This is a genomic window from Affinirhizobium lemnae, assembly GCF_022968395.1.
GTDB lineage: Bacteria > Pseudomonadota > Alphaproteobacteria > Rhizobiales > Rhizobiaceae > Neorhizobium > Neorhizobium lemnae.
In genome coordinates this window covers 1-55857 of the sequence record NZ_JALJQZ010000023.1, presented here as the reverse complement: position 1 = coordinate 55857, position 55857 = coordinate 1, and the positions used below count along the sequence as shown (strand labels likewise).

The 55857-nt window shown below is 58.3% G+C and carries 57 protein-coding genes (1 of these 57 only partly in view); 35 read left to right on the top strand and 22 right to left on the bottom strand.

Annotated elements, in window-relative coordinates; translation table 11 throughout:
* Positions 1-115: the final stretch of a GNAT family N-acetyltransferase gene (locus MUU53_RS14830; protein WP_247261583.1), read on the top strand. 167 nt of this gene lie to the left of the window's left edge; the window shows 115 of its 282 coding nt (coding positions 168-282); its start codon lies beyond the left edge, outside the window; its stop codon occupies positions 113-115.
* Between the two features lie 113 nt (positions 116-228).
* Here MUU53_RS14830 and MUU53_RS14825 read toward each other — a convergent pair whose 3' ends face one another.
* On the bottom strand, positions 229-579 hold the full coding sequence (locus MUU53_RS14825; protein WP_247261582.1) for a flagellar export protein FliJ: 351 nt from the start codon (positions 577-579) through the stop codon (positions 229-231).
* Positions 580-1020: 441 nt separating this feature from the next.
* On the opposite strand from MUU53_RS14825, the gene ctrA reads away from it, so the two are divergent.
* Entirely contained in the window at positions 1021-1722 is a 702-nt protein-coding gene (gene ctrA / locus MUU53_RS14820) for a response regulator transcription factor CtrA (RefSeq protein WP_062555521.1), read from the top strand.
* 205 nt (positions 1723-1927) lie between these two features.
* Here the strand turns inward: ctrA and MUU53_RS14815 are convergent, their stop codons facing one another.
* Positions 1928-2290 carry a response regulator gene (locus MUU53_RS14815; protein WP_247261581.1) on the bottom strand — a complete coding sequence of 121 codons (363 nt, stop codon included), beginning with the start codon at positions 2288-2290 and terminating at the stop codon, positions 1928-1930.
* Between the two features lie 96 nt (positions 2291-2386).
* A complete protein-coding gene (gene chpT, locus MUU53_RS14810) occupies positions 2387-3034 on the bottom strand; it encodes a histidine phosphotransferase ChpT (protein WP_247261580.1) in 648 nt (215 codons plus the stop codon).
* 218 nt (positions 3035-3252) lie between these two features.
* Here chpT and MUU53_RS14805 point away from each other — a divergent pair, with 218 nt between their 5' ends.
* Together MUU53_RS14805 and MUU53_RS14800 are read left to right on the top strand one after the other, a co-directional pair.
* Positions 3253-3837 carry a DUF1134 domain-containing protein gene (locus tag MUU53_RS14805; RefSeq protein ID WP_247261579.1) on the top strand — a complete coding sequence of 195 codons (585 nt, stop codon included), beginning with the start codon at positions 3253-3255 and terminating at the stop codon, positions 3835-3837.
* A 130-nt stretch (positions 3838-3967) separates the two neighbouring features.
* Positions 3968-5149: a coiled-coil domain-containing protein gene (locus MUU53_RS14800; RefSeq protein ID WP_247261578.1), complete on the top strand. Its 1182-nt coding sequence runs from the start codon at positions 3968-3970 to the stop codon at positions 5147-5149.
* Positions 5150-5153: 4 nt separating this feature from the next.
* Here MUU53_RS14800 and MUU53_RS14795 read toward each other — a convergent pair whose 3' ends face one another.
* Positions 5154-5996 (bottom strand): TrmH family RNA methyltransferase, encoded by an 843-nt coding sequence (locus MUU53_RS14795; RefSeq protein ID WP_247261577.1) that lies wholly within the window; start codon positions 5994-5996, stop codon positions 5154-5156.
* 2 nt (positions 5997-5998) lie between these two features.
* Positions 5999-6382 carry a hypothetical protein gene (locus tag MUU53_RS14790; protein WP_247261576.1) on the bottom strand — a complete coding sequence of 128 codons (384 nt, stop codon included), beginning with the start codon at positions 6380-6382 and terminating at the stop codon, positions 5999-6001.
* Between the two features lie 42 nt (positions 6383-6424).
* Here MUU53_RS14790 and MUU53_RS14785 point away from each other — a divergent pair, with 42 nt between their 5' ends.
* The 3 genes from MUU53_RS14785 to MUU53_RS14775 all read left to right on the top strand — a co-directional run bounded on the left by MUU53_RS14785 (position 6425) and on the right by MUU53_RS14775 (position 10817).
* A complete protein-coding gene (locus MUU53_RS14785) occupies positions 6425-7450 on the top strand; it encodes an RluA family pseudouridine synthase (RefSeq protein ID WP_247261575.1) in 1026 nt (341 codons plus the stop codon).
* 284 nt (positions 7451-7734) lie between these two features.
* Positions 7735-8637 carry an RNA polymerase sigma factor RpoH gene (gene rpoH, locus MUU53_RS14780; protein WP_247261574.1) on the top strand — a complete coding sequence of 301 codons (903 nt, stop codon included), beginning with the start codon at positions 7735-7737 and terminating at the stop codon, positions 8635-8637.
* Between the two features lie 365 nt (positions 8638-9002).
* Complete coding sequence (locus MUU53_RS14775; protein WP_247261573.1) at positions 9003-10817, top strand: methyl-accepting chemotaxis protein; 1815 nt, start codon at positions 9003-9005, stop codon at positions 10815-10817.
* A 21-nt stretch (positions 10818-10838) separates the two neighbouring features.
* Here MUU53_RS14775 and fosX read toward each other — a convergent pair whose 3' ends face one another.
* The 3 genes from fosX to MUU53_RS14760 all read right to left on the bottom strand — a co-directional run bounded on the left by fosX (position 10839) and on the right by MUU53_RS14760 (position 15232).
* The gene (gene fosX / locus MUU53_RS14770) at positions 10839-11264 is read right to left on the bottom strand and encodes a FosX/FosE/FosI family fosfomycin resistance hydrolase (RefSeq protein WP_247261572.1); all 426 of its coding nucleotides are present in this window, start codon (positions 11262-11264) and stop codon (positions 10839-10841) included.
* Between the two features lie 128 nt (positions 11265-11392).
* Entirely contained in the window at positions 11393-13873 is a 2481-nt protein-coding gene (locus MUU53_RS14765) for a ribonuclease E domain-containing protein (RefSeq protein ID WP_247261571.1), read from the bottom strand.
* A gap of 60 nt (positions 13874-13933) precedes the next feature.
* Positions 13934-15232, bottom strand: coding sequence for an adenylosuccinate synthase (locus tag MUU53_RS14760; protein WP_247261570.1), 1299 nt, complete (start codon positions 15230-15232; stop codon positions 13934-13936).
* A gap of 196 nt (positions 15233-15428) precedes the next feature.
* Between MUU53_RS14760 and MUU53_RS14755 the strand changes: the two genes are divergently transcribed.
* Together MUU53_RS14755 and MUU53_RS14750 are read left to right on the top strand one after the other, a co-directional pair.
* Entirely contained in the window at positions 15429-16316 is an 888-nt protein-coding gene (locus MUU53_RS14755; protein WP_247261569.1) for a DMT family transporter, read from the top strand.
* A 111-nt stretch (positions 16317-16427) separates the two neighbouring features.
* Complete coding sequence (locus MUU53_RS14750; RefSeq protein WP_247261568.1) at positions 16428-17225, top strand: creatininase family protein; 798 nt, start codon at positions 16428-16430, stop codon at positions 17223-17225.
* Here MUU53_RS14750 and MUU53_RS14745 read toward each other — a convergent pair whose 3' ends face one another.
* A complete protein-coding gene (locus MUU53_RS14745) occupies positions 17226-18188 on the bottom strand; it encodes a LysR family transcriptional regulator (protein ID WP_062555536.1) in 963 nt (320 codons plus the stop codon).
* A 194-nt stretch (positions 18189-18382) separates the two neighbouring features.
* On the opposite strand from MUU53_RS14745, the gene MUU53_RS14740 reads away from it, so the two are divergent.
* The 8 genes from MUU53_RS14740 (at position 18383) to MUU53_RS14705 (ending at position 27353) form a co-directional block, all read left to right on the top strand.
* A complete protein-coding gene (locus MUU53_RS14740) occupies positions 18383-19387 on the top strand; it encodes an ABC transporter substrate-binding protein (RefSeq protein ID WP_247261567.1) in 1005 nt (334 codons plus the stop codon).
* 252 nt (positions 19388-19639) lie between these two features.
* Positions 19640-20476, top strand: a complete 837-nt coding sequence (locus MUU53_RS14735) for an ABC transporter ATP-binding protein (protein ID WP_247261566.1) — start codon at positions 19640-19642, stop codon at positions 20474-20476.
* Positions 20476-21294: an ABC transporter permease gene (locus MUU53_RS14730; RefSeq protein WP_247261565.1), complete on the top strand. Its 819-nt coding sequence runs from the start codon at positions 20476-20478 to the stop codon at positions 21292-21294. Before MUU53_RS14735 ends, MUU53_RS14730 begins: the two co-directional genes overlap by 1 nt.
* On the top strand, positions 21294-22601 hold the full coding sequence (locus MUU53_RS14725) for a cytosine deaminase (RefSeq protein WP_247261564.1): 1308 nt from the start codon (positions 21294-21296) through the stop codon (positions 22599-22601). Before MUU53_RS14730 ends, MUU53_RS14725 begins: the two co-directional genes overlap by 1 nt.
* Before the next feature lie 5 nt (positions 22602-22606).
* Positions 22607-24022, top strand: coding sequence for an FAD-binding oxidoreductase (locus MUU53_RS14720; protein WP_247261563.1), 1416 nt, complete (start codon positions 22607-22609; stop codon positions 24020-24022).
* A 414-nt stretch (positions 24023-24436) separates the two neighbouring features.
* Positions 24437-25018 (top strand): NAD(P)H-dependent oxidoreductase, encoded by a 582-nt coding sequence (locus tag MUU53_RS14715; RefSeq protein ID WP_247261562.1) that lies wholly within the window; start codon positions 24437-24439, stop codon positions 25016-25018.
* An 82-nt stretch (positions 25019-25100) separates the two neighbouring features.
* A complete protein-coding gene (locus MUU53_RS14710; RefSeq protein WP_247261561.1) occupies positions 25101-25670 on the top strand; it encodes a transglycosylase SLT domain-containing protein in 570 nt (189 codons plus the stop codon).
* Between the two features lie 162 nt (positions 25671-25832).
* A complete protein-coding gene (locus tag MUU53_RS14705; protein WP_247261560.1) occupies positions 25833-27353 on the top strand; it encodes a pyruvate kinase in 1521 nt (506 codons plus the stop codon).
* Between the two features lie 10 nt (positions 27354-27363).
* Here MUU53_RS14705 and MUU53_RS14700 read toward each other — a convergent pair whose 3' ends face one another.
* The 6 genes from MUU53_RS14700 to galE all read right to left on the bottom strand — a co-directional run bounded on the left by MUU53_RS14700 (position 27364) and on the right by galE (position 32604).
* Positions 27364-27765, bottom strand: coding sequence for a RidA family protein (locus MUU53_RS14700; RefSeq protein ID WP_247261559.1), 402 nt, complete (start codon positions 27763-27765; stop codon positions 27364-27366).
* A 55-nt stretch (positions 27766-27820) separates the two neighbouring features.
* Complete coding sequence (locus MUU53_RS14695) at positions 27821-29014, bottom strand: DUF4214 domain-containing protein (RefSeq protein ID WP_247261558.1); 1194 nt, start codon at positions 29012-29014, stop codon at positions 27821-27823.
* Positions 29015-29216: 202 nt separating this feature from the next.
* Positions 29217-29825, bottom strand: a complete 609-nt coding sequence (locus MUU53_RS14690) for an alpha/beta hydrolase (RefSeq protein WP_247261557.1) — start codon at positions 29823-29825, stop codon at positions 29217-29219.
* Between the two features lie 18 nt (positions 29826-29843).
* The gene (locus MUU53_RS14685; RefSeq protein WP_247261556.1) at positions 29844-30770 is read right to left on the bottom strand and encodes a VOC family protein; all 927 of its coding nucleotides are present in this window, start codon (positions 30768-30770) and stop codon (positions 29844-29846) included.
* A gap of 132 nt (positions 30771-30902) precedes the next feature.
* On the bottom strand, positions 30903-31598 hold the full coding sequence (gene ung / locus MUU53_RS14680) for a uracil-DNA glycosylase (RefSeq protein ID WP_247261555.1): 696 nt from the start codon (positions 31596-31598) through the stop codon (positions 30903-30905).
* A gap of 16 nt (positions 31599-31614) precedes the next feature.
* The gene (galE, locus tag MUU53_RS14675) at positions 31615-32604 is read right to left on the bottom strand and encodes a UDP-glucose 4-epimerase GalE (RefSeq protein WP_247261554.1); all 990 of its coding nucleotides are present in this window, start codon (positions 32602-32604) and stop codon (positions 31615-31617) included.
* Positions 32605-32768: 164 nt separating this feature from the next.
* On the opposite strand from galE, the gene MUU53_RS14670 reads away from it, so the two are divergent.
* Positions 32769-33128: a YbaN family protein gene (locus tag MUU53_RS14670; RefSeq protein ID WP_247261553.1), complete on the top strand. Its 360-nt coding sequence runs from the start codon at positions 32769-32771 to the stop codon at positions 33126-33128.
* A gap of 12 nt (positions 33129-33140) precedes the next feature.
* On the opposite strand, the gene MUU53_RS14665 is transcribed toward MUU53_RS14670, so the two are convergent.
* Positions 33141-33329, bottom strand: a complete 189-nt coding sequence (locus MUU53_RS14665; RefSeq protein WP_247261552.1) for a DUF3008 family protein — start codon at positions 33327-33329, stop codon at positions 33141-33143.
* A gap of 161 nt (positions 33330-33490) precedes the next feature.
* On the opposite strand from MUU53_RS14665, the gene MUU53_RS14660 reads away from it, so the two are divergent.
* The 3 genes from MUU53_RS14660 to MUU53_RS14650 all read left to right on the top strand — a co-directional run bounded on the left by MUU53_RS14660 (position 33491) and on the right by MUU53_RS14650 (position 35448).
* Positions 33491-33760, top strand: a complete 270-nt coding sequence (locus tag MUU53_RS14660; RefSeq protein WP_247261551.1) for a hypothetical protein — start codon at positions 33491-33493, stop codon at positions 33758-33760.
* A gap of 99 nt (positions 33761-33859) precedes the next feature.
* A complete protein-coding gene (locus tag MUU53_RS14655) occupies positions 33860-34690 on the top strand; it encodes a nucleotidyltransferase family protein (RefSeq protein ID WP_247261592.1) in 831 nt (276 codons plus the stop codon).
* The gene (locus MUU53_RS14650; protein WP_247261550.1) at positions 34687-35448 is read left to right on the top strand and encodes a metallophosphoesterase family protein; all 762 of its coding nucleotides are present in this window, start codon (positions 34687-34689) and stop codon (positions 35446-35448) included. The genes MUU53_RS14655 and MUU53_RS14650 overlap by 4 nt, the downstream gene beginning before the upstream one ends.
* 70 nt (positions 35449-35518) lie before the next feature.
* Here the strand turns inward: MUU53_RS14650 and MUU53_RS14645 are convergent, their stop codons facing one another.
* Complete coding sequence (locus tag MUU53_RS14645) at positions 35519-36253, bottom strand: hypothetical protein (RefSeq protein WP_247261549.1); 735 nt, start codon at positions 36251-36253, stop codon at positions 35519-35521.
* A gap of 160 nt (positions 36254-36413) precedes the next feature.
* On the opposite strand from MUU53_RS14645, the gene treY reads away from it, so the two are divergent.
* The 3 genes from treY to MUU53_RS14630 all read left to right on the top strand — a co-directional run bounded on the left by treY (position 36414) and on the right by MUU53_RS14630 (position 40965).
* Entirely contained in the window at positions 36414-39092 is a 2679-nt protein-coding gene (gene treY / locus MUU53_RS14640) for a malto-oligosyltrehalose synthase (RefSeq protein ID WP_247261548.1), read from the top strand.
* A 43-nt stretch (positions 39093-39135) separates the two neighbouring features.
* Complete coding sequence (locus MUU53_RS14635; RefSeq protein WP_247261547.1) at positions 39136-39519, top strand: hypothetical protein; 384 nt, start codon at positions 39136-39138, stop codon at positions 39517-39519.
* A 69-nt stretch (positions 39520-39588) separates the two neighbouring features.
* On the top strand, positions 39589-40965 hold the full coding sequence (locus tag MUU53_RS14630) for an NAD(P)/FAD-dependent oxidoreductase (protein ID WP_247261546.1): 1377 nt from the start codon (positions 39589-39591) through the stop codon (positions 40963-40965).
* 36 nt (positions 40966-41001) lie between these two features.
* Here the strand turns inward: MUU53_RS14630 and MUU53_RS14625 are convergent, their stop codons facing one another.
* From MUU53_RS14625 to MUU53_RS14615, 3 genes are all read right to left on the bottom strand, one after another.
* Positions 41002-41814 carry an SDR family oxidoreductase gene (locus tag MUU53_RS14625; RefSeq protein WP_247261591.1) on the bottom strand — a complete coding sequence of 271 codons (813 nt, stop codon included), beginning with the start codon at positions 41812-41814 and terminating at the stop codon, positions 41002-41004.
* A 133-nt stretch (positions 41815-41947) separates the two neighbouring features.
* A complete protein-coding gene (locus MUU53_RS14620) occupies positions 41948-42535 on the bottom strand; it encodes a DedA family protein (protein WP_247261545.1) in 588 nt (195 codons plus the stop codon).
* A gap of 126 nt (positions 42536-42661) precedes the next feature.
* Positions 42662-43573, bottom strand: a complete 912-nt coding sequence (locus MUU53_RS14615; protein WP_247261544.1) for an alpha/beta hydrolase — start codon at positions 43571-43573, stop codon at positions 42662-42664.
* A 188-nt stretch (positions 43574-43761) separates the two neighbouring features.
* On the opposite strand from MUU53_RS14615, the gene MUU53_RS14610 reads away from it, so the two are divergent.
* Genes MUU53_RS14610 through MUU53_RS14590 form a run of 5 tightly spaced genes read left to right on the top strand, consistent with a single transcriptional unit; the run spans position 43762 to position 48261 of the window.
* Positions 43762-44676, top strand: a complete 915-nt coding sequence (locus MUU53_RS14610; RefSeq protein WP_247261543.1) for a siderophore ABC transporter substrate-binding protein — start codon at positions 43762-43764, stop codon at positions 44674-44676.
* A gap of 48 nt (positions 44677-44724) precedes the next feature.
* A complete protein-coding gene (locus tag MUU53_RS14605) occupies positions 44725-45684 on the top strand; it encodes an ABC transporter permease (RefSeq protein ID WP_247261542.1) in 960 nt (319 codons plus the stop codon).
* A complete protein-coding gene (locus tag MUU53_RS14600) occupies positions 45674-46627 on the top strand; it encodes an iron chelate uptake ABC transporter family permease subunit (protein WP_247261541.1) in 954 nt (317 codons plus the stop codon). Before MUU53_RS14605 ends, MUU53_RS14600 begins: the two co-directional genes overlap by 11 nt.
* A complete protein-coding gene (locus MUU53_RS14595) occupies positions 46624-47382 on the top strand; it encodes an iron ABC transporter ATP-binding protein (RefSeq protein WP_247261540.1) in 759 nt (252 codons plus the stop codon). The genes MUU53_RS14600 and MUU53_RS14595 overlap by 4 nt, the downstream gene beginning before the upstream one ends.
* A gap of 21 nt (positions 47383-47403) precedes the next feature.
* A complete protein-coding gene (locus MUU53_RS14590; RefSeq protein ID WP_247261539.1) occupies positions 47404-48261 on the top strand; it encodes a glycerophosphodiester phosphodiesterase in 858 nt (285 codons plus the stop codon).
* A 56-nt stretch (positions 48262-48317) separates the two neighbouring features.
* Here MUU53_RS14590 and MUU53_RS14585 read toward each other — a convergent pair whose 3' ends face one another.
* Both MUU53_RS14585 and MUU53_RS14580 read right to left on the bottom strand, forming a co-directional pair.
* Complete coding sequence (locus tag MUU53_RS14585; protein WP_377307126.1) at positions 48318-48608, bottom strand: hypothetical protein; 291 nt, start codon at positions 48606-48608, stop codon at positions 48318-48320.
* A gap of 406 nt (positions 48609-49014) precedes the next feature.
* On the bottom strand, positions 49015-49725 hold the full coding sequence (locus MUU53_RS14580; RefSeq protein WP_247261537.1) for a GntR family transcriptional regulator: 711 nt from the start codon (positions 49723-49725) through the stop codon (positions 49015-49017).
* A gap of 357 nt (positions 49726-50082) precedes the next feature.
* Here MUU53_RS14580 and MUU53_RS14575 point away from each other — a divergent pair, with 357 nt between their 5' ends.
* The 6 genes from MUU53_RS14575 to MUU53_RS14550 all read left to right on the top strand — a co-directional run bounded on the left by MUU53_RS14575 (position 50083) and on the right by MUU53_RS14550 (position 55784).
* Positions 50083-51168, top strand: coding sequence for an ABC transporter ATP-binding protein (locus MUU53_RS14575; RefSeq protein WP_247261536.1), 1086 nt, complete (start codon positions 50083-50085; stop codon positions 51166-51168).
* A gap of 50 nt (positions 51169-51218) precedes the next feature.
* A complete protein-coding gene (locus MUU53_RS14570; protein WP_247261535.1) occupies positions 51219-52508 on the top strand; it encodes an ABC transporter substrate-binding protein in 1290 nt (429 codons plus the stop codon).
* Between the two features lie 244 nt (positions 52509-52752).
* Positions 52753-53658 (top strand): ABC transporter permease, encoded by a 906-nt coding sequence (locus tag MUU53_RS14565; RefSeq protein WP_247261534.1) that lies wholly within the window; start codon positions 52753-52755, stop codon positions 53656-53658.
* Between the two features lies 1 nt (position 53659).
* Positions 53660-54478, top strand: a complete 819-nt coding sequence (locus tag MUU53_RS14560) for an ABC transporter permease (RefSeq protein WP_247261533.1) — start codon at positions 53660-53662, stop codon at positions 54476-54478.
* Positions 54478-55221 (top strand): aspartate/glutamate racemase family protein, encoded by a 744-nt coding sequence (locus MUU53_RS14555; protein ID WP_247261532.1) that lies wholly within the window; start codon positions 54478-54480, stop codon positions 55219-55221. The genes MUU53_RS14560 and MUU53_RS14555 overlap by 1 nt, the downstream gene beginning before the upstream one ends.
* Positions 55218-55784 carry a GNAT family N-acetyltransferase gene (locus MUU53_RS14550; RefSeq protein WP_247261531.1) on the top strand — a complete coding sequence of 189 codons (567 nt, stop codon included), beginning with the start codon at positions 55218-55220 and terminating at the stop codon, positions 55782-55784. Before MUU53_RS14555 ends, MUU53_RS14550 begins: the two co-directional genes overlap by 4 nt.
* Positions 55785-55857 lie beyond the last annotated feature (73 nt).

Genomic DNA, 55857 nt, shown 5'->3' with positions numbered 1-55857 from the left:
CGAGTTTGCAGTCGCGCAAGCGCGCACGAAGGGCTGGAAAATCATTCCACTCTGCCCCTTCTTCAAGGCACAGGTGGAAAGACATCCTGACTGGCAGGATATTATTCATAGATAGGTCGTCAGCCCGGCACGGGTCCTTATCCAGATCATGCGGATAACATACAAAAAGCCCACGCCAGGTTTACCCTCGCGTGGCTTTAGTCTTTCTTTAGAACGGTTCGGACGAGCTCAGGCGCGAACCCGAACCGTAGCGTCACGCTCTTCAAGCGCCGTTGCCTTTGCGTGTTCCGCCTGGGCTTCTTCAAGCGCCAGTTCGGCTGCATCCTGCTGCACCTTCAGCTCCTTAATGGAAACCTGAAGGTTGTCAGCCCGCTGACGAGCCGCCTTTGCAAATGTTGGATATGCAAAGTGATTCGGATCGGAAATTCCCGATTTCTTCTCTTCCAGCGAAATCTGGTGCTCCAGCTCCTTCGCCATCCGTTCGAATTCGGCCATCATCATCTGCAACTGTTGCAGCTGTCTTCGTTTCTCATTCACCTGAAATTCCTTCAGGCGTACAAGGCTGTCACGCGTCTTCATACGCAATACTCCCGTGGATAGCGAGACCCCGGCCATTTCACTCTCTCAAACCCTGAGTCCGCAGTGCAACACTTGGGACATAAAAATTGCCGCGCCGTTAATTATTTTTCCCGCGCGGTAACCTTTCATTTACGGGCATCATTAATGATAGGGACGATCATTTAAGGGTCCGTAAATGCCATGGCCGAATTCGGCCGACGACAATGATGAGTCGTATGAATCACTTAGGGGAATTTCCTCCCAAAAAGATTCAGGTATGGCGCTGGCAGATTCACGAGAGAAATCAGGCGAATACCAAGTTTGTTTAACGAATTCCTATGCCTTGCCAAAGGGAGTCAGAGTTTGTTAACCAATTGGTGTCAGCTTCCAAATCAGGCAACGTCTGGATCCGTTTCGCGTTAGGGGGCAATCCACACCTTCGCGGCGGTTAAGGGGAAAATTATGCGGGTTCTACTCATCGAAGATGACAGCGCGACTGCCCAGAGCATCGAGCTGATGCTTAAGTCCGAGAGCTTCAATGTTTATACGACCGACCTCGGGGAAGAGGGCGTCGACCTTGGCAAGCTGTACGACTACGATATCATTCTTTTGGATCTCAACTTGCCGGACATGTCCGGTTACGAGGTTCTTCGTACGCTTCGTCTTTCCAAGGTAAAGACACCTATCCTTATCCTGTCCGGCATGGCCGGCATAGAGGACAAGGTTCGTGGTCTCGGTTTCGGCGCCGACGACTACATGACCAAGCCATTCCACAAGGATGAGCTGGTTGCACGTATTCACGCCATCGTCCGCCGTTCGAAAGGCCATGCGCAGTCCATCATCGTTACCGGTGAGCTGATTGTGAACCTCGACGCGAAGACGGTTGAAGTGGGTGGACAGCGCGTCCATCTAACCGGCAAGGAATACCAGATGCTCGAGCTTCTTTCTCTGCGCAAGGGCACGACTCTGACGAAGGAAATGTTCCTCAACCATCTGTATGGCGGGATGGATGAGCCGGAACTGAAGATCATCGACGTCTTCATCTGCAAACTGCGCAAAAAGCTGGCCAATGCCGCCGGTGGGGCGAACTACATCGAAACTGTCTGGGGCCGTGGCTATGTGCTGCGCGAGCCGGATGGCAGCGAATACGCCGAAACCGCCTGATACGGTTGCCATCCCGCAGATTTCATCAAGAAACGCCCGGAGCTCACGCTTCGGGCGTTTTGTCGTTTGTCCCAGACAGGAAGCTCTACCCAGGCTCGGGCGGCAGCAAGCGGCGCGATACAGGCTAATCTCAGCGGCATAGGCGCAAAGCAGAATGCTCTGCCATCTCACGCTTCAATAATTCATCGATGGGGAAAAGTGCCGATCAGGCAACCTTGGGCAGGTTGGCAAAGACCGATGAGAGGATTTTGCGGTCGAAGGGCTTCAACAGGAAATCATCCGCACCAGCCCGCTTGCCCTGCATCATCTTCTTAAGATCGGCCTCGATGACGCAATAATAGATGCGAACTGCCCTGCCCTGAGGCATTTCACGGACGCCAGCAATCAGGTCTAGCGCACCATCCAGTGCAGCATCCACGATGAGGATCGAAGGGATCTCCGCCTGGCAGCGGGTCATTGCTTCCCGGCCCGAAGTTGCCTCAATGACCAGAAAATCGAGTTCGGTCAGAATGCGCTTGGCAACCGTGCGAACGATGTCGGAACTGTCGGCGATCATCAGGCGCTGCATCGAACCCTCCATTGGACAAAATGGACCAAACCCCGCGCACGTTTTCGCACGCGGGTTGAGGTTATAGAGTTCGCGCTAATGAAAGGTTACTATCGATTAGGCTACTGTACCTTCTGCGATAAAGGTGATGCGGTCTTCGTAGGAAACGTGTTTCAGCTCCATGCCGCATTCGTCGGCCAGAAGTACCGTGTAATAGGGCTGGATGGTGTGTCCATCAATGGCCTCTTCCAGCGTGCCGGAGTTGATTTCCACATACTTGGCCGGCACACGCAGCATGCGGCCCTTCACGGTGATGGAGAATTTGGGGTCGGTCTCAACGTCTTCCAGGACAATGTCCATCGAGCCACCCCGCGGAATGGCGCTGTAGGCCACGAGGAACAGGTTCAGCAGCAGCTTCACTCGGTTCTTCGGAATGATGGCGCGCGGACCGCTCCACGTAACCTCGGTCTTCTTTTCCGCCGCGGCGAAGTCTTTTGCAGCCTTTTCCGCTTCACCGGTGTCGATGGAAGCGCCAACGGAACCGGAGGCACCAAACGCCAGACGGGCAAACTTCAGCCGAACCGAAGCATTGAGGGCGGAGGTACGGATCAGGTCCAGCGCGTCGGCATCGGTGCCGCCTTCGTCCAGCAGTTCAAGACCGTTATTGATGGCGCCAACCGGCGAAATGACGTCGTGGCAGACACGGCTGCACAGGAGCGCCGCCAGATCGGGACCGCTCAGAGTGAGGTTCGGATTCTTCGGCATGGATTCGGTTCCTGTTCCGGTGGCTTCTCGCATGCGCGGCTGCCGCGCATCACGAGGGACTGACATTGCAAGATTGCCCGGACCTGTTCTTCTCAACATGGTTCGGTGTTTCGCCGCCATAATGACACCATTTTTGGTAAACCGGTTGTTAACAGGATGGCAGCAGAATAGTGCAGCCGTGACCCAGGCATACGATTTTCGAACAAACGGACAGGCCCATGATCATCAGAAGACTTTCCGCTGTTGCCCGGCTCGTAGTCGCCACACTCGGCGCAACGCTGGTTTCAATTGTGTCCACGCCCGCACAGGCTCAATCGGGATCGCAATATTCAGTGCAGGAAATTGTCGATGCCGGACATGGCTTCTTCGGCTCCACCAGCGGCGGGCTGGCCAAGGTGGTGGAGAAAGCCTTCTCACAATATGGCTTGCCGAACGGTTACATCCTCGGCCAGGAAGGGTCCGGTGCATTCATCGCCGGTCTGACCTATGGCGAGGGCGAGCTTTACACAAAGAATGCAGGTCAGCACCCGGCCTTCTGGCAGGGACCATCTCTGGGTCTGGACTATGGCGGCCAGGGCGCCCGCACCATGATGCTGGTCTATAATCTGCCGGATATCCAGAGCCTGTATGCGCGCTTTGGCGGTGTCAGCGGCTCCGCCTTCGTAGTGGCAGGGGTTGGGATGACGGCGCTGCGCAACGACCAGATCGTCCTCGTTCCCATCCGCACAGGGCTTGGCGCGCGTTTGGGCGTCAATGTCGGTTATCTGAAGTTCACACAGCAGCCGACATGGAATCCATTCTGATCCCGCTAACTGGCGGTTACACATGCCTCCGTGCAGCGCCATCCTGCCTGTCAACGCAGTTGCACATATTGCTGTCCGGCACGCGATCGGTTAGCACTATCAGACATTGCCAGCCTGCTGTGGATTTTCCGTGATACAATTCGCGCTACTCTTCGGGTTCGGCTTTCTGAGCGCCGTTCTGCTGGTCATGATCCTGGTACCGGCGGTCCATCGCCGCGTTGTCGTTTATACCGAGAACCGTCTGAAGGCGACCATGCCCATCAGCCCCTCCGAAGTGCGGGCGCAGCGGGATATGGCGCGCGCCGTCTACGCCGCCGAAAATGCACGCACGAAGCAGGAATTGCTACAGGAACGGGATAAGGCCGTGGGGTTACAAATCCGGTTCGACAAGCTGGCGGCTGAGGCGTCTGAACTTAATTCCAGCAATCACGAACTGCAAATGCAGGTGCAGGATATGAGCACCGAGGCGGCTGATCTACGCTCGCGCCTGCGTCGCGAAGAAGGCTTCATTCGCCAGCTGAAGGAATCGCTGCATCTGGTCGAAACGAAGGTTTCAGAGCGGAATGAGACAATTGAGGCTCTGGAGCGACGGATCGCCCGTCTAACGGGGGAATTCGACGATCTGCGCCTCAATCTGTCTGCGCGTGAGACTGAGATCGAAAGCAGCCGCCTGCGGGCCACTGCATTGCGCGAGGAACGCGATACGCTTCGAATGGACACGAAACTGCTGACAACGCGGGCGAAAGACGCCGAAATGCGGTTCCAGGAAGCGGAGCGAAAACTGGCACGGCTGGAAAAGAAGCTGGCAAGAGAAACCGCCGCAAAGGCGGATCTCGAAACACGGCTCCAGTGGCGCGAGCAGGAACTGGATCGCATGCGCACGGCCCGCAACGCCGGCGCGGAAGTGGTCCAGCCGGTCACCGGCAACTATCCCTTGCCGCGCAAGAAGCTTCCAGCCAATGCAAGGAAGGCCGCGGCGGCAGCACTTCTCGAAACCACGGATGATGACGAAGACCACATGTTGCCTGTACAGACGCTCGAGAGCGATCTTCGAAGCCGGTCCTCGGCACTCACGGCTCAATTGACGAAGGCGAAGACGAAGAAGGCCCAGGATGCTGTTCGTGCAGAACTCGCCGCCATCGCCGCCGATATGGTTGCCTTGACGGCTGTGAAAGATGGAAACAGCGAAGAGCTGAAAGCCTCGTTGCTTGCCGCGGCCAGGGATAAGCCGGAAGACAGCGACGATCTGAGCCTCGCCGAACGGGCGGCCATGGCCATCGACCGCGTTTCGCCAGCACCGACGGCGGATTGAAAGATCAGCCGAGCAAGTCTTGGCCCCGCGCCATTTCATAAAGCGCTATACCGGTCGCGGTTGCCGCATTGAGGCTGTCCAGCTGTGGCATTTGCGGAATACGGGCTGTCTGGAAGCGCTCCATGATGTGGGCGGGCAGCCCCTCGCCCTCAGTCCCGGTCACCAGTGCAACGCGGTTGACCTTTGGGACTTCCCGGATATCGATCTCGCCACGTGGCGAAAGCCCGAAAATCGCAAAGCCCGCTCGATCCACGGTTTCCAGCAGCGAAAGCGCCGCACCACCGCGTGCAAACGGTACAGATAGGACGGAGCCGACAGACACACGCAAGGCCTTGCGATAGAGCGGATCGCAGCAGGTTTCGTCCAGAAGCAGCGCACTCACCCCAAAGGCCGCAGCGTTGCGAAAGATCGATCCAATGTTATCATGGTTCGAAATACCGCAACAAACACCCACCAAGGCCTTTTCCGGCAGCGCGTTCAAAAGCGCGTCCGCACCCTGTTCCAGCTCACGGGAACCGAGCGCCAGAACGCCCCGGTGAAGGTGAAAGCCTGCGATCTGATCGAGAACCGCAGCAGAGGCGACGTAGACCGGGACTTCAGCGGGAAACGCCGCGAGGATCTCACCGAGACCCTCCAGGCGGTTCTCCAGCAGCAGAAGCTTCTCCGCACGAAAGCGTGCGGCGACTGACATGTGGGCAGCAGCCAGCATGCGCAGCACGACCGTACCTTCCGCGATGAACTGCCGGTGACGGCCAACCAGATCCCGCTCGCGAATATCGCGAAACTCGGCGATACGCGGATCATGCGGATCGTTTATGCGGATGATCTGGCGGGCAGTGTCACGCATGGTCAGTTGGTGACCGTCACATCCGCCACGATCCGGCCAACGGACAGATCGAAGATCAGCGCCTTGCGCTCACCCTTCAGGCTACCCCAGAACAGGATCTGGCTACCGGAACTGGAAACGGACTGGATCTCGAAACCCTGCGGCAAGGCAGCGCGTGCGGAAAGCGGCTGGTCGGCGGGTACCGCGAACCCGGCAGGCGCTGCCAGTTTTTCCGGTTCAGGCCGGTTCTTCACCTTATAGACAACCGCGAACAACACGGCCATAAGGCTGACGATTATGATGCCGCTTGAGACGATCTGCAGACGAACCATCTTCCGCCGAACATTTTCCATCACCGGATCGAGCGGCTCGTCTTCTTGCTGGTGCTCGGTATCATGATTGGCCATCAGTCAGGCGCCCTTGCTGTCAATGTCATCGGAAACAAAGAAATGAATGACCCCTTTAATCAAGGCGAGACGCCAAGGAAAGTGCTGACTGCCGGAGAAGATGCCGAAGGGCGGCTGGATTCGTGGCTGACTGGTGTTCTGGAGGGGGAGTTTTCCCGCAATCGCATCAAGTCGCTGATCGAGCAGGGTGCGGTTCACATTGATGGCAAGCCCTGCCTTGAGCCGAAAAAGAAGGTTCATCCGGGCATGGTCGTCGAAATCGAGGCCCCGGAGCCGGAAGATCCGGAGCCGAAGGGCGAGGATATTCCGCTCGAGGTCCTTTACGAAGACGATGACCTGATCGTGATCGCAAAGCCAGCCGGACTGGTGGTGCATCCGGGTGCCGGAAACTGGACAGGCACGCTGGTCAACGCCCTGATCCACCATTGCGGCGACAGTCTTTCGGGCATTGGCGGCGTCAAGCGACCGGGCATCGTGCATCGTCTCGACAAGGATACGAGCGGCGTCATGGTCGTTGCGAAGAACGATATGGCACATCGCCATCTGGCGGACCAGTTTGCCGATCACGGTCGCACAGGCGATCTGGAGCGCGCCTATCTTGCCCTCGTCTGGGGGCGTCCGCAGCAATTGCGCGGCACGATCGATGCGCCGCTAGGCCGCTCGACGGCAGACCGCACCAAGCGCAGCGTAAAGCGCGAGGAAAGCATCGATGCGCGGGAGGCCATCACACACTACGAGGTGGTGGAACGCTTTCATGAACGGGAGGATTCCACGGCTCTGGCGGCTCTGGTGGAATGCCGGCTGGAAACCGGCCGCACCCATCAAATCCGTGTTCACATGGCCCATATCGGTCATCCGCTGATCGGTGATCCGGATTACGGCGCAGCCTTCAAGACCAAGGCCAACCGCCTGCCGGGCGAGGCACGCGTGGCGGTGAACGGCTTTCATAGACAGGCGCTGCATGCCTATCTGCTGGCCTTCGAACATCCGCGCACGGGCGAAATCATGGAATTCGAGGCACCGATACCAGAGGATTTCGACCTGCTTCTGGACGCTCTTCGCGGATAGCCGACGCGCTCTGCAACATTTCTTGGGCGTTTAGCGAGTCCGCCGGCTCGATTGGGCAAGTCAGACAGCCGTCGAACGCTCTGCGCGGCAAATCGACAGAGCCCACTGACGTGCCATGATCCAGCCAGATTCTGGAGCGTATCTAGCTGTAGACAGGCTTGAACGGTGTAAATTCAATACCTATCTGTCACATGGCGCGGTGCGAGGTCGCCTAGACTCGCGCCGCACAGGCTCGCCAGCGGCAGACGCTTCACGGGAGCCGGTAACGAAGAAAGGGGTGCTCTATGGCCCGCAATACACTTCCGTCCATTACAGCCGGCGAAGCCGGCCTGAACCGTTATCTCGACGAAATTCGCAAATTCCCGATGCTGGAACCGCAGCAGGAATATATGCTCGCTAAGCGGTACAACGAACATGGGGATCGCGACGCCGCACATCAACTGGTGACTTCGCATTTGAGACTCGTGGCGAAAATTGCCATGGGCTACCGCGGCTACGGCCTGCCGATCGGCGAAGTCGTTTCTGAAGGCAATGTCGGCCTGATGCAGGCGGTCAAGAAGTTCGATCCCGAGCGCGGTTTCCGTCTGGCGACCTATGCGATGTGGTGGATCAAGGCCTCCATTCAAGAATACATCCTGCGCTCCTGGTCGCTCGTCAAGATGGGTACGACCGCCAACCAGAAGCGGCTCTTTTTTAACCTGCGTCGTTTGAAGGGTCGCATTCAGGCAATCGACGAGGGTGATCTGAAGCCGGAGCAGGTGCGCGAGATCGCGACGAAGCTAAATGTTTCCGAAGAGGAAGTGATTTCGATGAACCGTCGCCTGACAGGCGACGCCTCCTTGAACGCACCCATTCGCGCTGCAGAAGGTGAATCCGGCCAATGGCAGGATTGGCTTGTTGACGATCACGACAGCCAGGAAGCCGTTCTGATCGAACAGGACGAGTTGGAAACGCGGCGTCGCATGTTGGAACGGGCGCTTAGCGTGCTCAATGAGCGCGAACGCCGGATCTTCGAAGCGCGTCGGCTGTCTGAAGACCCGGTAACGCTGGAGGAACTCTCCGCCGAATTCGATATCAGCCGCGAACGCGTGCGTCAGATCGAAGTCCGCGCCTTCGAGAAGGTACAGGAAGCAGTCCAGAAAGAAGCTTTGGCTGCAGCAAAGGCCTTGCGCGTCGTCGACGCGTAAGACTTTGCAGTCTGAGGACAAGAGGGTCGCCGCTGGCAAATCACAAGCGGATCATGGTCGCCAGGCTAGGTCTCTCATACTTTAATCCTATGGGTTCAAGCGATCTGCCCGTATCGGCTATAAATGGGAGCAGGGACTTCGCGAGATGTTGTTTTCACAGCCTAAAAATTGATAAATGATAATAAATCACGTTATCTACGTAAAAATAGCTCCTTAATTCTTGTGGAGCCGCTTTAAGGTTTCCGTTACCGACCACGCACATATGCTGATAAAACGTCAGGCTGCAAAATTTAGGCTACCCACTTTCGGGTTGTCTTATTTTGGATCAAGGCGATCGTTCAGTTGAGCATAGATCGGGGTCAAGCATGTTTCCTTTCGCATCCAGTACAGACAGCGCAAAATTGGCAGCCATCGACATGCTCACCGCAAATGTCATGATTGCGGATGCCAAATTGAACATCATTTATATGAACGGCGCGGTGCGCGAACTCTTGCAGGAAGCGGAAAGCGAGTTGAAACAGGAGCTTCCTCGCTTCGATATGCGCACACTTCTGGGCAGCAATATCGACATCTTCCACAAGAACCCCTCCCATCAGCGGAAAATGCTGGCAGGTCTCACCAAGCAGCACAGGGCCACTATTCATGTTGGCAACCGTGCGTTTGACCTCATCGTGAATCCGATCAAGCGCGGCAGTACAATAACCGGCTTTGTTGTCGAGTGGGCGAATGCAAAGGAGCGCGTCGAGAATACGGATTTCCGCAAGCAGTTACAGGCGATCAGCCGAGCGCAGGCTGTGATCGAGTTTTCGCCAACCGGTGAAATCATGCTTGCCAACGATAATTTCTTGAAGGTTATGGGCTACACGTTCGCCGAGATCAAAGGAAAGAACCATCGAATATTCCTAACTGCCGGCCAGGAGGGCGATGCAGAATACACGTCACTCTGGACAGACCTCAACGACAACCGCCCGGTAATCGGCGACATCGTTCGCCAGGGAAAGAATGGGCAGGCCATCTATCTCAATGCCTCCTACAACCCGATAACCGATGAGAACGGCAAGGTCGTCAAGGTCGTGAAGTTCGCAACCGATGTCAGCGGTCGCGTGCACGCGGTCAGAACGATCGGCAGTTCACTGGCCAAGCTTGCCGAGGGTGATCTGTCATTCCGTCTGGATGAAGCCTTTAACAAGGACTTCGAGACCCTTCGCCAGAATCTGAACGACGCAGTTTCACGGCTTGGTGAAACGCTCACTGTCGTTTCACGCACCGCCGAACTCATTGATGGTGGCTCGCGCGAAATCAGCGGAAGCGCCCAGGATCTATCCAAGCGTACGGAACAGCAGGCGGCGGCCCTGGAAGAAACCGCCGCGGCACTGGATCAGATTACCGTCAACGTCCGTAACGCCGCCGCCCGAACCGATGAGGCACGCGAAGCCAGCGAAACGGCGGACAAGAGCGCCGCGCATTCCGGCAAGATCGTGTCACAGGCGGTCGGCGCCATGGCTCGGATCGAACAGTCATCGCAGCAAATCTCGAACATTATTGGCGTCATCGACGAAATCGCTTTCCAGACCAACCTGCTGGCGCTGAATGCCGGCGTCGAAGCAGCGCGCGCAGGCGAAGCGGGCAAGGGCTTTGCTGTCGTGGCCCAGGAGGTGCGTGAACTGGCCCAGCGTTCCGCCCAGGCAGCCAAAGAGATCAAGGAACTGATCCGCAATTCGACCGACGAGGTCAATAACGGTGTTAAGCTCGTTAGCGAAACCGGGGAGGCACTGAAAACGATCCAGGAAAACATCATCGCCGTCAACGAGCATATGCAGTCCATCGCCAGCTCGGCACGCGAGCAGTCGACTGGCCTTTCCGAGGTCAATACTGCCGTCAACCAGATGGACCAGATGACCCAGCAGAATGCCGCAATGGTGGAAGAAACCACGGCTGCCAGTGCATCCCTGGCACAGGAGGCCGAACAGCTTCGCCATCTGATTAGCGGCTTCGTGCTTCCCCATACAAAGCAGCGCCCGGCTCACGCTACCGCCAGCCGTCCCGCAGTCGCCCGGCCAGCAACCAGCCATTCAGCCCCGGCACAACCGCGCGCTCCGGCTTCCGCCCCACGTCGCCCAGTTGCACCGGCGGCAATTGGTAACACAGCCCTCAAGTCGGAAGACTGGGAAGAGTTCTGAGCACCGCCATCAATCGATGGTCTAGACATCTACCTCAGGAGCGGCATAACGTTTCAGCCGCTCCTCAAGAGTGCCGACATGCAATTCGAAGAGATGATTGTCGTCGTCGTAGAAGTAGATCGACTGACCCTCTCCTTCGACGCGTGATCTCGGATCTTTCAATTCGAGCCCGAGATCTTCTATTGCCTTGAGGCGCCCATCCATGTCCGATGCCTCGATCCGGAAGGCCACATGATTGTAGCTGCGATGGGAAAGCCCTTCGCCTTCCATGATCGCGATCCAGACCGCCGAGGGCTCGGCGCCAATCAGGAAAAATCGCTCTCGCGACAGCGAGAAACTCATCTCGCCGCTATCATAAACTTTCCGACCTTTGAAAACCTGTGTGACGATCTTTTCCATGCGGTCGAGATCGCGAACGACAAAGGTAATGTGGCTGAGCGCTTGCATCCTTGGCTCCAATTCCGGTTGATGAAAACAGCCTGACCGACGGAAAAGGCAGCATGATGTTGCCTGGAATGAAAAAAACCCGGTCGCTTTTGGCAACCGGGATCTCAAAATCGGACGTATCGAGACTGTTACTGCCCCTGCTGCGAGGCCGCCGCCTGCCAGACGCGGGTGGCCTCATCGAATGCCTTGCGCCCGTCATCGCCCTTCTGCATCGTTAAAAGCGCCCGACGCCCGTTGCTGTAGATGAGAGGAACATCGATCCAGTCACGGCTTCTGATCAGGTCGAGGTTACGCGTACGCGCATCCGGGAAGTCATTCAGCGCGATCATGTGGAAGTCCGGGGTAATCTTGGCCGGTACCGCCACGAGCGGATCGCCCCGATCCTGCTCCGTCTGCTTCATGGAAATCCGCTGCACGCTGTCGATTGAGCCGCCTTCGAAATTGGGCGGGAGCGAGAAGACGAATTCCACAAGATGGCTTGCCGGAAGGGATGGATCCGTATTCCTCTTGAACGTGACAAGCGCCGTCAAACCGCGTCCTGGAATGCTGATACGTCCCTGAACAGCAGGTTCCGTCCTGCCATTTTCGACAGCTTCCTTCTGCAACGACCAGGAGACAGAACCCTCAACCGCGGTCGGTGAAGACTGTCCAACCCGCTCCTCGTAGAGAAAGATCTTGTTGCCCGCCACGGCCACAGTATTGGCGGGCGGGCTGGATGGCGGAACGCCAGGGGCTGTTGCACCTGCTGGAGTGTTAGGCGTGGACGCCCCATTGCCGACTGCGGCATTGCCAGCGGGCGGCTGGGCCGAAGCGGCTGGCGGCGAAACCTGCGCAACGGACTGATTGCCCGCCGCACCGGTTGGACCGCCGGAACCGCTATCCTTCTCGGTGCCATCCGGCATTAGGCGCTGGGTGAACTTCTGCGGTTCACCGGGCTTGGCTGAGCCAGCAGATTGCGCCGCCGGTGTCGCGGCTGCCGTTTGTTTCGCAGGCGGGGTCTGGGTCGCAGGCGTCGCTGTCGGAGCAGTCTGACCCGTCGGCTGGGCTGCCTGTTGAACCGAAGGCGCGGCGCTGTCAGCACCACCGATCAGACCACTCAGGGCGTCACGATTGAGCCAGATGGCATAGCCACCGCCTGCCATAATCGCCAGACCAAAGAAACCAAGTAGAATCCCGACATAGTTGCGCTTTGGCTTCGGCACCACGCGGTAAGGACGAGCGACCGGTTGAGCCATGAGCTCTTCCAGTTCCTGGTTTTCAGCCAGTTGGTCCCTCGGCTTGACATCGGCACCTGGCGCGGCCCGCGCTGCTGTAACGCCCGCGGCACCGGTAACAGCGCCAGTCGCCGCTGCATTAGTCTTGTCATAGCCGATCAGTTCTTCAAGATCGTTCCAGGGATCGACCGCAGATTGCTCAGGCTTCTCCACCGAGGCGGGGTCAGGCTTGGTACTAACGAAATCGGCAAAGGGATCGTCAGGCTCAAGTTCCGACTTTTGGGAAGGAGCTGGATCCAGATCCGGGAAATCCGAAACAGGCGGCATGCGCGCATCAGTGGCAACATGCGTTGGTTCTTCAAAGTGGGCGCTGAACAGCTCGGCGGCCGCTTTGTCATCAAAGGCTTTTGCAGAGGTCTCGCCACGCTCGACATCCTTGTAATCGGCCTCATCGGCCCAGGGATGCTCTTCCATCTGTTGCGATGATCGGGCCGGAACTTCCGGTGTCCGTTCAGGTACCGGTTCCAACTGGCCATAGCCTGCAACGAACGGCGCAGTAGACGGCGCATCGGGCCAGGCGGGCGCGACACTGACGGGCCGTTCCGAGACTGGTGCCTCGTAAGCTTCAACCGGCTCATCAGCGTCAGTTGTTTCGTCACGGGGATTAACTTTGGTTTCCTGCTGCACCCAGGTATTACTGTCGATGACGGCTTCGTCCGTGGTGATGGATGCCTGATCGAAATGACCGTGATGGATTGGCGGTACCGGACGCGCAGTCTCGACGTCGTCCTCATCGGCGAAGGGATCATTGGAGCGTGTTTCTGGCTGCACTCCAGCGGTGATCCTCGCGTCCTCGGAATGATCCGGCTGGTTGTGCTCTGAGGGAGTGTCCGCGACAGGCTGGGTCACCAATTCCGGCTCGACCTGCCTAGCGTAGTGCCCTCCAGCCACATCATAGGGCTGAACCGGAAGGGGTTCCGGCTCGGTCTGCGCGGGATAGTCGCCATAGACAGGTTCTGCCCGGATCTCGTCCTGCGGCTGATGATATGCCTCAGTCTTGGCTTCCTCGGCAGCAGCAGCCTCGGAAGGCTCCTCGTAGGCCTGCACTGGCTCGGCAGGCGCTTCGGCAATGGTCTCATCAGGTTGCGCAGCAGCCAAAGATGCATCGTCATCGGGCGGCGCGGCCTCCCGATGTTCAGCTTCGACATCCCGGATGGCAGCTTCCAGCTTTTCCATCTGTCGACGCAGCATGTCTTCCGAGGGCTGCGGCTTCATGCTTTCCAGCTGTCGCTGAACCGCACCGCGCGCCTTCTCGTAAACCCGGATGCGCATCTCGGGCGTATTGTTCGCCAAGCCATCCACGGCTCGGCGAATAACTGCTACAAAATCAGCCATTGATACTTTCTCTTGCTCACCAGCATTCACGCCGAGTGAAAAGGCAGATAGCGCTGAAGATTAATCTTCAAACGGATCAGTCACAAGTATTGTGTCGTCCCGTTCTGGACTGGTTGACAGAAGTGCGACCGGTGCCCCAATCAGCTCTTCCACTTGACGAACATATTTGATGGCCTGAGCCGGTAGATCCGCCCATCTGCGCGCACCGACGGTCGACTCTTTCCAGCCTTCCAACGTAATATAAATTGGCTCTACGCGGGCCTGGGCAGCCTGTGCCGCAGGCAGATAATCGATTTCCTGACCATCGAGCTTGTAGCCGACGCAGATCTTCAATTCATCAATACCGTCCAGCACATCCAGCTTGGTCAGCGCGATACCAGTAATACCGTTCGTAGCAACTGACTGGCGCACCAGCGCCGCATCGAACCAGCCACACCGACGCTTACGCCCGGTAACTGTGCCAAATTCATGACCACGTTCGCCCAGGAACTGTCCGATTTCGTCCGTGAGCTCCGTCGGGAACGGACCTTCGCCAACGCGCGTCGTGTAGGCCTTGGTGATCCCGAGGATGTAACCGAGCGATCCCGGACCCATGCCGGAACCGGCAGCAGCCTGACCGGCAACGGTGTTGGAAGAGGTCACGAAGGGGTACGTGCCATGGTCGATGTCGAGAAGCGAGCCCTGCGCACCTTCGAACAGAATACGCGAACCCTTGCGGCGCTCCTTGTCCAAAAGACGCCACACCGAGTCCATGAAGGGAAGAACACGGTCCGCAATCGAGGTCAGTTCTTCCATGATGGCGGAATGCTCTACTTCCGGCGCGCCGAAACCACGGCGCAGCGCGTTGTGATGCGTCAGGATCCGGTCCACCTTCGCGTCCAGTGCATCGAGATCGGCGAGATCCATGACCCGGATTGCACGACGACCGACCTTGTCTTCATAGGCCGGGCCGATGCCACGGCGAGTAGTGCCGATCTTCGTGCCGCTGTTTGAGGCCGCATCTTCGCGCATGCCGTCAAGTTCGCGGTGGATGGAAAGAATAAGCGTCGCGTTCTCCGCGATACGCAGGTTTTCCGGCGTGACGTCGACGCCCTGATCCTTCAGGCGGCCCATTTCCGCAATCAGCGCATGCGGATCGACGACAACGCCATTGCCGATGACAGCCATCTTGCCCGGACGCACGACGCCCGAAGGCAACAGCGAGAGCTTGTAGCTGACACCGTCGATGACGAGCGTATGCCCGGCATTATGGCCACCCTGGAAGCGCACGACGATATCTGCACGTTCGGAAAGCCAGTCGACAATCTTGCCCTTGCCTTCGTCACCCCATTGCGAACCGATTACCACGACATTCGTCATTTCTGAGCTTTCCTGCTGTGCCGCGGGCCTTTCACCCACTCAAACCGGCGCATCTATACTGTGTCATTTATCGGAAAGCGACCCGTTTATGCGTTGATAGACCGTTTTTACGTGACATATCGCAAACCGAAAGGCTATTTCCCCTGCCAGAGGAGCGGGCAATGACACATCGTCCGCATCCATTCGGGAGCCAGAATTGCATATCAAGGCCTATTTCTTCCTCACCATTGCAGCACTCTGCTGGGGTGGCAACGCTGTTGTCGGCAAGCTTGCCATTGGCCATGTAAGCCCGATGATGCTCACCTTATGGCGCTGGGCCTTTGCTTGCGCCATCATTTTTGCGATCTCCATTCCTCAGTTGAAAAAAGACTGGCCCGTCGCCCGCCAACATCTACCACTTCTGTTTACGCTGGGCGCCATTGGCTATACGCTCTTTAACGTGCTCCTGTATTCTGCCGTACACTATACGACGGCCATCAATGCCACGATCGAACAGGCGGCCATTCCTTTCCTGATCTTTCTGGCTAACCTGATTCTCTTTCGCATCCGCATTTCGATTGCCCAGGTGCTGGGCTTTTCGCTGACCCTTGTCGGCGTTGCCCTTACGGCTTCGCATGGCGATCTGAAAAGTCTGCTTGCGCTGGAAATGAATTTCGGCGACGTTCTGATGCTGGGCGCAATCGTTGGCTATGCCGCCTATACGATCCTCCTGCGCTGGCGCCCGCCCATCGACTGGCGCACGCTGATGGCCATTCCGGCGCTTTCCGCCCTCATCTGCACCATTCCGCTTGTTGGCTGGGAAATCTCGCGCGGCACTGCCATCTGGCCGGACCAGTACGGCTGGCTCGCTGTGCTTTACACGGCACTCTTTGCCTCGCTGGTGGCCCAGATCTTTTATGTCCAGGGCATCGTTCACATTGGCGCCAACCGGGCAGGCCTTTTCATCAATCTCGTTCCGGTGTTCGGCACCCTTCTCTCCGTCATCATTCTGGGTGAGGAGCTTGCAGCCTTTCACGTGATTGCCTTGGTGCTGGCGCTCGGCGGCATCGCGATTGCCGAACGCTGGAAACCGAAGCAAACCTGATAAAGCTGGTCAGCGCACACAAAAAAGCAGCGAGCCGCACGGAATTTGGCGCTTTTCGTGCGCGGTCCCTTTGGCTTAAGCCATGGCTATTCGATTACGAGGAGCCGCGCCATGGCCAAGCCATTTTACTGGAATGAGTTGAACACCCGCGACTTCGCGAAGCTGGATGCGGAAAAAACAATCGCTATCCTGCCGCTTGCCTCCACCGAACAGCACGGGCCTCATCTGCCCGTTGCCACCGATGTGGCAATTGCCAACGGCATGCTGGCGGAACTGAAGAACCAGCGGCCGGACGATCTCGATATTCTCGTTCTTCCCACGCAGGAAATCGGCAAGGCCAACGAACATATCTATGGTCCCGGCACGCTTTCCTACGGCGCCGACCTTCTGATCCCCATGTGGACGGCAATCGGTGAAAAGGTTTCGCAGGCAGGCGTGAAGAAACTGGTCATGGTCAATTCCCATGGCGGCAATCTGGACATCATGAGCATCGTTTCGCGCGAGATGCGCGTGCGCTTCGGCATGGCCGCGGTTGCAACCCAGTGGGGGCGCTTCGGCCACCCGGAAGGCATGGTCAGCGCGCACGAGCAGGCCTTCGGCATTCACGGCGGCGACGTGGAAACATCGCTGATGCTCTACTTCCGGCCAGAGCTTGTGCACATGGAACATGCGCAGAATTTCGAATCGAAAGCCGAATGGATGAAGAGCCAATCGCGTTTTCTCCAGCCCCTGCCACCACATGCACTGGCCTGGATTGCGCATGACCTCAACCCGCACGGCGTGGTCGGCAATGCCGCCAATGGCACCGCCGAGAAGGGCGAAGCCATTTGCAAACATCAGGTAGCAGGCTTCATAGAGCTGCTGCAGGATCTGCAGAACTATCCGCTTTCGAACCTCTACACGCCGTGATCAATCCCGCTGCGAAACAGCACTGCCCTGCTTCGGCACATGGCCCTTTGCCTCCAGTTCCGCAACGATCTGCGTCAGCTCGGCCAGCAGAAACTCGATGAACAGGCTGGTTGCCGTATCCAGAGTGGCGCGCGAACGGGCAAACAGCTTCATCGGCTGGTGACGGCGATAGCTTTCCGTCAGCGGACGAAACACCAGTTCGCCGCGCTGGCATTCGCCAATCACATCGAGCGGGTTGAGGAATGTCAGCCCCACGCCCTTCTTCACCAGATAGCGCAGCGTCTCAGGTCCTGCTGATTCCACGACAGGCTCCACCGGTACCGGCAATGGTGCCAGAATGAGGTTGATCATGTTGCGCAGGCTCATTCCCGGCTGGGCCAGCACGAGCGGTTCCTGCACCACTTTGACGAGGTCGATCGGTCCCGCCTCCTTCGCCAGCCGATGATCCGGCGGCAGCACGACACCGATGGGAATGTCGAAGGTCGCAATCGTTCTGAGGCCTGGTATCGCCGGAATATTGAAGCCGATGCCGATATCCACCTCACCGGCAAGAACAGGATTGGCCGTCGTGGTCGCACCGTCGATCGCCAGCTGGATGCGCACCCGCGGATGGCTTTCCACGAATTTGGCGACGATCTCCGGAAGCGGCCCCGCCGCCAGCCCGACAGTGGAGATGAGTGACACCCGCCCCGCCTGCGGCATCTTCAAACCGCGCACGCGCGTTTCCAGCTTGTCATAGGCCTTCAACACATCGCGAATATGTTCGATGCACAATTCACCGGCAGCCGTGAGTTTGAGGCCGCGCGGCAGGCGCTCGAAAATCGGCACGCCCAACTCTTCTTCCAGCGCCAGGATCTGACGATTGATGGCGGAAGAGGCGACATTCAGATGCGCTGCCGCCTTTCGAATGGAGCCGCAACGGGCAATTTCGTCAATATATTGAAGCTTGCGCGAATGTAACATGGGGTCAACCTGCTGCTTAAGCTTTCATCACTGCGCTGCCCTTGGGCAAACATTTGGCGAGCGATGCCGGAAAGGCATCAATCCGAGCGAATTTTGATGCTTTTCAAAGCGCAATTGCAATGGCTGAAATGCAGAAAAGGAAGTCGTTGACGGCTTACCTCACCAAAAAAGGGAACAGACGGATGGATCAGCACATGATGTCGAAAACCGGCCTTGCCGCACTGGCCATGGGATTGATGCTGGCGGGCACCGGCCCCGCGCTTGCCCTCGACGAGGTTTCCTACGGCACCAACTGGCTGGCGCAGGCCGAGCACGGCGGCTTCTATCAAGCCGTAGCCGATGGCACTTATGAGAAGCATGGCTTGAAGGTGAAGATCATCCAGGGTGGCCCGAATGCTGCCAACCGCTCGCTGCTGATTGCGGGCAAGGTGGATTTCTACATGGGCGGCCCGCTGGGCGACATGGATGCCGTAAAGGAAGGCATTCCGATGATTTCGGTTGCCTCGATCTTCCAGAAGGATCCGCAGGTTCTGCTGGCGCATCCCAATGCAGGCGTGGAGAAGTTCGAGGATCTGGCCAAGCTTGACACGATTTTCATGGGTAAGGACGGCTACGTCACCTACTTTGAATGGATGAAGAAGAACTTCAAGGGCTTCAAGGAAGAGCAGTACAAGCCCTATACCTTTAATCCGGCGCCGTTCATTGCAGACAAGAAGTCTGCCCAGCAGGGCTATCTGACCTCAGAACCCTACGAAATCGAGAAACAGGCCGGTTGGGCGCCGAAAGTGTTTCTGCTGGCTGACGCGGGCTACAGCCCCTACTCCACCATGATCACCACCACTCAAGGCATGGTCGACAAGAAGCCGGATGTGGTGCAGCGCTTTGTCGATGCCTCCATCGAAGGCTGGTACAATTACATCTACGGCGACAACAAGAAGGCCAACGAACTGATCAAGAAGGACAATCCGGAAATGACGGATGGCCAGATCGCCTATTCCATCGCCAAGATGAAGGAATACGGCATTCTGGAATCCGGCGAGGCTCTGACCAAGGGCATCGGCTGCATGACGGATGCGCGCTACAAGCAGTTCTTCGATGAAATGGTGCAGATCAACGCTCTGCCGAAGGATCTGGATTACAAGAAGGCCTACACCACCAAGTTCGTCTGCAAGGGCGTTGGTATGGCACTGAAGAAGTAGGTTTAAAGCCCCTCCCCAACCCCTCCCCACAAGGGGGAGGGGCTTCACTGCCCAGCATCCGCCTTGAGTTCGCAGCAATCCATTCAGCGACCTCAAAAGACGATAACGAAAACCGGAAACGCTGGAATGGTTATGGGATAGCGCATCCGGGTTAAGCCCTCCCCCTTGTGGGGAGGGTTTGGGAGGGGATCTTGATCGGCCTCCACAATATGCCGACCAGAGACTTAGCCGCCATTTTCAACGCGTGACGGAATGACAGATTTGCAATCGCCTGAAGCCTCGCCACCTAGCACTCCGCACAAGCGCCCGCTCGTGGTGATGACGAATGTCTCGAAAAGCTTCTCCAGCGGCACGCTTGCGCTGTCGGATATGTCGCTCACTGTTGCAGGCGGCGAGTTCGTCAGCTTGCTCGGCCCCTCCGGCTGCGGCAAATCCACGGCGCTACGCATCATATCCGGTCTGGGTGACGTGACGACCGGCAGCATCGACTGGCCAAGTTCCCGCATCAACGCCAAGGGCCTGCCGGAAGGCGACATCTCGTTCGTGTTTCAGGAACCGACGCTGATGCCCTGGCAGACGGTGTTCGGCAATGTCTACCTTCCCTTGAGATTGCGCGGCGTATCCAAAGCTCAGGCGAGCGATGAAATCATGGCAGCGCTGGAAACCGTTGGCCTCAAGGATTTCGCGAAGGCCTATCCGCGGGAACTGTCCGGCGGCATGAAAATGCGTGTTTCCATAGCCCGCGCGCTGGTGACCAAACCGAAGCTGCTGCTGATGGACGAACCCTTCGCCGCACTCGACGAAATTACCCGCCAGAAGCTGAATGACGATGTGCTGCGCCTGTGGCGCGAAACCGGCATCACCGTAGTTTTCGTCACGCACTCCGTGTTCGAAAGCGCCTATCTCTCCAACCGCATCGTGGTGATGAAGGCTCGTCCGGGGCGCGTGCATGCGGATTTCCCGCTGGAAACCAGCCTCGAGCGCGCGCCGCTCTACCGCACATCGGAAGAATATCGCGCCGCCTGCGAGAAAGTCTCGGCCTCTCTTCTCGAAGCGATAGGCCCCGGTGCCGCCATGGAGATGCACTGATGAATGCCGCGTCACCCTCCCTCACCCGCCAGCATCGCGAAACGGTCCTGCGCGTCTTGATCCCTGTCGGCGTGGTCTTGGCCTTGATCCTCATCTGGCACCTGACGGTGACGCTCTCCGGCGTGCCGCAATATATTCTGCCAAGCCCGGGCGCCGTGGCCGGGGCAATGGTGAAAGACTGGGGCACGCTCGCCCCGGCGCTCTGGGTCACGACGCAGATTACGCTGGCGGCGCTCGCGCTGGCGCTGATCGGCGGGGTGGGGATCGGCGTCTTCCTGATCCAGTCGAAATGGATCGAGACGGCATTTTACCCCATCGCCGTCATCCTTCAGGTGACGCCAATCGTGGCCATTGCGCCGCTGATCCTGATCTATGCGCCGACAACGCAGGTTGCGCTGCTCGTCTGCGCCTTTCTCGTCGCCTTCTTCCCCATTCTCTCCAACATGGTGCAAGGGTTGAAGAGCGTCGATCACAACCTCCTGAACTTGTTCGATCTCTATGGCGCGTCACGCTGGCAGACGCTGATCTATCTGAAGCTCCCGGCATCGCTTCCTTATTTCATGACCGGCCTTCGCATCGGTGGCGGCCTGTCGCTGATTGCCGCCGTGGTGGCAGAGTTTGCAGCCGGTTCCGCCGGTGCCGGTTCGGGCCTCGCTTTTCGTCTTCTGGAAGCGCAGTATCGACTGAACATTCCACGCCTGTTCGCGGCACTGATACTCTTGTCCATCCTTGGCGTTGTGATCTTCGGTATCACCTCTTTCATCGCCTGGCTCAGTCTTCACCGCTGGCATGAAAGCAGCCTGAAAAGAGAAAACTGATGAGCTTTAGCGAACTGCCCGACGCGTCCCGTTTCGTACTGACCAACGCCACCCTGCCCGCCGTAACGGTAGACGGCTTTTCTGGCCCAGCAAATGAAGGGCTGATGACCGCCGATCTGGTGATCGGCGACGGCAAGGTGGAAAGCGTGCTTTTACCCGGCACAGCCCCCGCTGCCCTGCCCAGCCTCGACATGCGCGACGGCATGGTCTGGCCCTGTCTGGTGGATATGCACACGCATCTGGACAAGGGCCATATCTGGGAGCGTCGCCGCAACCCGGATGGCTCCTTCATGGGCGCGTTGGAAAATGTCGGCGCGGATCGCGCTGCCAACTGGTCCGCAGATGACGTGCGTACCCGCATGGAGTTCTCGCTAAAGACGGCCTATGCCCACGGCACGAAGCTGATCCGCACGCATCTGGACAGCATTCCGCCGCAGCACGGCATTTCCTTCGAGGTTTTTTCGGAGCTGAAGCACGACTGGAAGGACAGGATCGCCCTGCAAGCCGTAGCCCTGCTGCCGCTGGAATCCGTCCTAGATGAAACCGTTTTCGGTGATATCGTTGCGGTCACCAAGCACCACGGCGGTCTCTTGGGCGGTGCGACGCGCATTCTACCGGATTTCGAAAAAATTCTCGAAACGCTGTTTCGCGCAGCTGCCGATAACGGCCTCGATATTGATCTCCATGTAGACGAGACGGAAGACAAGCAGGTCCTGACGCTGAAGACCATTGCCGAAACCAAGCTGAAAACCGGCTTCGAGGGTGCGGTCACCGTCGGCCATTGCTGCTCGCTGGCGCGGCAGGACGATGATCTTGCCAAGCAAACGATAAATCTCGTCGCCGAGGCCGGACTTTCCGTGGTCTCGCTGCCCATGTGCAACATGTATCTGCAGGATCGCCATGCAGGCAGAACGCCGCGCTGGCGGGGCGTGACGCTGTTTCACGAACTGGCAGCAGCGGGCGTGAAGACTGCCGTGGCCTCCGACAACACCCGCGACCCCTTCTACGCCTATGGCGATCTGGATGGCGTGGAAGTGTTCCGCGAATCCGTACGCATTCTCCACCTCGACCATCCGCTGGATACGGCAGCGCGCGTGGTAACCACCACCCCGGCCGACATTCTCGGAAGACCTGACATTGGCCGCATCAAAGCTGGCGCACCGGCAGACCTCATTCTGTTCAGCGCCCGTCGCTGGAGCGAGTTTCTTTCCCGTCCGCAGGCGGACCGCATCGTAATGCGGAATGGCATGGGCATCGACCGCCGCCTGCCGGATTATCGTGACCTTGACCCAATCCTGATGAAGTGAGCACCATGGCCGATTACGCAAAGATCAAACAGGAACTGGAAGGCATCGCGGTAGAAGATAATCCGGCTCTGGTGCGCCAGAAAAGCCGCGATTTCTACTGGTACTCGCCAATCCTGAAAGAAGAGCTGGATAGCGTGACGGGTGATCTGGTGGTTTCCCCCACCACGGAAGAAGAGGTGATCCGCACGCTGAAAGTGGCCTTTGCCCATGGCGTACCGGTAACGCCACGCGGTGCAGGAACGGGCAATTACGGCCAAGCCATGCCGCTGTCCGGCGGCATCGTTCTCAACCTCATCAACATGAACAAGGTGAAGGAAATTCACCCCGGCCGCGTGATCTGCGAACCCGGCATCATCATTGCCGAACTCGACCGGCAGACGAAGGCCCATTCCGGGCAAGAGCTTCGTTTCCACCCCTCGACAGCACAAACGGCGACGATTGGCGGCTTCATCGCCGGCGGTTCCGGTGGCGTCGGCTCCATCCACTGGGGCGGCCTTCGCGATCTCGGCAATATCCTGCGGCTTCGGGTCGTGACCATGGAAGCAGAGCCGCGTGTGCTGGAACTGACGGCCTGGGATCTCCAGAAGGTCAGCCATGCCTATGGCACCAATGGCATTATCACCGAGGTGGAAATGCCGCTTGCACCCGCCTATGACTGGGTGGATGTGCTGGTCGGCTATGACGATTTCATGGATGCGGTGCGCTTTGCCGATACGCTGGCGCATAAAAACGGCCTGCTGCTGAAGGAAATCGCGCCGATTGCAGCCCCTATCCCCTATGACTACTTCCCACGCCACAAGCCGTTTATCCGCCATCGCGGCCAGTCCATTGTCGTGGTGATGATTGCGCCGCATGCCATCGATGCGTTTACGGCACTGACGGAGCGTATGAAGGGCGAAATCCTCTTCCGCTCCGACAAGGTGGAAAGCATGAAGGGCATACCCCATGCTTATGAGCTCGGCTGGAACCACACGACGCTGCGCGCCCTGAAGGTCGATCCGAGCTTTACCTATCTTCAGGTCCAGTACCCAAGTCCGGATCACGTGGCGAAGGTGGGCAAGATGGTGGAAATCTTCGGCGATGAAGTTCCGGGCCATCTGGAATTCATCAAGTTCGATGGCAACATCCAGTGCGCCGGTCTGCCGCTCGTGCGCTACACCACGAAGGAACGGCTGGAAGAGATCATCAAGATCCATGAGGATCACGGCTGTCCGATCTTCAACCCGCACCGCTATACGCTGGAAGAAGGCGGCATGAAGCAGACGGACGAGGTACAGCTTGCCTTCAAGAAAGAGACCGATCCGAAGGGCCTGCTGAACCCCGGCAAGATGATTGCCTGGGAGAACCCGGATTTCGATTTCAAGGCGGGCAAGAACTACCTCTTCCCCGGCCTTCAGTCCTTTGGCGAAGCGGGGGAGTAAAACGCTCAGCATCGCGTCATAGAAGCACCCCCCTCTGCCCTGCCGGGCATCTCCCCCTCAAGGGGGGAGATTGGCAAGGAGCGATCGCTCGCCCACCTTGGCAACTGTCTTTGCCGCGCCCGGCCAGCCTGACGGAAAGCGGTCGGGAGCCGCAAATCGATCTCCCCCCTTGAGGGGGACATGCACGGCAGGGCAGAGGGGGGTCATTTACAAAGGAACTCGAAAACCGAATTATCTATCCGCCACCACAACACCATTCCGAAGGTACTCCCGGCCGGAGCAAATCCGGCTCATGCAATATGGTGGTTTCTTTGCCTCGGCTGGGCGGCGAGGCAGGAAACCGCTGGGACAAACGGCGCGGAAGTTTTTGATCGGGCCTCGAGCAGGAGGCCGCAAGATTTGGAGCTTTGACCCATGCGCGTTCTTGTTCTGCATTCCCACCCCGTCGAAGAAAGCTTCGGCAAATCCCTGTTTCGCCTGACCTGCGACAGCCTTCGCCATGCAGGCCATGAGGTGGATGCTTGCGATCTCTATGCCGAGGGTTTCGATCCCGTGCTGAGCGCGGAGGGACGGCGGATCTATCATGATTATCCGCAGAACATGGCAGGGCTTGAGACCTATGTGGAACGCCTTCTGAAGGCGGAGGGCCTCGTCATTTGCACGCCCATCTGGAACTTCGGTTTCCCGGCCATGCTGAAGGGCTACTTTGACCGCGTCTGGCTGCCGGGTGTTTCCTTCGATCTCAAGGACGGAAAACTGATCCCGACGCTGCGGCACATTCGCAAACTGTCTGCCGTCGTCACCTATGGCGCCACACCCATGCGTGCCTTTCTGGCGGGCAATCCGCCAAAGAAGATCGTAACCCGCGTGATGCGCGTGCAGATCAAGCCTGGCGCGCCGGTTTCCTATCTCGCCCATTATGACATGAACAATTGCACGGATGAGACGCGCGCCGCCTTCATGGCCCGCGTCAAGGCGCATATGGAAGCCTTCTGAACACGAGTTCGGGAGGGCGTAATCCGTAAAGGTTTAGTTAAAACTTAGCTGTCATGGTTCTGTCAGATCGAGAGGACCAGCGATGCGTTATGCGTTTTTCATCGCCCTTCTCTTTCTTGCTGGCTGCGGAACAGCGCCAAGCAGGATTGATAATGCGTGTGCAATCTTCAAGCAGCGCGACGGGCTCTTCAACAACTGGGCACGAGAAGCACGACATGCTTCCCGCCAATATGGCGTGCCTGTACCGGTCTTGATGGCCACGATTTACACTGAATCCGGCTTCCGGGCCTATGCGCGGCCGAAGCGCACCTATCTGCTCGGCTTCATCCCGTGGAGCAGGCCGTCCACAGCCTATGGCTACGCACAGGCGCTGGATGGCACTTGGGCCGTCTATAAGCGCGAAACCGGCAGCTGGGGTGCAAGCCGCAGCAATTTTGGCGACAGCATTCACTTCGTCGGCTGGTATCACAACAAGAGCAACAAGCGGAACGGCATAGCGCTGAACGATACCTATCGGCTCTATCTGGCCTACTACGCGGGACACAAAGGCTATGAGCGCGGCCAGTTCACCTCGGCCATTCGTGCGGCAGCCCAGCGCTCCGCGGGCATAGCCGAACGCTATGAGCGGCAATTGCGCGCCTGTGGCTATTGAACCCTCGCGAAATCCGCAAAGCTCACGCAAAAAGCTGGTTTCATAAACTTTTCTTGTGATCCAGGCGTGCGGAGTTGTCCAACCGCAGGGTTGCGACGGTTGCGATCATATCCATGTCATCTGCATGGCACAGCATGGACGTGCCCAATGCGGAGAAACGATATGCCAACGACCCAGCCACAGATCCATCCTATCGGCAATAGCCAAGCTATCTCCAGCGAGATGGGCGCCCTTTATGCAGAGCTCCTTTCCTTACGGGAAAAAGTGGCCGAGGAAGCGGGCGCGGCTTTTACCGAGCAATTGCAGGCTAAGGATCTGTGCGCTTCCGAGACTAGGCGCACCCTGAACCTCTTGCATTATCTTGCCCTTCGCAGGCGTGATCTGCGCCCTCTGCAGAGGCGGCTGATGGTGCAGGGTCTTTCTTCGCTGGGGCGCCTGGAAGGCCGCGTTCTGCCGACGCTGGATGCCGTTCTCGCAACGCTTGCCCCCCATACCGGCGCTGCGATACCGCATGCCAGACCGAGCGAAGAAACCTTCTTTTTCGGTGAGGGCGCTCTGGCGAACGAAGCCGAGCGCCTGCTAGGTGCCGCCCCTGCCCACCGGCGCGGCCGTATTATGGTAACGCTACCGGGCGATGCAGCGGAAAGGCCGGAATTCATCGAGGATCTGGTCCGCCGAGGCATGAACATCGCTCGCATCAATTGCGCCCATGACGATCCGGAATGCTGGCTTTCCATGGCGGGACATGTGCGGGCGGCGGCGCAAAAATTCGGTTGCCCCGTGAAGATCCTCATGGATATTGCAGGCCCGAAGATCCGAACAGAAAAAGTGCTGCCGGAGAAGAAGCTCAAGCTACAACTGGGCGATATGCTGCGGCTGGTGGCCAATGGCGAGCCCTTTCTCGATGACGAGGTCAAGGCATCCGCGTCCGTCTCCCTGCCAGAAATCGTAACCCGCCTCTCGATCGGCGACCGGGTCCGCTACGACGATGGCAAGCTGGAAGGCACCGTGGAGGCGCTGACCCGCGGTGAGGCGCTCATCCGCGTCAACCGTTGCAAGACCGGCGGAACCCGACTGAAGGCCGAGAAGGGTTTGAACCTGCCGGATACGGTGTTGGGCCTCTCTCCCCTGACCGCCAAGGATGAGACAGATCTCGCCACCGTCGTCACCTGCGCAGACATGATCGGTTATTCCTTCGTCAGCAGGCCGGAGGATATCAATCTGCTTGAAGAGGTTCTTGAGAGACTGCCGCCCCGGCAGACGCCGCTTGGGCTGGTTGCCAAGATCGAGCACCCGCAGGCCGTTCTTAATCTCCCGGCGCTCATTGCGGCTGCCGCTGGCTCGCACCGTCCGTTCGGGGTGATGATTGCCCGTGGCGATCTGGCGGCGGAACTGGGTTTCGAGCGCGTAGCAGAAATGCAGGAACAAATCCTCTGGATCTGCGAAGCGGCTTCCGTTCCCACAATCTGGGCCACACAGGTTCTGGAAGATCTGGTCAAGGATGGCCTTCCCTCCCGCGGCGAAATGACGGATGCCGCGATGGCCGCCCGCGCCGAATGCGTGATGCTGAACAAGGGGCCAGCTGTGGCCGAGGCCGTCGAACTGCTGGACTATCTGCTCGCCAAGATGGACGAGCACATGCTCAAGAAGACGCCGATGCTGCGGGCGCTGAAATCGTGGTAGTGCTTGGAGGTTACGTCAATCTTGCCGCCGTGACTTCCACCTCCACCAGAAACTCCGGTCTTGTGAAGCCGCTGACGATGATCAGTGTCGAGACCGGTTTCGGATCCAGCGTATAGCGATCGCGCACCCCCATATATGGGGCAAAATCCTCACGCTTCGTCACAAAGCCCGATATGCGGATGATATCGGCGAATGTCATGCCCGCCTCTTGCAGGATGGCCCTGATGGCCTCGAAGCACAGTTCGGCCTGCGCCGTCACATCCTGCGGAATGCTGTCATCAGGCGCAATGCCAAGCTGCCCGGATGTGACGAGCAGCGAGGCGCCCGGCGGCACCAGAAGCCCATGATTATAGGCACCGAAAGGCCTGCGGACCGATGGCGGGTTGAAGACCTGTTTTACGCTGTCCGGCATGTGAGGCTCCCCTTATTCTTAAGTTCAGGAATAATTTAGCACCGCCGGATGCCAATCACACGTACCAGATGCCATCCTTCACGGCTGCCGAAACGCGCGCCTGATTTTCCGGGCTTTCCGAGAACTGGACCAGGAGATCGGCGCGATCATTCGTGCCTGTGTCCAGGCGGGAAACCCAGAAATTCAGGCCGCCCTGATCGAAGGCGCGACCCAGCGTATGCTGGTACAGAAGCTCGACATATTTGGTGTTGGTCACGGTTGCAGCTGTGCCATAGGTCTGCAAGAATTCTCGCGACGCCAGAAAGTTTTCCGCGACATTCTTCAGACGGACGCCCTTGTCCATTTCCTTGATCCAGAAGGACAGTCCGCCGGTGTCCGGCGTACGCTCGAAGGCCGCCTGATACAGGCGATAGGCCGAACCGGCAATTTCCCCGGCGCCCTTGTCGAAGGCCAGCGTGCCATCGGAAAACTGAATGCGCTCGATGGAAATCAGCGTATCGGTGCCGCCGCCAAGCTTGTCGATCTTGACGGTCGATGCCGTATCGAGACGATAATCCGAGCGCTTGCCTGTATAGACGGCCGTATCAACGCCATTGCCACCGTCCATGGTGTCCGAGCCGCCGCTCTGGTTGAGACGGTCATTGCCGCCAAAGCCCTGCAGCACATTGTTCTGGTCGTTGCCGGAGAGAATGTCGTTCCCCTCGCCGCCGGTCATGGGTCCGGTGACGACCGGCGCCCCTGCCGGATCCGCAGCCTTGCCGAACCAGACATGCGCAACGCCCTTGTAGATGCCCACACCGATGGCGTTCCAGGTCATGGTCGACCAGGTATTCTTGTTGGTGATGACATCGTTATGCGGTGCCGAACCCTGCCAGCTTTTCAACGCATCAGCCGGGGTCATCTCTCCGCCATTGTTTGGGATACCGGTGCTGATTTCGTATCCGTAGAAGTCGATGCCGGTAGAAGCCTTGTAGCTGGTGTTCAAGCGTTGCGGGGCCAACCACATATTGGTCCAGGTCGCATTGTTGTTGCTGTCGTAAGGCGCATCGCTCCAGCTATGGCCGTTATAGCCGCCCATGTTTTCGCTTTGGTCCAGCGCATGGCGACCAGCCGTGATGGTCAATCCGACAGAGAGCGGAATGGAGGGCAGACCCAGCGTCGCCCGATAATTCATGATGAGGTTGTAGAGCTCAAGTTCGGCAGCCGATAGACCATCCTGAGAGCTGTCTGTATAATAATTCGTCGGCATGCCCAATCCCCCAAATATGAAGCAATGTCATATATCTCCCAGTGGGACCACATTAACATGTGTCAAATTTTAGGTGTAGACTGCATACAGTTCATTTGTGCACAACCTTCACCAAATTCCGAGTGCACAATCATAAGTAATGCAGAAAAGAAATACTCTGATGGATAGTATGAGGCGGTGACGGCACCGCCTCATACGCCGATCAGGCTGTGTATGGCGCGAGGAAGGCTTTCACCGCCTCGATTTCATTGCCGCGGATTTCATGACCGCCCGGATGCCATTCTACCTGAACCTCCTCGCCCTGCGCGGCAAAATAATCCGCCAGCGTCTGGGTCAGGGGAACCGGGCAGATCGGATCATTCTCGCCTGCGGTGATCAGAACCTTGCCGCGGCCAGATCGTGGGTTAGGCACGAACGGGATCAGCGGATGCATCAGAACGGAAGCCTCGAACAGGTCCGGCTTTTCGATCACCACGTTGGCGAGGATATTGGCACCGTTCGAGAAACCAAGCCCGATGACAGGGCCAGACTGGTAGTGCTGTTTGCAGGCGGCGACGAAGGCGGCCATCTGGGCTGTCGCCCGCGCCAGATCGTCCAGATCGTAGACCCCTTCCGCCTTGCGCCGGAAAAAGCGCGCAGCGCCGCGTTCTGCCACATCGCCACGGGGGGAGATCACCGTGGCATTCGGCGCCAACCGGCTGGCGAAATCGAAGAACTGGTTCTCATCGCCACCTGTACCATGGAAGACGAAAAAGATCGGCGCTCCGGTCGCACCGGGCCGCGCCCGGTGCACATAGCTTTCCATTGTCATGGTCGAAATCCTCAAGCTTCAAAGCTTTTCCAGATGCTCTTCGAGATAGGAGCGAAGATGCGCATGCTGCGTTGGCAGCTTGAGTGCTTCGCCCAGATGCACGGTATCTTCGTCGCGGTCGAAACCGGGCTCATTGGTGGCGATTTCGAACAACACGCCACCCGGTGTGCGGAAATAGATGGCCCAGAAGTAATCGCGATCGATAACCGGGGTCACCTGATAACCGGTGTCCATCAGAGCCTTGCGGACCTCCAACTGCTTTTCACGGTTTTCGACGGCAAACGCGATGTGATGCACCGAGCCGGCGCCGAGATTGGCACGCGCGATGTTCGGCATGGTCTCGATATCGATGAAATCGGCACCATTGCCTCCGGGAATGCCGAGACGCACCACGCCATCGGCGCGATCCACTTCCTCATAACCCATGAACTTCAGGAGCTCGGCCGTCGCGCCTTCATCCCGCAGCCGCATGGAAGCGGAATGAAAACCACGAATGGCGTGGTCGATATCGACCCCATTGCCAGTCCAGGCAGCGCGATCGTCATCCTTCACCTCGACCAGTGCGAAGCCATCGCCATCCGGACCAAAGAAGTTCAGGCGCTTGCTCCCGAAAGCCTCATCGGCCTTCAGTTCCAGATTGCCCTTGGCAGCCAGACGATTGCCCCAATAGGTGAGCGATCCTTGCGGCACTGAGAAGACGGTTGTTCCAACTTCGCCCGTGCCGGGACGCCCCTTGGCGATATGCGGGAACGGGAAATAGGTCATGACCGAGCCGGGCGTACCAACCTCGTCGCCGTAGTAGAGATGATAGACATCCGGCGCATCGAAGTTGACGGTCTTCTTCACCCGGCGAAGGCCGAGCGTATCAGTGAAGAAGCTGTTATTGGTCTTGGCATTGGCTGCCATCGACGTAACATGATGCAGTCCCTTGATCTGGTTCAACATGGCAGAACTCTTTCGATCCCTGCGGCTGCGGTTATTCGCGCCGCTTGTCTGGACCGGAAGATGGCGTGAGACGCACAGGTTTCATAGACTGAACAATCAGAACGCATTGTTTATCAATTGGAGCGAACTAATTTAAGCAGGCCGTTCCGGCAGTTGCCAATCCACTGGCGCTCGCCCGTTGGAGATGAGATAGGCGTTGGCCTTGGAAAAATGGCCGGAGCCAAAGAAGCCGTTATGAGCTGAAAGCGGCGACGGGTGCGGCGCTTTCAGCACCAAATGACGGCGCTGATCCACAAAGGCGGCCTTCTTCTGCGCGTAAGACCCCCACAGCATGAAGACAACATGGCTGCAGTCTTCGTTGACGGCGCGGATAACCGCATCGGTAAAGCGCTCCCATCCCTTGCCCTGATGGGCGGCAGCCTTGCCCTCTTCCACGGTCAGAACACTGTTCAGCAGCAGCACGCCCTGCTTTGCCCAATGTTCCAGAAAACCATGCTTTGCCGGAGGAATGCCGAGATCGCTTTGCATTTCCTTGTAGATGTTCACGAGCGAAGGCGGGATGCGGATGCCGGGCTGCACGCTGAAGCACAGGCCATGGGCCTGGCCCGCGCCATGATAAGGGTCCTGCCCCAGGATCACCACCTTCACCTTATCAAGCGGCGTCAGGTCCAGTGCGCGGAAATATTCGGAGCCTTTGGGAAAGATATGCTTCCCCGCCTCCTTTTCCTTCAGCAGAAAGGCCCGCAGGTCTGACATGTAGGTGCTGGCGAATTCGCCGGAGAGAGCGGCCTTCCAGCTCTCTTCCAGTTTGACAGTCTGCTCCGTCATGTCTGTCTGCTCCGTTTCAGCTAATCGGATGGTTGCTGCGCGAATGCCAGTTCCAGGCGGAGCGAATGATATCGTCCAGACTGTAACGGGGCTCCCAGCCAAGCACTGCCCTTGCCTTATCGTTATTGGCAACAAGAGATGTGGAGTCGCCCTCGCGACGATCAACATACTCCACCGGGAAAGGCTTGCCGGAGACGGCGGAAATCGCCGCCAGCAACTCCTTCACCGTTGTTCCCGTGCCGGTGCCGAGGTTCAACTCCACCGTCTCGCCACCGTTCAAGAGATAGTCGACGGCGCGCACATGCGCATCCGCCAGATCCAACACGTGGATATAGTCGCGCACGCAGGTGCCATCGCGGGTATCGTAGTCGGAGCCGAAGACCTTGAAGCCCTGACGGCGACCGAGCGCCGCATCGATGGCGAGCGGTATCGCATGCGTCTCTGGCTGGTGCCATTCGCCGATGCGCCCTTCGAAATCGGCACCGGCTGCATTGAAATAACGCAGCATGACGGAGCGCAGGCCCTTGTATTGTCCGTAATCCTTCAGCGCCTGCTCGATGATGAATTTCGTCCGGCCATAGGGATTGATGGGTGCCTGCCCGTGGCTTTCGTCCATCGGCACCTGTTGCGGCAGACCATAGGTCGCGCAGGTGGAGGAGAAGACGAAATTTTGCACGCCGGCATCCATGGCGGCAGAAAGGAGGGTAAGCGCCCCGATGACATTATTGTCGTAGAAGGCGACCGGATTCTTGACCGACTCTCCCACTTCGATCAGCGCCGCGAAATGCAGGACGGCATCTGGCTGATGGGTTGCAAAAACTTCATCGAGCCGTGCGCGGTCGCGAATATCGCCTTCTTCCAGAGGTCCCCAGCGTACGAATTCGGAATGCCCATTCGAAAGATTATCGAAGACGATGGGCTGGTAGCCACGCTCATTCAGCACAAGGCAGGTGTGAGAACCGATATATCCCGCACCGCCAACGACAAGCACTTTCTTCTGCGCCATGAATGATTCGAAGCTCCCCACAATCCACGGCGCGACTATATCTCCCGGTGTAACAATTGCCAGCATCACCCGATATCGCAGAACTTGAGATGTGAAGAAAAGATTTCCGCAGCGCTCACTCCTCGGCTATCGTGCGAGGCAACAAACAGGATGCGGCATTTCTCATGCGATTGGTCTACTTGGCTTTCGGCTGGTTCTTCGTAGGTCTGGGCTTGCTGGGCGCGTTTCTACCGCTGCTTCCCACAACTCCCTTCCTGCTTCTGGCCATTGGCTGCTTCACCCGATCGTCACCACGTTTGGAAGCCTGGCTTCTCAACCATCCGCGCTTCGGCCCGCCGCTCATTGCCTGGCGGCAAAAAGGGGCGATACCGCGCCGCGCAAAGATGCTGGCGGTGGTAATGATGGCTGTCAGCTACGGCATCTTCCTGTTCGGCACCTCGCCGCCTTTGTGGCGAGCTTTGATCGTACTCGCCATTTTGGCCGGCTCCTCGATCTTTATCGTCACGAGACCGGACAGCACCTGAGCAAAGAGAGACTTACTGGCTGGCCGCATGCTGCGGCTTTCCCTTGCGCTTGGTGGATGCCATGTCGTGAAGCTCCTTCTCGGACATGGATTTCTCCATGCTTTTCGAAGCCCCTTTGAGTTCGCTTTTCTTGATATCGCCGTGCTTGGCAGCAAGCGCTGCACCGGCAGCCTTCTGCTGTGCTTTCGATTTTGCAGGCATGGAGAAACTCCCATGTTCGAGGTCCAATGCGGTTCGAACGGAAATTCAGACGTCAGGTTCCGCTACTTTTGGTTACGCCGAAGAGGAACCCAATCGCGCCCCGCCGGGTTGTCTCGCGAAAGGCTGCAATGGCGCAGCCGTCAAGAGCGAAGGAAACAGCCATGGACAACGACAACATGACAGCCCGTGACAAGATGACGGATGAAGGCTCGCGCCGGTTTGAACAGGAAGGCCGCGAACGCGCAGAGGATGCACTCCACACGCAGCCTGACACAACGAACCACAAGGCAGTGATGGAAGCATCGCGCCTCGGCGGCGGCGATACCTATCTTGTGAAAAGCGATCTCGAAGATCTGGACGAACGCGTCGAGACGGATGGCTTGGATGGTCGCCCAAGCCCCATGGCCAATGCCGACAATCCCGAGCGTTGAAATCTGATGACAAACCGGCGCGGCGGAACCAGATGCCGCGACCGGTGTTCTTCCGCGACCAACGGAGGATCATTCATGAACGACCCGACTGACCGCGACATGAACCCAACGCCACGGCCAGCCGACCCAAACCTGGAGGGTGTGCCGCATATTCAGGCACGCGCGGCGCCAACTCTAGCAACCGCAGACGCGCAGGATTTTGTGGCGCTGTCGGTAGAGGAGCTTGCCTCCTCCCACATCCCGTTCCTGTTGGCAGGCACCTACGCCGTCAGCGCCTATACGGGTATTTCCCGTCCGACCAAGGATCTCGATATCTTCTGCAAGGCGGGCGATTTCAACCGCATTCTCGCCCATTTCAAGAACAAGGGCTTCGACATTGAAGTCGAGGACGACCGTTGGCTTGGGAAGGTCAAGCAGGGCGAGCATTTCTTCGACGTGATCTTTGCCGGATCGAACGGGACGATGCCTATCGGCGACGCATGGTTCGAAAACGCCCGACAGATGGATTTCAATGGCCATAAGGTGCGCGTGGTGGCTCCGACCGAACTCATCTGGTCGAAGTGCTTTGTCCAGTTGCGCCACCGCTATGATGGCGCCGATGTGGTCCACGTCATCCTGCGGGCGCACGACCAGATCGACTGGCGCCGCCTGCTGGGCCACATGGAAGTCCATTGGGAAGTGCTCTTGATGCATCTTTTGAACTTCCGCTGGATCTACCCGACCGAGCGAGACAAGGTGCCGGACTGGCTGCTCGACGAATTGCTGGAACGTCTTGCTGCGCAACGCCAACTGCCCCTGCCCCAGATGAAGATATGCCGCGGCCGCATGTTCTCGCGCATCGATTTCGAGATCGACGTGAAAGAATGGGGCTTTGCCGACGTAGGCGGCGAAGGCGAGTTGAGGCAGGAACAGGAAGGAGCCTTGCTGTGACGAAACCGACCCCGAGCCGAAAAGCAGAAACGAACACAAAGGCGACCCCGGCCAAGGTCCGGATTGCCGCCGTCGCGGACCTGCATGTCAAGGAAACAGGGTCCGTAACCTATAAGGATCTCTTCACGGAAATTTCCAGTGAGGCCGACATTCTGGTCATGGCGGGTGATCTGACAGACCTTGGCAAGAAGGCTGAAGCAGAGCATCTGGCCGCTGATCTGCGGGCCTGTACCATCCCCATGGTGGCGGTGCTTGGGAACCATGATTTCGAATGCGGGGCCGTGGACGAGGTTCGCAGTATTCTGAAAGGAGCTGGCGTTCACCTTCTGGAAGGTCAGGCGGTCGAAATCCACGGCGTCGGCTTTGCCGGTGTGAAGGGCTTTGCAGGCGGCTTCGGACGCCACATGCTGGGCAGCTTCGGCGAACCCGCAATCAAGGCCATGGTCGCCGAAAGCGTGGAAGAAACCATGCGCCTGGAAAATGCTTTGCGGCAGGTGCGGTCCGAACGCGCCATGGTCGTCCTCCATTATGCCCCCATCCCGGAAACCGTGGAGGGCGAGCCGAAGGAGATCTATCCGTTCCTGGGTTCCTCACGATTAGCCGAAACCATTGACCGTTTTCCCGTGAGTGCCGTGGTGCACGGCCACGCCCATCGCGGCCGGTTCGAGGGCAAAACCCCGGGCGGCGCACCCGTCTACAATGTGGCGGCCCACATCGAGAAGCCGAACGGCAAGCCCTACGCGATTATCGAGCTTTGAAGAACTCGCAAAATGTTTCGTGTCGATTCCGTTAAGGAAATTTAACCGCCGTCCTCACTGATTTGATAGATTAAGATGGTATATCTTGACTGAGCTGCTTCATTTCTTCGCGCAGCGCAATCAGCGCGCCATCTAAGCTTCTAGTTTTAAAGTGTAGATAGCGAAACCGCCCGTTCCCTTTCTCGTCAATCGTATCTAATTGAGTTCCGTTGTTCCAAAATATGAGCGGTCGATCAGCCCTATAAGGAATACGTTCACTGGTACGAGTCGGAGGCGCTATACCATGTAGATCTGCATATTTATGTAGAATACCACAATAATACTTAAGCTCTTCCTCTCTCGTCATCTTTTCAGCAATCAGTTGAGCTGCCGGAAGATCTTTAACCGTTTGGCGCGCTTGATCAGCCACCTTCAAAGCGGCAGTCCATGCTCCTGAAAGCGGCGTTCCAGTTATTTCAACGAATGGCTGATCTGCACTATTTTCTGGGACATGGATGGAACCGTTGAATGCATCGATTGTCCGTAACTTAGCGTCAGTTGTATCCCTGCTCCTACCAGATATCAGTCTTGAAAGAGACAAAGCTATGATGGCGCCAGCAATCAGCGCAAGACAATGCGAAATCCAGGGAGATACCAAAAAGGCGGAGATAGAGGACCAAAAGAAATCCCATCTTTCGGCTGCATTCACATACCATCCCTTCTCGTCAGCGACTTTGACGAAAAATCCGTTATAGAGTTCGCGCAATACCCCAAGTACAGCGAAACCAAATATCCAAGAATATGCGGACCTAAGTTTTATCTTCATGAGGAACTTATTTGCATAGACGATCCGATTCGTGGAGTCCGCTAGCCAGCGGGTTGATGTAGCACATAACTTGATCTGCGTACGCGGGAACTGCTTGCCTTGACTGACGTTTCGATGGCTCGGCATCAGTATCAGACCCCGCGTCGGAGGCGCATCAAGCTTGACGATCCCTACATCCACCTACCGGATCCAGTTCCGCAATGGCATGACCTTCGACAAGGCGGTCGAGCTTGTTCCTTACCTGCGCGACCTTGGCATCAGCCATCTGTATGCCTCTCCTGTATTCACCGCGGCCAAAGGCTCTACTCACGGCTATGACGTCGCCGATTGCAACGAGATCGAGCCCGAAATCGGTGGGCGCGAAGGCTTTGACCGGCTGAGTGCTGCCTTGAAGGAGGCGGGCCTTGGGCTCATCATCGACATCGTCCCGAACCACATGGCATCCGCTCTCGAAAACCGCTGGTGGCGCAGCATCGTGGAATGGGGCAAGGACAGCCGCTATAGCCACTTCTTCGACGTCAACTGGATGCGCAGGCTAACCCTTCCCTTTCTAGGCGACGACTTTCAACAGGTGCTCGACGCCGGTGATATCACCCTGCTCTACGACGCAGAACAGGGCTGCCTCGCACTTGGCTATTTCGAGAGCCACTATCCGATTGCCCCCTCTACCTATGCCTTGGCGCTCGGCGGTATCGATCACCCGCAGGCGGATGCCCTGATCGCGCTTGCACGGGATGCGAAGCCCGAAGAGGAAGAGGGATTCCACCAGTCGGTGCGCAGCCTTTTGAGTGCCGAGCAAGCAGAAAGTCTGAACGCGTCCCTCGCGCAATTGGCATCCGACAAGACGTTCCTTGCCAGCCTGCATGAGGCACAGCCCTATCGCCTGATGTCCTGGCGTGATGCACCGCGCGACCTCAGCTATCGCCGGTTCTTTGAAATTACAGGGCTCGCGGGCCTGCGTGTCGAAGACGAGGAGGTTTTCCTTGAAAGCCACCGCCTGACGCTGGAACTGGTGAAAAACGGACAGGTAGACGGCCTGCGCATCGACCATGTGGACGGTCTGGCGGATCCCGGTCGCTATCTCGCGCGCCTGCGGGATGAAGTTGGTCCCAAATGCACGCTGCTGGTGGAGAAAATCCTGGCTGACGGAGAACGCATTCCGTCAAAGTGGCCCATTTCCGGCACCACCGGCTATGAATTCATCTCCTCCGTGTCTGATGTCCTGATTGAGCCCTCCGGGTTGGAGACCATGCGGCAGAGCTACGCGGAGCTTGCCGGTCAGCCAATCGACGTGGAGGAGGAAATCCGCAAGGCCAAGGGGCTGATGGCGGATGTCAACTTCGAAGGCGAGTTCCGCACGCTGGTCACCACAGGACTGGAGATTGCACAGACGCATCAGGGACAGGGCAGCGCCGCACTAGATGACGCGGCATTTTCCCATGCACTTCGCGAGCTGCTGATCGCTTTCCCGATCTACAGAACCTATGGCAATGCGATTGGTCTGGAGCCCGCGGACCGTCAGCGACTGAGCGAGGTTCTGACCAAGGTTCGGGACGGCAAAGAACCACCGGATGCTGAGGCTCTGTCGATGATTGCCCGAATTCTGATCGGAGATGTCGACCACACCTCCGATACAAGAGCTGCTGTCTTCCGGACACGCTTCCAGCAACTCACGGGTCCGCTGATGGCAAAGTCCATCGAGGACACTTTGTTCTTCCGCCTCAACCCGGTGCTTGCCCTCAACGAAGTCGGCGCAGAACCTCTGCCCCGCAGCTTCAGCCTGCAGAACTTTCATGCAGACATGAAACTGCGCCAGGCTCAGCAGCCGGAAGGACTTTCCGCCAGCACGACACACGATACGAAGCGTGGCGAAGATGCCCGCGCCCGCCTCTACGCTCTGACGGAACAATCCGACAACTTTGCCGCTGCGATCAGCGACTGGCGAGAGAAGAATGCCGTTGGCCTCGTTCAACTGAACGACGGACCCGCTCCGGAGCCGGAGGTTGAATGGCTGTTGCTGCAGGCCCTCGTCGGTGTCTGGCCGCATGATCTTGATCCGGGAGACACCGAGGGGCTGAAAGCACTCGAGGAGCGTTTCCTGCCTTACGTCGAAAAATCATTGCGGGAAGCGAAGCTCAAGACCAGCTGGAACAACCAGAATGCAGGCTATGAGAAGGCAGTGCTGGCCTATGCCTCCCGTCTGCTTGCTCCAGAAACGCTGGCCTTCCGTGAGGATTTCCTCAACCGCATGCGTCCCGTCATGCTGGCAGGGGCCGTCAACTCCGTCACGCAAACCTTGATCAAGCTCACCGCTCCAGGGGTCCCTGACATCTATCAAGGCAGCGAAACCATGGATCTCAGCCTTGTCGATCCTGACAATCGTCGCATGCCTGACTATGATCGATTGCAGGACATGCTCGATCATACGCCGGACGCTGCAGACACTGAAACCTGGCTGACAGGCCATCTGAAGCAGCATCTCATCGCAACACTGCTGAAACTGCGCCAGCAGAATCCGGATCTCTTCTGGCACGGCGACTATACACCGCTGACCATTGCCGGAGAAAAGCGGGATCACGCCGTGGCCTTCGCTCGAAAGCTCGGCAAACAGACACTCCTCGTCATTGCCCCGCGCTTTGTGCTGGCAGGCATACAGGGAATGAACGCCCTGCCTTCCGCCGAATTCTGGTACGGAACCGGCGTGTCGCTGCGCGATTTGCGCTTCGACGGTGGTCTGGAAGATGTGTTTTCGGGCAGAGGTTTCGAACCGGGCGAGCGCCTGATGCTGGACGATGTCTTCTCCGAGCGCCCTTACGCGGTGCTTCTCGGCAAGGCTTGAGGCCCCGACCACGCTACCCGACCCCTCCCCCGACCGGGGAGGGATGTCTCTTGACGAATGTCCTGAACAGCAAAAAGCGCCGGTTGTTTCCAACCAGCGCTTTTCAAATGTCGTTCAGTTGTCTTCAGGCGATGCCGACGAACGACAGAACGGCCAGAACGATAACAACGGCTCCGACGAGCCAAACAATGCTGTTCATGTTTTCCCCTCCAGTGTTGAAGAATGTGAGGATGCCCGCCCGATTGGCGCGTGTGATCAGGAAAGACCGATCAGGTTCAGGATCGCGATCACGATGACGACGGCTCCCACGAGCCAGACGATGCTGTTCATTTTTCCCAAGCTCCCTTGCGTTTCGCATCATCAACGGCAAGAGGCTGCAAAAGGTTCCACGACCTGTGCGGGAACCTTCCGCTCATCGGTGGGTTGAGCCGGTGCTTTCGAAACGGCATGCCGAGATGGAATTCCAGACTGCCAGCCAGTATCAAGAGGATATCGAATGAGCTTTCACCCGGATACCTCTGTTCTCCAGAGAGGACCGCAGGAAACCCCGCCGGCAGTTGTCGGGCGTCCGACCCGGATCGTCATCATTGGGGCAGGGTTTGGTGGATTGGCGGTCGCACGAGAGCTTGGCAATACCGTCCTTGAGGTGACGGTCATCGATCGACGCAATCACAACCTTTTCCAGCCCCTGCTCTATCAGGTTGCGACTGCCGCCCTGTCTCCCGCCGATATTGCCGAACCAATCCGGCGCACGCTGGGTCGCTACAAGAATATCAGGGTGATGCTTGCGGAAGTCACCGGCGTGGACCAGACGGCCCGGCACGTCCTTCTGGAGGACGGCTCTTCGGTGCCTTACGATCACCTGATCATCGCGACCGGTTCCGAATACAATTATTTCGGCCATGACGAATGGCGCGCCGTCGCGCCCGGATTGAAGACAATCCACGAGGCGCGGCTGATCCGGCAAAGGCTTCTGCTCTCCTTCGAGCGAGCCGAACTCTCGCAGGATGCCACGGAGAAGAAAGCGCTCCTCACCAGCGTCATTATTGGTGGTGGCCCGACAGGCGTCGAGCTGGCAGGCGCCATCGCGGAACTGGGCCGCTATATGATCACCCGGGACTTTCGAAAGCTTGCCCCGGAGGATTTTCGCGTGATCCTGATCGAGGCCGGACCGAAAATCCTAGCGGCCTTTCCCGACGAGCTGACGGATTATGCACGACATGAGCTCATGAAGCTCGGGGTCGACATACGCACAGGTGTACGTGTTGAAAACATCACGCGAGGCAGCGTTCAGACCTCCGGCGGCACCATTCCGGCGGGCAATATCCTGTGGGGTGCGGGCGTCAAGGCATCGCCAGCTCACAAATGGCTGGGGCTGGAGGCGAAGATAGGCGGACGCATTCCAGTTGGTCCCGATCTGCAGGTCGAAGGAACGAAAGGCATCTACGCACTGGGCGATACTGCGCTTCGCATCGATGATGAGGGCAAGCCGCTTCCCGCCCTCGCTCAGGTAGCGAAGCAGCAGGGCGAATATCTGGGCAAGGCTTTGCGCGAACAACTGCTCGACGGCAGGCCTTCAGAGCCGTTTCATTTTCACAATCGCGGAAACACTGCGGTCATTGGCCGTCACGCCGCCATCTTCGATTTCGGCAAACACCGCATGAAAGGCCGTCTGGCCTGGCTGCTCTGGGCGATCGTCCACGTTTACCTGCTCGTCAATTTCGAGAAGCGCCTGCTGGTTACGGTTCAATGGCTATGGCGCTACGTGACGAGGCAGAGGGGCGCGCGTCTCATCGACGAGAACGCGGCAACGGGCTTGCCTGCCATGACACGCGGTTTAAGACCCGAGGATGAGCATGGATCGAGCAGATGAAAGGCGCGCCCGAAAACCGGGCGCACCTGATGGAATTCAAATAATTGGCTTGCCGCCCGTAACGGCAATCGTGGCGCCAGAGACATAGGAAGATAGCGGGTCCGCCAACATGACATAGGCTGTGGCGAGCTCTGCCGGTTGACCCGGTCGCTTCATCGGCACCTGCTTGCCGAAGTTCTTGACGGAGTCTTCGGGAAGCGTCGAGGGAATGAGCGGCGTCCAGATCGGTCCCGGCGCAACCGCATTGGCGCGGATACCCTTTTCCGCCAGCATCTGCGCAAGACCTGCCGTAAAGTTCTGGATCGCGCCCTTCGTCGTGGCATAGGCCAGAAGCGAGGGGTTTGGACTATCCGCATTGATCGAAGTCGTGTTGACGATGGCCGAACCCGGCTTCATGTGCTTCACGACAGCTTTCGTCAGATAGAACATGGCGTGGATGTTGACCTTGAAGGTCAGTTCCCATTCCTCGTCGGAGATCTCGTCGATATCGGAGAAGGTGGCCTGATGCGCGGCATTGTTGACAAGGATATCGATCCCCCCCAAGTCGCGAACAGCCGTCTCGATGATCTTGCGGCAATGGTCCGCCGATTGCAGATCACCCGAGACCAGCACAGCCTTGCGACCAGCCTCTTCAACCAGCCGTTTGGTTTCCTGCGCATCCTCATCTTCATTGAGATAGGAGATCAGCACATCCGCGCCTTCCCGCGCATAGGCGATGGCAACGGCGCGCCCGATCCCGCTATCGGCGCCTGTCACCACTGCCTTCATGCCTTGCAGGCGGCCGGAACCCTTGTAGGAATTCTCGCCATGATCCGGCACCGGCTGCATCTGGCGCGTTAGCCCCGGCATCTCGATCTTTTCCTGCGGGAACGGCGGCGTGGGATGGTTCTGGTTCATGAAGTCTCACCTTTTGTGTTGGCGTGTCCGATTGAGGTCGGAAGTCCAACTCTGGGGTGGCCGCGATGTTCCAGTCCGGGGGGCGCTATGAAAAGTTGCGTCCGTCTTCATAATTGGAGAGGGGCAACCGATTGATACGCCACCAGGCAAAGGCGATGCCCGCGACCACGATGAGAAGCAGAATGACACTGGCGAAACCCCAGCCAGCCAGTGCGGCTTGTTCGACCTGCCTGCCGAACACAAACCCAACCATCACGAGACAGAGAGTCCAGACCAATGCGGAAGCCGCATTGCAGAGTGTGAAGGCAGGCCATGACATAGACCCAAGCCCGACGGGAAGCGCCCCGATTGTCCGCATGCCTTTGGGATAGCGATAGAGAAAAATGTAAGCGATGCCGTAGCGTTGGATGAGCGCATTGGAAATGGCCATCGGCTTGCGGAAGATCGGATACCGCGTCACCCAGGCGATGCCGTAGCGCCGGGCGGCAAGGAAGCGGGCTTCATCGCCCAGATAGCCGCCCGCAAAGGTGGCCCCGAGAACCAGAGACAAATCGAGAAGCTGCGCCTGCGCTGCATAACCTGCGAGAAGTGGCAGGCTACCGCTTTTGAGCGCGCAGTAGAGGAAGAGGATCGCATAAACCCACGGACCGTAGTCTTGCATCAATTCCGTCATACCGCCCATCCCAATCTCGCCGCACTGATCAGCGACACGTAGCCTTACCCGTCACACACTACGGCAGGATGGGCGAAACGGTTCTCGGCATGATCGCGGCAGAAACCGGCAAGCTGCGTGGCAGACTCAGGCTGTGCCTGCCCAATCGAGAATATGGGGCAAGGCACCCAGAAGCGTCGCGCCATGCACATGACCTTCCAGCACACGCGATGACACGAAAAGCTGCGGCACGGATGAAAGACGCCGGATGAGATCCATGGTTTCCGTTGCAGGTCCCGTCGGCGGCGGGCCTTTATCGTTTGAGCGCTGCTCCTTGTCGCCAAGGGATATGAACAGGCGTTTGCGGCTCTTGAGGTTCCAGTCGGCCTGCCGCTCCAGCCGTTCCATCGGCTCCATGGCCCACCAGAGCGAGGGGCTGATCGGCGCATAGGCACTGAAGGCGTCCGGCTGCCGATAGAGAGTGATCAACGTCATCAACCCACCGAACGAGTGCCCACCGAGCGCCCGGCGGCTGGGATCGACTACCAACCCCTCTTCCGACAGGATACGCAAGTCGCCGGTCAAAAGCGGCAGGAACTCAAAGGCGCCGCCAATCCTCCGCTCCGGTCGCAGCGGGTCCGGCTGCGGCACCTCGCCGGTTCTTGGCGGCGTATAGTCCAGCGTACGCTCCGCCATGGCGAACTTGCGCGGCGTATCATAGCCAAGGCCGATGACAATGAGCCCCGGGGCCCGGGCCAGCAGTTCCACAGTCAGGTCATCGAAAATCGCGTTTCCATCCAGCAGATACAGGATTGGAAAGCCAGCAGGAGGTGCGGCTGTCTTGGGTATAGCCCGGAAGATGCGAAAACTGCGCCCGTTCGAAAGCGTCACGGCGCGATTGTCGAGATGATGCGTCGGCACATCTTGCGTGAAGATATCCAGCGTCGTTTCCGCAACCCGCATCTGGGCATAGGTCAGGCTTGGCTTTGTCACAGTCGACATGATCAGCAATGGCAATCCGGTGAGAACAGAACGGCGGGCGAGCGCGACGGGGAGCATGGTTCCTCGCTTTTCAACAGACATCAGGGACAGTGCATGACGATTTCCCGGGGTTGTGATCGGTTGCGGCATATAATTCTTGACGGAGTTACACTGCTTTAAATAAGTGAACTCAGCTTCTCAACTTATAAACACCGGTGGATGGCCTTTTTCAGACCTCACCGGATGGGTGCCAAGGATCAGTCCTCATGTTGCTCTCGACGGTTCGCACATTTGCTCTTTCCGCTGCGCTGGCACTCGGTGCCTCTCAGGCCTTGGCGGCTGACATCACCATTCGCCACGCACAGGGCGAGACGAAGCTTGCCGAGACGCCGAAGAAGGTCGTGACCTTCGATCTTGCCGCCCTCGATACGATGGATGCGCTGGGCGTTCCCGTGGCAGGCGTGCCGAAGGCGCTGATGCCGGATTACCTGCAGAAATACGTAACCGGCCCCGTGCCCAAGGTCGGCACGCTGTTTGAACCGGATTACGAGGCAATTGCCGAGCTTCAGCCGGACCTGATTATCGTGACGGCCCGTTCGGCCTCGAAATTCAAGGAGTTATCCGCGATTGCTCCGACCGTGGATCTCTCCGTGGACGGCAATGACTTTCTGAAGCAATCGGAAGCGAATATCCGAACACTTGCTAAAGTGTTCAATAAGGAAAGCGAAGCTAACCGACTCATCGAAAAGCTGAATTCCTCGACCGCCGAGTTGAAGCAGAAGACGAAGAATGCCGGCAAGGGCCTGCTGGTGCTGACGACCGGCGGCAAGATGAGCACCTATGGTCCGGGCTCCCGTTTCGGCGTCCTGTTTTCAGACTACGGCATGACACCCGCCGATGCCACGATCATGGCAGACAATCACGGGCAGCCGATTTCCTATGAGTACATTCTGGAAAAGAACCCGGACTGGCTGTTCGTCATCGACCGCGATGCCTCGATCGGCAACAAGGGCGAAGCAGCCTCCAAGCTTCTGGACAATGACATCGTGCGCCGCACCACCGCCTGGCAGAAGGGGCATGTCGTCTATCTCGACGGCCTTTCGCTCTATGTGGTGGGTGGCGGCCTGACGGCACTTCAGAACACGGTGGACCAGTTGAACACCGCGCTCGCAAAGCCCTGAGCCGATGGGCGGCGCGCCCTCGGTGTGCCGCCTGCTTCTCATAAGCCCATGCGCCTGACACTTGCCCTCATCGCCCTTCTCTGTCTTGGCATCACCAGCCTGTTCTTCGGCGTGAGTGACATCTCCCCGCTTGCCCTGTTGAGCGGTGAGGCAGACGAGAAGGCCGTGCTGGTGCTTCTGGCAAGCCGCCTTCCCCGCACGCTGGCGCTCGTTCTTGCCGGCTCGGGCCTCGCCGTCTGTGGCACGCTGATGCAGATGCTGGCGCGAAACCGGTTCGTCGAACCCTCCACCGCAGGCACGGTGGAATCTGCCAGCCTTGGCATGCTGATCGCGCTGATCATCTCACCCAACATGCCCGTGATGGGGAAAATGGCCTTCGCCGCCGGGTTTGCTCTGCTTGGAACCGCCCTTTTCCTCGCCATCCTGCGTCGCATTCCGCTGCGCTCGGTCGTCATGGTGCCGCTGGTGGGACTGATGCTGGGAGGTGTGATCTATTCGGTTGCCGCCTTCATCGCCTATCGCCTGAACCTCATGCAATCGCTCGCCGCCTTCGAAAGTGGCGACTTCTCCTCGGTTTTGCGCGGGCGCTACGAAATCCTCTGGCTCTCGCTCGTCATGACGATAGCCGCCTATGTGGCAGCTGACCGCTTCACGCTTGCCGGATTGGGCGAGGAGTTCGCCACCAATCTCGGGCTGAATTATCACCGCATCATGATGCTGGGGCTCATCATCGTTTCCATGGTCACGGCCTGCGTCGTGGTCACGGCAGGTGTTATTCCGTTCCTCGGCCTCATCGTGCCGAATGTCATCAGCATGATCATGGGCGACAGCCTGCGCCGCACCCTGCCCTGGACGGCGATTCTTGGCGCCGGGCTTGTGCTGGCCTGCGACATCATTGGTCGCATCGTCGTCTGGCCCTTCGAAGTGCCAGTGGGCGCGGTGCTGGGCGTGCTGGGTAGCGCCTTCTTCCTGTTCCTCCTCTTCAGGAGGCAGAGCCGTGCGGCGTAACCCCCTGGCGATCCTGGCAATTCTGGCGCTGATTGCGCTGGCTGCGGCAATCGGTTTCATGACCATCGGCGCACGCGGCAGCTGGAGTTTCATCCTCTCCTTCCGCGGCACGAAGCTTCTGGGCATGGTGCTGGTAGGCTATGCCATCGCGCTCTCCACCGTTCTCTTCCAGACCATCACCAACAACCGCATCCTGACACCTTCGATCATGGGCTTCGATGCGCTTTACGGCCTGCTGCAAACCCTGTTGGTGCTGGTGTTCGGGGCCGCCTTCATTTCGGGGCTCGATGCACGCCTGCTCTTCCTGATCGAAGTCACCGTCATGATGGGCTTTTCGCTCATTCTTTTCCGCCTGCTGTTTTCCGGGGCGCTGAAGAGCCTGCACCTTCTGATGCTGGCGGGCGTCGTGCTCGGCATCCTGTTCCGCAGCCTCTCCGGATTTCTGCAGCGGATCATCGACCCGAATGATTTCCTCGTTCTTCAGGATCGCCTGTTCGCCAGCTTCAATTCCATCGACAGCCAGTTGCTGGGTGTTTCTTTCCTGCTGGTCGGCCTTGTCTCGGCTATTGCCTGGCGCATCGGGCACAGCTTCGATGTCATGGCGCTGGGACGCGAGACCGCAATCTCGCTGGGCGTGGACCACCAGCGGCAGACCCTCGTGATCCTGCTTCTGGTATCGGTCCTCGTTTGCGTCTCGACGGCGCTGGTGGGGCCTGCCACTTTCTTCGGTCTGCTGGTCGCAAACCTCGCTTACATCATCATGCCGACCGCCAAGCATCGCCACGTCATTCCGGCGGCCTGCCTGCTGGCCATCATCACGCTGGTGGGCGGACAGACCCTGCTGGAACGCGTATTCGCCTTCAACACCGCACTCTCCATCATCATCGAGTTTGCCGGTGGCCTGTTCTTCATTCTCTTCCTGCTCAGAGGAGCGATCCGATGATCGAGATCCGTGATGTCAGCAAAACCTATGGTTCCACCGTGGTTGTCGATGGCGTTTCCCTGACGCTGCCGAAGGGCGGGCTGACGGCCATCATCGGTCCGAACGGTGCGGGCAAATCGACACTTCTATCCATGGTGGCACGCCTTCTGCCGATGGATTCCGGACAGGTGATGGTGGACGGACTGGATGTTGCCCGCACACCGGGCGATGCGCTGGCGCGTCGTCTGGCCTTTCTGCGGCAGGACAATCACATGGTCGCCCGCCTGACGGTGCGCGATCTCGTGACCTTTGGCCGCTACCCCTATTCCAGGGGCCGCCCGACGCGGGAGGATCAAGGCCATGTGGAACGGGCGCTCGGCTATCTCGGTCTGAGTGATCTCTCCGAACGCTATCTGGATGAACTGTCCGGTGGCCAGCGCCAGCGCGCTTTCGTTGCCATGGTGCTGTGCCAGGATACGGATTACATGCTGTTCGACGAGCCGCTGAACAATCTCGACATTCGCCATGCGGTCGGCATGATGAAGCTCCTGAAGGGGGCCGCAAAGGATTTCGCCAAGACCGTGGTCGTCGTCCTGCATGACATCAACTTCGCCTCCTGCTATGCGGATCACATCGTCGTCATGCGCGATGGCAAATTGTTTCTTCAGGGAACGCCGGACGATATCGTGCGACCGGAGATCCTGTCATCGATCTATGCTACGGACTTTGCCGTCCATGACCTCGATGGGCACCGGATCGCCACCTATTTCACCTGATGTCTTCTCACGGAACCCGCCATGCCGAATGATACGCCTGGTCTCGACATTTTCCACGACGGGCATCGCATACGGCTGAAATGGCATCGCCTGCGCCTTTCGCTGGATGCTCCGCTGTTTTCCGCCGTAACCATGGCGGAGGGTTTTCGCGTCGGCGCCTCCATGGAGCTGGACCTGCGGGTGCGCGGCGATGGCGGCTTTGTCGTTCTCCACGACAGTGACCTCGAAGGCGAAACGACGGGCAACGGGCCGGCTTGTAAGGCTGATGCGGCGACGATCAGAGCACTGTCCATGAAATCCGGCGGAACCCCGCCCATTCTCTCGGAAGATCTGGCCGGGTTGATGCAGACGGCTCACCCGGAGGCGCTGCTCCAATTCGACATGAAGGATGACCTGAAGACGATTGGCGAAAAGGGTCTGGATCATCTGGCTCGAACCTTCGCGGGCCTTGGTCGGTTCATGATCGTCAGCGGCGCTAACCTCGATCTGATCAAAGCGATCAAGACACGCCTGCCCGATGCACAGCGGGGCATCGACCCCACCAACAAACTGCTGGCACTGCTGCGTCATAAAGGCTCTTCAGCGGTTGAAGCAGAATTGCGCGCCGACTGTCTGGGACCAACCGAGCCGCAGACAATCTACCTCTCCTGGCCACTGATCCTTGAAGCCCATGCGGCGGGTCTTGATCTCATCGGTCTCTGCCACGCACTCGGCAAGACCGTCGATGCGTGGACCTTCAACATGGCGGATCGTGCTGAAGGCTTTTCGGATGACGAATGGCAGCGGTTCTCGACGCTCGTCAGCCTGAAGCCAGACCAGATCACCACGGATGAAGCTCCGGCAACGGAACACGCATGGCTTGCCCGCTACAGAACATAAACGCAAAGAACCCGCCAGATGGCGGGCTCTTGCAGATACGTCTGTGATCTATCGGATCAGATTTCCGGGCAACCGCGCTCGTTGGCGAAGGTAATGCGCTCCAGTCCACGGCGCGTATAGCCCTCCACGATAACACGACCGGGGGTTACACGAACCACTTCCGGGTCACGCAGACCTGCCTCACGAGCGGCTGCACGGGCCTCACGCTCATCACAGCCACGGCGTGGCGGCGGAGGACCACGGCGGTCATTATCGCGAATGACGGGGCGAACGCCATCGGGGCCGATGCGCAATTCAAGGTCCTGCGCCCCTGCCGGGACTGAACTGACGACGGCTGCTGCTGCCATGGTGAGCGCCACTCCGGCTGCCTGGATCGCCTTAAACATCTTTCCTCCTTGTGCGCCTTTTCAGCACATCAATCGATATCATCCCGGCAAGAACGCCGAACACGCCAACCGGTTCCAAGAAGATAACCGCTTCGGATGAAACACAATAGTCCATCCTCCGCCCAATTCCTGGTAAATCGGTTTATTCGTATTATCAGTCGTGACTACACCGTCACTTGATCATTTCCACTGCACAACTTCCTGAACCTCGACGAGACGATGAAGCGTATTCTGTTTTAGTTATCTGGCTTGTACATGACCTATTGCACGTTAGGTCTGAAAAATAAAGATTTACCTCGCTAAGCAGTCTTTCGGTCCGAACCCAGATCACCCCACCTATCTCCTTCTTTCAGAGGTCAGACGAGAGTCAGATATCGAGCGCATCTTTCAGGGCCAAGCCATCGCGCACGCGCAGATCCAGATCCGCTTCGATATGGTCTATGTGATGCAGCATGATGGCGCTCGCCCGTGCCGCATCGCGCGCCTCCAGCGCCTCCAGAATATCGGCATGCTCATTGTGGCCGCAACGCGAAACGCCTGTGTTTCCGTAAAGAGCGATGACGAGCGAAGAGCGCGCAATAAGTTCATCCATAAAACGCTGGAGGATGACATTACCGGAAACTTCCGCCAGCATGAGATGAAAATCGCCGGAGGCCTTGATCTCCGCGCGCCGCGCCGCTGGCCCACGCTGGCTCATATACTGCGTTTCTTCCTCCAGATGCCGACGAAAGCGCTCTAGATCGGTAGAGGTTAGGCGCTCCATTGCGGCAAGCACGATGCCGGGTTCCAGCAGGCGTCTCGAGGCAAAAACCTGACGCGCTTCATCCGGGGTAGGATTGGATACAAAAGCACCCCTGTTTCGTTCCGCCTTTACCAAGCCTTCAAATGCAAGCATCTGTAAAGAGGCACGAACTACAGTGCGGCTGGCCTCGAACAGCATGCCGACTTCACTTTCCGAAAGCTTGGTCCCCGGCGCCAGACGGCGGTCGACAATCGCGTTGCGAAGAGCATCCCGAATGGCCAAAGCGCGATCATCCGGGGCGATATCGAAGGGGGAAATCTTGTCGCTGATCTGCATGGCGGGATCCGGTTTCTGACGGACTGTACTCTGAGATACGCCGCAAAGGAAAGCACGTTCCACTTGAATGGCGTATGGAATACAATAACACCACTACATCGTATACGATCGCTAAAATTTTGAGCACGTCGTGCTCCTTCATTGTGCGTGCAGTGCACAAATTAACAGAACCTTGCTTTCGGAGCTTCGGAAACGCCGCAGCAATGAACTTGGCACGAACCATGCATCGTTACAGCGCGGCGCGTTCGATTGAACGCGCAAACGACGCTGTAAGATTTTGACTTGATGCATGTTCGTTCCGCTCAGCCGAATCCGGTGAGCGCGACATGCATGAGTCCTATCTTGAAGGAGACGTGCATGAGCAAAGCAGCCGAGATAGAAATTGCGTCAGTTTCCAAGATCTACGGAAACACAACCGCAGTTCATGCCATCAGCCTGAAGATTCCGGCTGGAAGCTATTGCTGCCTTCTTGGCCCTTCCGGTTGCGGCAAGACGTCCACCTTGCGGATGATTGCGGGCCACGAAAGCGTATCAGGTGGCGATATTCTTCTCGGCAACAAGAATGTCACGGATCTTGCCCCTGCCGAACGGGGCACCGCCATGATGTTCCAGTCCTATGCGCTGTTTCCACATCTCGATCTGGTCGACAATGTCGCCTTTTCGATGAAGATGAAGGGCGTGGACAAGGAGACGCGCCGCGCCAAGGCGCTGGATATGCTGAAGCTGATGCAGCTTGAGCCCTATGCCAGCCGCCGTCCGGCGCAACTTTCTGGCGGCCAGCAGCAACGCGTGGCGCTTGCCCGTGCGCTGATCACCGACCCGGAAGCGCTGCTGCTGGACGAACCGCTTTCGGCGCTCGATCCCTTCCTGAAGATCCGCATGCGCGCCGAACTTAAAAAACTGCAGACATCGCTTGGCATCACCTTCGTACATGTGACCCACAGCCAGGAAGAGGCCATGGCGCTGGCGGATATCATCGTCGTCATGAACGATGGCCGCATCGAGCAGGCAGCCGCGCCGCGCACTGTGTTCGAACGTCCGGCGACGGCCTTCGTCGCCCGCTTCATGGGCGACCATAACGTGATCTCCGGGCGCGCCACGTCGTCCACGCCGTCAGGCCTTTCACTCACAGTACTGGCAGGCGGCACATTCAGCGCCCCGGCTTGCGGCATACCAGAAGGCGGCCCGGTCGACCTCGCCATCCGCACCGACCGTGTGCAGATCGGCAAGGCCGCGCAGGATGGGCTGGGCTTCACCGGCAGTGTCTCCAATATCGAATATCGCGGCTCCTCCGTGAAGCTCACCGCCACCGGCGCTGGGATCGAGGAGTTCACCGCAATCATCAGCGACAGAGAGTTCTTCGAACAGCCGATCAAGGTTGGCGAAGCCATTCAGCTATCCTGGGATGCCGGGGACGTCATCGTCCTCGGAAAGGCTCAATAATAAGCAGCGCAACAAACACCAGCACAATAAAAACCAGAGAGGAACATGGCATGACCGACAAGACGAACAAGCCTTCGGGCCTGACCCGCCGCAGCCTTCTGAAAACCGCATCCGCCGCCGCGGGCCTCGCCGCCGGTTCCGGCGCCATCACCGGTTTTCCGACCATCTGGGCGCAGAGCAAGATCACGCTGCGCCAGTTCGGCACCGGCGTTTCCAACATCAACGCCATTGCCGAACAGTGCAAGAAGGACCTCGGCATCACGCTGGAAATGACGGCGACCGATTCCGACGCCGCCGCCCAGCGCGCCGTGACGCAGCCGAATTCCTACGATATCGCCGATATCGAATACTGGATCCTGAAGAAGGTCTATCCGGCAGGCGTCATCCAGCCCATGGATGTCAAGAAGCTGAAATACTATGACAAGGTCGTTCCGCTGTTCAAGAACGGCAAGTTGAAGCCCGATAGCGTGATTGCGCAGGGCACCGCGCCCCACACGGTCGGCTATGTAGAAAAGCCCGGCACCAAGACCTTCGCCAAGAGCGAAACCGAATGGTTCACCATGATGCCGACCATCTACAATGCCGATACGCTCGGCATTCGTCCGGACCTCGTCGGCCGCGAAATCACCACCTGGGCGGATATTCTCGATCCGGCCTTTAAGGGCAAGACCGCCATCCTGAATATCCCGTCCATCGGCATCATGGATGCGGCGATGATCATGGAAGCCTCGGGCAAGATCAAATATGCCGACAAGGGCAACATGACGAAGGAAGAGATCGATAAGACCATCGCCTTCCTCATTGAAATGAAGAAAGCCGGACAGTTCCGCGCCTTCTGGAAGAGCTTCGATGAATCAGTGAACCTGATGGCGTCCGGCGAAGTGGTCATCCAGTCCATGTGGTCGCCTGCAGTTGCCGCCGTCCGCTCCAAGGGCATTGCCTGCAAATACCAGCCGCTGAAGGAAGGTTACCGTTCGTGGGGCGGCGGTCTGGGCCTTGCCGCACATCTGAAGGGCGCGCAGCTCGACGCGGCTTACGAATACATCAACTGGTACACATCCGGCTGGGTCGGCGGCTATCTCAACCGTCAGGGCTATTATTCCGCCTGCATGGATACGGCCAAGAAGTTCATGACAGACGACGAGTGGGGCTACTGGATCGAAGGCAAGGCTGCCAAGGGCGACATTCTCTCGCCGGAAGGCAAGGTCATGGAAAAGGCCGGTGCCGTGCGCGATGGCGGCTCCTTCGAGGACCGTATGGGCAAGGTCGCCTGCTGGAACTCCGTCATGGACGAAGACCGCTACATGGTTCGCCGCTGGAACGAATTCATCGCGGCGTAAGGGCAACAAAGCCCCTCCCGGCCTGCCGGCCACCCTCCCACAAGGGGGAGGGAAGACCGCGGCGACGCCTCCACTTCACCGGCAATGCAGGCGAAACGGAAGCATGGGAACGATGACTAGTCTGCGGAGGCAACTGCGCAGATACACCTCCAACGGAGGATGAGACTGTGCCGCTTGTTGTCTCCCCCCTTGTGGGGGAGATGGCTGGCAGGCCAGAGGGGGAATCCCAAAGGAGAGACGATCCATGGCAACAGTACGTTTCATAGGCGTTGGAGAGTCGAAGCCGAAGCGGAACATCCGCATCTCGCCGAAGCTTGCCGCCTATCTGCAGGCCGCGCCGCTCACGGTCATTCTCGGCGTCTTCCTTGCGCTTCCGCTTCTGATGATCCTCGTGGTTAGCTTCTGGGACTATGACTTCGCCCAGATGTATCCCGACTTTCTCACCATGAACTATGTCGAGACGCTCGGTTCCTGGGTGACCTGGAAGACCTATCTCAACACATTGAAATTCGCGGTCCTTGTCTGGGCCATTACACTGTTCATCGGCTTCTGGGTCGCCTATTTCCTGGCATTCCACATCAGAACCACGGCGATGCAGATGGTGCTGTTTCTGGTGTGCACAGTGCCGTTCCTCACCTCGAACATCATCCGCATGATTTCCTGGATCCCGGTTCTCGGGCGAAACGGGTTGATCAATTCCGGCCTCGTCAATTCCGGACTCGTGTCCGAACCAGTCGAATGGCTGCTCTATTCGGATTTCGCTGTCGTGCTGGCCATGGTGCATCTCTACACGCTCTTCATGGTGACGCCGATTTTCAATACGTTGATGCGCATCGATAAATCGCTGGTGGAAGCAGCACGCGATGCAGGCGCCACAAGCTGGCAGGTGCTGACGAATGTCATCATTCCACTGGCCAAACCCGGCATGGCCATCGGCACCATTTTCGTAGTCACCTTGGTCATGGCGGATTTCTCGACCGTTCAGGTCATGTCCGGTGGGCAAAGCGCATCCGTGGCACTGATGATGAAGAACCAGATGTCCCTGCTGCAATATCCGGCGGCGGCGGCTAATGCCGTTGTGCTTCTGATCCTCGTTCTTTCCATGGTCGCAGGCATTCTGCGCATCGTCGATATTCGCAAGGAGCTTTGAGATGTACGCAGATAAACGCTCCCGAGAGTTCTATATCCTGGCCTTCTTCTTCGCGATCTTCGTGCTGTTTCTCTATGGGCCGCTGTCGGCCATCGTCATCCTCTCGTTTCAGGGCGAAAACGGCGGGCTCACCTTTCCGCTGAACGGGGTTTCGCTGCACTGGTTTGCGAACTTGCTGGAAACCCAGGCCGTGGGCGATTTCGGCGGCTCCTTCCGGCGCTCGGCAGCGCTTGGCCTCATGGTCATGGCCGTCACGGTTCTGGTGTCGCTTCTGGCGGGCCTTGCCTTTCGCCGAAAATTCATCGGCGCAACCGCGCTCTTCTACCTCTCCATCGCCAGCCTTGTGGTCCCGTCGATCATCATCTCGCTCGGGATCGGCGTCATGTTTCAGCAGGCAGGCGTACAGCCCGCATGGTTCTCCTCGGCCTTCGGCGCGCACCTGACCTGGACCCTGCCCTTCGGTGTGCTGATCATGTTCGCCGTGTTCAACCGCTTCTCGCCCTCTTACGAAGAAGCGGCGCGAGATCTGGGAGCCAGTGCCTGGCAGACATTCCGCTATGTGGTGTTGCCGATGATCGCGCCATCGCTCGTCGGTGTCGGCCTGTTCGGCTTCACGCTCTCCTATGACGAGTTTGCACGAACGCTGATGACATCCGGCACCTACAATACGCTGCCGCTGGAGATTTATGGTATGACGACCAACGTCACGACGCCGGTTCTTTATGCGCTGGGCACAGTAACCACCGTTTTCTCTTTCCTCGTGATTGCCGGAACACTCGGTCTGATCGCCCTTCTCAACCGCCGCAGGACACGCGGCTGATGAAGATCCTGCTGGTCAATCCAAATACCACCGCAAGTATGACCGCGACGGCTGCCCATGCCGCGAGGCTGGTTGCAGCCCACGGCACCGAGGTCGTCGCAGTCACATCGTCCATGGGGCCGGTATCGATCGAAGGCTACTATGACGAAGCACTTGCCATTCCCGGCCTGCTGATGGAAATCGCAGCGGGTGAAAGATCTGGCGCGCAAGCGGCCATCATCTCCTGTTTCGACGATACGGGGCTGGATGCCGCCCGCGCTCTGGCAAACATTCCAGTGATTGGCATCTGCGAAGCGGCGCTCGCCGCCGCCGCCTTCATCGCCCAGCGGATCACAATCGTCACGACAATGGAGCGCTCGCGCCTACCGCTCGAACACCTTGTCCATCGCTATGGCATGGCGGGACGCGCAAAGGTGCGGGCCGCCGATATCCCGGTTCTCTCTCTGGAAGACCCCTCCTCCAACGCCCGCGCCAGACTGTGCCAGCAGATGGAAATGGCACTGCGCGACGATAGAGCCGAAGCCATCGTGCTGGGATGTGCAGGCATGGCGGACCTAACGGCGGATCTGCGCAAGGAGTTCGGCGTGCCGGTCATCGACGGCGTGGCCGCAGCCGTGAAACAGGCGGAATGTCTCATCTCGCTTGGTCTCACCACGTCGAAGATCGGCGCCTATGCGCCACCGCTCCCCAAACCCTATCTCGGCGCTTTGACCTCTTTTGCACCGGAAGCGATGCTGGCATGAGCGAGCCGCACATCCGCAATCTGAACCTTTCCGACCTGTACACCCTGCTGGACTGGGCAAAGGCAGAAGGATGGAACCCCGGCCTTGATGATGCTGAGCCCTTTTTCGCCGCCGACCCGAACGGCTTCTTCGGCTGTTTCATTGAGGGAAAACTTGCCTCGGCGATTTCCGCTGTGCGCTACGGTGAAACTTTTGGCTTCATCGGTCTCTACATCAGTCATCCGGATTTTCGCGGGAAGGGCCTGGGCCGACGCGTGTGGGATCACGGCATGGCCTATCTCGAAGGCCGAACGGTGGGACTGGATGGCGTACCACAGCAGCAGGCCAATTATGCGCGCATGGGTTTCAACCCCTATTATAATACGATACGCTGGAGCGGGTATTTCAAGAGCGATACAATCGTCTCGCCAAAGGTAATCGCGCTTGATCCATCAGCCTTCAGAGCGATTGCGCAATTCGACCGACGCGCCTTTCCCGAAGAGCGAACCGCGTTTCTGCGCGCATGGATCGCCCCGCCGCGCCATGCACTTGGTCTGATGCAGAATGGCAGGCTGACCGGCTAGAGTCTGTCAGTTTTAAATTGAACCATAACCTGCATGTCTGAAGTAGTTGGAGCACTCCTGGGGGCTGAACGCC

What these genes read in the sequence shown, in the direction of transcription:
- MUU53_RS14590 (WP_247261539.1), top strand. Translation starts at nt 47,404, where the DNA reads ATGCCGAATGATACGCCTGGTCTCGACATTTTCCACGACGGGCATCGC.
- MUU53_RS14740 (WP_247261567.1), top strand. Translation starts at nt 18,383, where the DNA reads ATGATGTCGAAAACCGGCCTTGCCGCACTGGCCATGGGATTGATGCTG.
- MUU53_RS14795 (WP_247261577.1), bottom strand. Translation starts at nt 5,996, where the DNA reads ATGCGTGACACTGCCCGCCAGATCATCCGCATAAACGATCCGCATGAT.
- MUU53_RS14570 (WP_247261535.1), top strand. Translation starts at nt 51,219, where the DNA reads ATGACCGACAAGACGAACAAGCCTTCGGGCCTGACCCGCCGCAGCCTT.
- MUU53_RS14625 (WP_247261591.1), bottom strand. Translation starts at nt 41,814, where the DNA reads ATGCCGGGGCTAACGCGCCAGATGCAGCCGGTGCCGGATCATGGCGAG.
- MUU53_RS14610 (WP_247261543.1), top strand. Translation starts at nt 43,762, where the DNA reads ATGTTGCTCTCGACGGTTCGCACATTTGCTCTTTCCGCTGCGCTGGCA.
- chpT (WP_247261580.1), bottom strand. Translation starts at nt 3,034, where the DNA reads ATGCCGAAGAATCCGAACCTCACTCTGAGCGGTCCCGATCTGGCGGCG.
- MUU53_RS14735 (WP_247261566.1), top strand. Translation starts at nt 19,640, where the DNA reads ATGACAGATTTGCAATCGCCTGAAGCCTCGCCACCTAGCACTCCGCAC.
- MUU53_RS14585 (WP_377307126.1), bottom strand. Translation starts at nt 48,608, where the DNA reads ATGGCAGCAGCAGCCGTCGTCAGTTCAGTCCCGGCAGGGGCGCAGGAC.
- MUU53_RS14765 (WP_247261571.1), bottom strand. Translation starts at nt 13,873, where the DNA reads ATGGCTGATTTTGTAGCAGTTATTCGCCGAGCCGTGGATGGCTTGGCG.
- MUU53_RS14575 (WP_247261536.1), top strand. Translation starts at nt 50,083, where the DNA reads ATGAGCAAAGCAGCCGAGATAGAAATTGCGTCAGTTTCCAAGATCTAC.
- MUU53_RS14760 (WP_247261570.1), bottom strand. Translation starts at nt 15,232, where the DNA reads ATGACGAATGTCGTGGTAATCGGTTCGCAATGGGGTGACGAAGGCAAG.
- MUU53_RS14725 (WP_247261564.1), top strand. Translation starts at nt 21,294, where the DNA reads ATGAGCTTTAGCGAACTGCCCGACGCGTCCCGTTTCGTACTGACCAAC.
- ung (WP_247261555.1), bottom strand. Translation starts at nt 31,598, where the DNA reads ATGACGGAGCAGACTGTCAAACTGGAAGAGAGCTGGAAGGCCGCTCTC.
- MUU53_RS14660 (WP_247261551.1), top strand. Translation starts at nt 33,491, where the DNA reads ATGGACAACGACAACATGACAGCCCGTGACAAGATGACGGATGAAGGC.
- MUU53_RS14690 (WP_247261557.1), bottom strand. Translation starts at nt 29,825, where the DNA reads ATGACAATGGAAAGCTATGTGCACCGGGCGCGGCCCGGTGCGACCGGA.
- MUU53_RS14815 (WP_247261581.1), bottom strand. Translation starts at nt 2,290, where the DNA reads ATGCAGCGCCTGATGATCGCCGACAGTTCCGACATCGTTCGCACGGTT.
- MUU53_RS14775 (WP_247261573.1), top strand. Translation starts at nt 9,003, where the DNA reads ATGTTTCCTTTCGCATCCAGTACAGACAGCGCAAAATTGGCAGCCATC.
- rpoH (WP_247261574.1), top strand. Translation starts at nt 7,735, where the DNA reads ATGGCCCGCAATACACTTCCGTCCATTACAGCCGGCGAAGCCGGCCTG.
- MUU53_RS14630 (WP_247261546.1), top strand. Translation starts at nt 39,589, where the DNA reads ATGAGCTTTCACCCGGATACCTCTGTTCTCCAGAGAGGACCGCAGGAA.
- MUU53_RS14745 (WP_062555536.1), bottom strand. Translation starts at nt 18,188, where the DNA reads ATGTTACATTCGCGCAAGCTTCAATATATTGACGAAATTGCCCGTTGC.
- MUU53_RS14805 (WP_247261579.1), top strand. Translation starts at nt 3,253, where the DNA reads ATGATCATCAGAAGACTTTCCGCTGTTGCCCGGCTCGTAGTCGCCACA.
- fosX (WP_247261572.1), bottom strand. Translation starts at nt 11,264, where the DNA reads ATGCAAGCGCTCAGCCACATTACCTTTGTCGTTCGCGATCTCGACCGC.
- MUU53_RS14710 (WP_247261561.1), top strand. Translation starts at nt 25,101, where the DNA reads ATGCGTTATGCGTTTTTCATCGCCCTTCTCTTTCTTGCTGGCTGCGGA.
- MUU53_RS14685 (WP_247261556.1), bottom strand. Translation starts at nt 30,770, where the DNA reads ATGTTGAACCAGATCAAGGGACTGCATCATGTTACGTCGATGGCAGCC.
- MUU53_RS14555 (WP_247261532.1), top strand. Translation starts at nt 54,478, where the DNA reads ATGAAGATCCTGCTGGTCAATCCAAATACCACCGCAAGTATGACCGCG.
- MUU53_RS14670 (WP_247261553.1), top strand. Translation starts at nt 32,769, where the DNA reads ATGCGATTGGTCTACTTGGCTTTCGGCTGGTTCTTCGTAGGTCTGGGC.
- MUU53_RS14550 (WP_247261531.1), top strand. Translation starts at nt 55,218, where the DNA reads ATGAGCGAGCCGCACATCCGCAATCTGAACCTTTCCGACCTGTACACC.
- MUU53_RS14665 (WP_247261552.1), bottom strand. Translation starts at nt 33,329, where the DNA reads ATGCCTGCAAAATCGAAAGCACAGCAGAAGGCTGCCGGTGCAGCGCTT.
- MUU53_RS14700 (WP_247261559.1), bottom strand. Translation starts at nt 27,765, where the DNA reads ATGCCGGACAGCGTAAAACAGGTCTTCAACCCGCCATCGGTCCGCAGG.
- MUU53_RS14790 (WP_247261576.1), bottom strand. Translation starts at nt 6,382, where the DNA reads ATGGCCAATCATGATACCGAGCACCAGCAAGAAGACGAGCCGCTCGAT.
- MUU53_RS14635 (WP_247261547.1), top strand. Translation starts at nt 39,136, where the DNA reads ATGTCTCTTGACGAATGTCCTGAACAGCAAAAAGCGCCGGTTGTTTCC.
- MUU53_RS14615 (WP_247261544.1), bottom strand. Translation starts at nt 43,573, where the DNA reads ATGCTCCCCGTCGCGCTCGCCCGCCGTTCTGTTCTCACCGGATTGCCA.
- MUU53_RS14645 (WP_247261549.1), bottom strand. Translation starts at nt 36,253, where the DNA reads ATGAAGATAAAACTTAGGTCCGCATATTCTTGGATATTTGGTTTCGCT.
- MUU53_RS14565 (WP_247261534.1), top strand. Translation starts at nt 52,753, where the DNA reads ATGGCAACAGTACGTTTCATAGGCGTTGGAGAGTCGAAGCCGAAGCGG.
- MUU53_RS14655 (WP_247261592.1), top strand. Translation starts at nt 33,860, where the DNA reads ATGAACCCAACGCCACGGCCAGCCGACCCAAACCTGGAGGGTGTGCCG.
- MUU53_RS14705 (WP_247261560.1), top strand. Translation starts at nt 25,833, where the DNA reads ATGCCAACGACCCAGCCACAGATCCATCCTATCGGCAATAGCCAAGCT.
- MUU53_RS14605 (WP_247261542.1), top strand. Translation starts at nt 44,725, where the DNA reads ATGCGCCTGACACTTGCCCTCATCGCCCTTCTCTGTCTTGGCATCACC.
- MUU53_RS14720 (WP_247261563.1), top strand. Translation starts at nt 22,607, where the DNA reads ATGGCCGATTACGCAAAGATCAAACAGGAACTGGAAGGCATCGCGGTA.
- MUU53_RS14695 (WP_247261558.1), bottom strand. Translation starts at nt 29,014, where the DNA reads ATGCCGACGAATTATTATACAGACAGCTCTCAGGATGGTCTATCGGCT.
- MUU53_RS14715 (WP_247261562.1), top strand. Translation starts at nt 24,437, where the DNA reads ATGCGCGTTCTTGTTCTGCATTCCCACCCCGTCGAAGAAAGCTTCGGC.
- MUU53_RS14730 (WP_247261565.1), top strand. Translation starts at nt 20,476, where the DNA reads ATGAATGCCGCGTCACCCTCCCTCACCCGCCAGCATCGCGAAACGGTC.
- MUU53_RS14560 (WP_247261533.1), top strand. Translation starts at nt 53,660, where the DNA reads ATGTACGCAGATAAACGCTCCCGAGAGTTCTATATCCTGGCCTTCTTC.
- MUU53_RS14620 (WP_247261545.1), bottom strand. Translation starts at nt 42,535, where the DNA reads ATGACGGAATTGATGCAAGACTACGGTCCGTGGGTTTATGCGATCCTC.
- MUU53_RS14825 (WP_247261582.1), bottom strand. Translation starts at nt 579, where the DNA reads ATGAAGACGCGTGACAGCCTTGTACGCCTGAAGGAATTTCAGGTGAAT.
- ctrA (WP_062555521.1), top strand. Translation starts at nt 1,021, where the DNA reads ATGCGGGTTCTACTCATCGAAGATGACAGCGCGACTGCCCAGAGCATC.
- galE (WP_247261554.1), bottom strand. Translation starts at nt 32,604, where the DNA reads ATGGCGCAGAAGAAAGTGCTTGTCGTTGGCGGTGCGGGATATATCGGT.
- MUU53_RS14785 (WP_247261575.1), top strand. Translation starts at nt 6,425, where the DNA reads ATGAATGACCCCTTTAATCAAGGCGAGACGCCAAGGAAAGTGCTGACT.
- MUU53_RS14580 (WP_247261537.1), bottom strand. Translation starts at nt 49,725, where the DNA reads ATGCAGATCAGCGACAAGATTTCCCCCTTCGATATCGCCCCGGATGAT.
- MUU53_RS14750 (WP_247261568.1), top strand. Translation starts at nt 16,428, where the DNA reads ATGGCCAAGCCATTTTACTGGAATGAGTTGAACACCCGCGACTTCGCG.
- MUU53_RS14595 (WP_247261540.1), top strand. Translation starts at nt 46,624, where the DNA reads ATGATCGAGATCCGTGATGTCAGCAAAACCTATGGTTCCACCGTGGTT.